The sequence below is a fragment of the Nocardioides sp. NPDC006303 genome (genome assembly GCF_040613175.1).
In the GTDB taxonomy this organism is placed as follows: domain Bacteria; phylum Actinomycetota; class Actinomycetes; order Propionibacteriales; family Nocardioidaceae; genus Nocardioides.
Window position 1 is genome coordinate 112,140 of the sequence record NZ_JBEXRR010000004.1, and the last position, 55,551, is coordinate 167,690.

A 55,551-nucleotide genomic window follows, 5' to 3' on the forward strand; every position below is an offset into this window, starting at 1 on the left:
GAGAGTGTTGTCGGTCTCGTGCAGGAACCGTCGGGCAGGCACGGTGAAGCTGGTCGGCGGACCGGTGATCCCGTACGGCATCTCGAACTGCGCCATCACCGAGTCGTTGGCGCGCGGGTGCATCGGCGCGCCCACCCGGGACCGGCCGGACTCGCCGTGAGTCACCAGCACCACGTCGGCGTAGCCCGCCTTGATCGCCGCCGTCGCGTGACGTACGTGGAAGAGGAACGAGGAGCCGCCGACGCCGGTGCCGTCGACATAGGTCGGGGTGATCCCCAGGCTGTGGGCGACCTGGATCGGGCCGGGGATCGAGACCGAGGCGATGCCGTCGACCTGGTCCTTGGTCAGGTTCGCGTCCGCGAGGGCCCGGCGGGCGCCCTCGACGTGCAGCTCGAGGGTCGAGGTGGTGGGCAGCTTGCCGATGTCGGTCTCGGCGGCACCCATGATGACGACGTCGCGGCTCATCGGGCGTTCTCCTTCACCGGGGCGAAGACGGGCACGGCGACGCCGGTGCGCTGCTCGAAGCGCACCTCCACCGGCATGTCGAGCTCGAGCGCGTCCGGGTCGGCCTCGACCAGGTTGGTCATCATCCGCGGGCCCTCGTCGAGCTCGACCACGGCGATCACGGTCGGCACCGGGAAGCCTGGCGCGGGACGGTGGGAGACGACGTACGTGTGCAGCCGCCCCTTGCCGGAGCAGGTGACCCACTCGAGGTCGGTGGAGCCGCACCGCGGGCACGAGGAGCGTGGGTAGAAGAAGACCTGGTCGCAGGGGCGGCACCTCGGCAGGTCGAGCCTGCCGGCCGCGGTGGCGTCCCAGTAGGGCTGGGTCTCCGGGGTCGCCCGTGGCGCGAACCGCGCCTCCGGAGAGACCTCGGGGTTGGTCGTACTCATACGGTGCTGCCTTTCTCCCGCTTCCCGAGGGCGCGAGTGTCGAGGTAGTGGAGGATGGCCTCGACCGAGGCCCGGGCGGCCGGACGACGCTGGTCGTCGACCTTGGCGTAGACGTGGTCGGTCACCTGATCGCGGGCGACGCCGTCGGCCAGCAGGCCGGCGACCTGGTCGATCCGGCGCTGCCTGTCGGCGATCCGCGCCCGCAGGTACGTCGTGGGCTCGCGTACCGCCGGCCCGTGTCCCGGCAGGAGGGTCCAGTCGTCGTCGACCAGGCCGGCTATCCGGGCCATCGAGCCGAGCATGTCCGCGATGGTGCCGTCGGGGTGCGAGATGTAGGGGTTGAACCGGGCCAGCACGGTGTCCCCGGTGAGCATCACGCGGCGGTCGCCGAGCGAGAAGCTCACCCCGTCGGAGGTGTGCCCGGGAGTGGTGAGAGTGCGGATCTCGGTGCGCCGGCCCAGGTCGATCCGGGTCCCGTCCGGGATGATCCCGTGCTGGATCCGTGGCCTGATCGGCGCCTGCCATCGCTCGGCCACCGCATGGGCGGCTTGGGAGTGGTCGCCGTGATGGTGGCTGAGGAGGATCGTCTCGACGCGGGCGCCGGCCCCGCGCACCACCTCGTCGATCCGGTCCAGGTGGTCGGGGTCGGTCGGACCGGGGTCGATGACCACCGCCCGACCTTCCCCGACGACGATCCAGGTGTTGGTGCCCTCGTACGTCCAGTGGTTGGCGTTCGGCGCGAGCAGCAGGTGGACGCCATCGGTGACCTCCACCGGCTCCTCGGGTCGCGGCGGTGCCCCGCCGACGTCCCAGATCGCGTCGATGCGGCAGGAGTCGTCCCGACGGTACTCGTTCTGGACGGGAGGGCCGCTGCTCACTCCTGCTCCATCCAGACGTTCTGGAGCTCGCGGGAGCTGTAGTCCGGGTGCGGGTGGTAGTCGTGGACCTTGCCCGAGTAGAGCGTCTGGGTGTCGTAGGCGTAGAGCGGCAGCGGGGTGGAGACGTTCTCCATGATGTAGCGCTCGATGTCCTGCAGCGCCTTCTCCCGCTGCGCCTCGTCGGTGATGACGCGCTGGGCGGCGACCATCTCGTCGAGCTCCGGGTCGTCGACCTTCGACCAGTTGCGCGTGCCGGTGCTGGTGTACTCCGAGGTGAGGTACTCGTCCGCCGTCAGCATCGGGGTCTGCAGGCCGTACATGATGTCGTACTTGGTCTCCGGCCAGGTCGAGCTGACGTAGGTGGCGTAGTCCTGCTGGTCGATGGTCAGCTTGATGCCGATCTTGGAGAGGTCCTCCTGGACCCACTGGGCCTCGCGCAGGATGGTCTCGCCGTAGCCGTCGGTGGCGACCAGCTCGGCCGAGAAGCCGTTGGGGTAGCCGGCGTCGGCCAGGAGCTTCTTGGCCTTCTCGGGGTCGTACTCCAGCAGCCCGTCGACCTCGTCCTGGGGCAGTGCCCCGAAGAGGGTCGGCGAGATGGGACCGGTGAGCGACCCGCCCGAGCGGAGGGCCTTGATCATCCCCTCCTTGTCGATCGCGTGCGCGACCGCGCGGCGGACCTCGACCTTGCTGAACGGCCCCTCCTGGGCGTTCATGAAGACCCGGGTCTGGGTGATCCCCTTCTCCGTACGCAGCTGCAGCCCGTCGATCTGGCTGAGGAGCTGGTCGACCTGGCGTTTCTCGGTGGAGAGCGAGGAGATCATGTCGAGCTTGCCGCTGCGCAGCGCGGCGATCTGCGCCTGGGCGTCGGGGAGCACGGTGGTCTGGATTCCGTCGAGGTGGGGGAGGCCCTCGATGAAGTAGTCGGGGTTCTTCTCCATCACCCGCTCCTGGTCGCGCTTCCAGCTCTTCAGCACGAACGGGCCGGTACCGATCGCCTCCTCGGCCAGGTTGAACTCGCCCTTGGTGCCCTCGCAGGGGAGGATCGCCATGAACGGGTTGGCCATCGTCTGGTCGAAGGCGGTGTTCGCCGACCCGAGCGTGAAGACCACGGTGTACGGGTCGGGGGTCTCCAACTTGGTGACGCCGGCGACCAGACCGAGCTGGTGGCCGGGCAGGGACTTGATCCGGTCGACCGTGCACTTGACGTCGGCCGAGGTGAACTCGCGCCCGTTGACCGGCGGCTTGTCGTGGAACTTGACGCCCTGACGGAGGTTGAAGGTCCAGGTCTTCAGGTCCTCCGATTTCGACCACTTCTCGGCCAGGTCGCCCTCGAGCTCGCTCGAGCCGTACTCGACGTCCTTGCCGGTCTTCGGTGCGACCAGCCGGCTGTAGACCGTTCCGACCGCGACATGGGTCATGTAGGACGCCTCCTTCTGGATGTCCAGCGAAGGCGCGTCGGCGGTGGCCGCGGTGTGCAGGATGCCGCCGTCCTGGGGCGGCCCGGCGTCCTCGACGATCTTGCCTTTCCCGGCGGCGGTTCCGCCCGTGCCGCAGGCGGCGGTCAGGGCGAGGCAGGCAGCGGCCGCGACCGCTCCGGCGGTCCGGACCTGTGATCTCGTGAGGCGAAGCATGGGGTGGGACATCACGGACTCCTTGGGTGGGATGGGGCTAGCGGCGCTGTTTGGGGTCGAGGAAGTCGCGCATGGCGTCGCCGAGCAGGTTGAACGCCAGGACGGACACGGAGAGGATCAGGCCGGGGACGACGGTCATCCACGGGGCGATCTCGAGCTGGCTGCGGCCCTCGCTCAGCATCCGGCCCCACGAGGGTGTCGGTGGCGGGGTGCCGATGCCCAGGAAGCTGAGCGCGGACTCGGCGATGAGGATGACCGCGAAGAGCAGCGAGCCCATCACGAAGAGCGGGGCCATCAGGTTGGGCAGCCCATAGCGGAGCAGGATCCGCGGGGTGCCGCAGCCGACCGAGCGGGCGGCCTCGACGTACGGCTCCTCGCGGATGCGGAGCATCTCGCCGCGGGCGACGCGGTTGATCGACGGGATCACCAGCAGGCTGAGGGCGATCACGGTGTTGCGTACGCTCGGCCCGAGCAGGGCGGCCACGAACAGCAGCAGCACGATCGAGGGGATCGCCATCAGTGCGTCCATGATGCGCTGGAGCACGGAGTCGATCCAGGTGCCACCGAAGTAGCCCGACACGACACCGACGACCAGGCCGATCGCGCCGCCGAGAGCGAGCGTGGCGACCGCGATCAGCAGGGAGGTCCGGGCCCCGTAGAGCGACCGGCTCAAGACGTCCCGGCCGAGCTCGTCGGTGCCGGCGAGATGGCCGCCGACCCCCGGAGCGGTCAGGATGTTGACCCGGTCCTGGGCGAGCGGGTCGTACGGGGCGATCCAGGGTGCCAGCACGGCGACCACGACGAAGAGCGTGATCAGGAAGAGCGCGATGGCGCCGAGGGGTTGCTCCCTGGTGAACCGGACCAGACCGCTGCGGGATCGTGGTCGGCGGGCTGCGCGCGCGGTTCCGGAGATGGCGATGCTCATGCGGAGGCTCCTTCGTAACGGATCCGCGGGTCGATGACCGCGTAGAGCAGGTCGACCACGACGTTGACGAGGATGAAGATGGCGCCGTAGAAGATGACGCAGCCGAGGATGACCGGGTAGTCGCGCTGCCCGACCGCCTCGAAGATCAGCGATCCCATCCCCGGGATGGCGAAGATCCGTTCGAGGATGACGGTGCCGCCCAGGATGTGACCGACCTGCAGACCGAGCACGGTGAAGACCGGGATCAGCGAGCTGCGGCCGGCGTGCTTGAGGACGACGACGCGCTCGGACGCGCCGCGGGAGCGGATGGTCCGGATGAAGTTCGAGCCGAGCACCTCCAGCAGCGAGGAGCGCAGCATCCGGGCGATGCTCGCCATGGTCGCGGCGCCCAGGGCGATCGCCGGGAGCGCCATGTGGATGAGGTTCTGGCCGAGATCCTCGGTGGGGGAGGCGTACACCAGTGGTGGGGACCAGCCGAACCACAGGGCCAGGAAGGTGATCAGGAGGAGCGCCAGCCAGAAGTTCGGCAGCGACATGCCGATGACCGCCAGGAAGCGCATGACGTTGTCGACGACGCTGTGATGGCGGATCGCCGAGAGCATGCCGAACGGCACCCCGAGAAGGATCCCGAAGAGGATGGCCAGCAGACCGAGCTCGAGGGTGGCGGGAAGGCGCTCGAGGATCTTGGTCGTGACGGGCCGCTCGTCGTCGAACGAGTCGCCCAGATCGCCTTGGACCAGCCCGCCCACGAAGTGGCCGAACTGGGTCAGGATCGGCTCGTCCAGGCCGAGCTCGGCGGTGCGCTGGTCGATCTGGGCCTGGGTGACACCGGGCGCGTCGGCCAGCTGGAGCCGGACGGCGTCGCCGGGGATCAGTCGGATGATGAGGAAGACCAGAGTGGCGACCAGGGCGAGCACGAGCAGGCCGTAGGTCAGGCGTCGTCCGGCGTAGAGAAGCATGCGATCACCTCGCGGAAGTGGGGTCGAAGAGGTGGCAGGCGACGCTGCGGGCGTCGCTCGAGCTGCCGATGGTCAGCAGCTCCGGCTCGTCTCGGTCGCAGCCGTCGACGCTCTGGCTGCAGCGTGGGTGGAACCGGCAGCCCGACGGTGGCCGACGCGGGCTGGGGATCTCGCCGGCGAGCGGCGTACGCAGCTGGTGATGGGCATCGGGGGAGGGGATCGACGCCATCAGTGCCTGTGAGTAGGGATGTCTCGGCCGCTCGCTGATGTCGTCGGCGTGGGCCACCTCGGCGAGCTTGCCGAGGTACATCACGCAGACGCGGTCGGAGATGTAGCGCACCACGTTGAGGTCGTGCGCGATGAAGAGATAGGAGAGCCCGAGCTCGCGCTGGACCTCCTTGAGCAGGTTGAGCACCTGCGCCTGGACGGAGACGTCGAGTGCGCTGACCGCCTCGTCGCAGACGATGAGGTCGGGGTCGGTGGCGAGGGCCCGGGCGATCCCGATGCGCTGCGCCTGGCCGCCCGAGAACTGGTGGGGGTAGCGCTCGAGCGCGAACGAGGGGAGACCGACCAGGTCGAGCAGCTCCTTGGCGCGTTTGATCCGGCCCGCCCTGTCGCCCATGCCGTGGACCACCATCGGCTCGGTCAGCACCTGCGCGATGGTCATCCGGGGATTGAACGAGCTGAACGGGTCCTGGAAGACGAGCTGCATCCGCTTGCGGAGCTGCGTGAGCCTGCTCTTCGAGAGCGTGGCGATGTCTTGACCGTCGAAGGTGACCGAGCCGCTGGTCGGCTCGATCAGCCGGAGGATCAACCGCCCGAGCGTCGACTTGCCGGAGCCCGACTCACCGACCAGGCCGAGGGTCTCGCCGCGCTTGATGGTCAGGGAGACGCCGTCGACGGCGCGTACGGGTGGGCGGTTCGGGGTGAACAGGCCCTTGCCGTCGCCGAAGTGCTTGACGAGATCGTGTGCTTCGACGAGGGGAGCGGCGCCGGGGACGATCATCGGGCCACCTCCGCCATCGGCGCGAGGGCACCGCGCTCCTCGTCCGGACGCCAGCAGCGGACCTGTCGGCCGGCGACATCGCGCAGCGGCTGGGGCGCGTCGCACTCGGGGCCGGCCTCGGAGCAGCGGGTGACGAAGCGGCAGCCGCTGGGCATCTCGTTGAGGGCAGGCACGGCGCCCGGGATCGCCGGCATCTCCTCATCGCGCGGGGTGTCGCGCCGCGGGATCGCATCGAGCAGCGCCTGGGTGTAGGGGTGCTGTGGTCGGTCGAGGATCTCGTCGGCGGTGCCGGTCTCGACGACCTGCCCGGCGTAGAAGACGACCACCCGGTCGGCCATCTCGGCGACCACACCCATGTCGTGGGTGATCAGCATCAGCCCGACCCCGGTCCGGTCCTGGAGGTCGCGGATCAGCGCCAGGACCTGGGCCTCGACGGTGACGTCGAGGGCGGTGGTCGGCTCGTCGGCGATGAGCAGGCGCGGGTCGCAGGCCAGCGCACCGGCGATCATGACCCGCTGCCGCTGACCGCCCGAGAGCTGGTGGGGGTACGCCTTGAACTTGGTCTCGGGCTCGGGGATGCCGACGAGGTCCAGCAGCTCGACCGCGCGCTCGCGGGCCCTCCGCTTCGAGACGTCGTGGTGGATCCGGTAGGCCTCGACGAGCTGGTGCCCGATCGTGAAGAGGGGATCGAGAGAGGTCATCGGGTCCTGGAAGATCACCGAGATGTCCTTGCCCCGCACGGCGCGCATGTCGCGGTTGTCGGCTCCGGTGATGTCCCTGCCGTCCCAGGTGATCCGGCCGCCGCTGACCCGCCCGTTGCCCAGCAGGCCGAGCACGGCGAGCGCCGTGACGCTCTTGCCGGAGCCGGACTCACCGACGACGGCGACGGTCTCGCCCGCATCGATCCAGAGGTCGACGGCGTTGAGCGCCTCGACCGTGCCGCCCCCGGTCCGAAACTCCACGTGGAGGTCCTCGATGCGCAGAAGCGGCTCATTCGCGGACCCAGTTGGTGCTCTCATATCGGACCCTCCCGTTCGTGTCCGCGACCGGCTGTCGGTCGCCGATGTTGGTGGCTCAATCTAGAATCCCGCTCTAGGATGAGATTCATCATTGGGTCGCCAAACGAGTGTGTCAAGGGTCACAATCCGGATATCGGACTTTCTTCTCGCGACACCTCGTCCGGCGCAGGGTCGTGCCGTGGCGTACGACGCAGGTGGCGCCGTCTCGGACGGCGCAGGAGGTGGAATGAGCGAGTCCGAACCCACCGAAGTGACGGGTGCTGCGCGTTCCACCTTGATCGTGGTCTGCCTGGTCAGCGCGGTGATGGCGCTCAATGCGAGCTCTCTCAACGTCGCGCTGCCGACGCTGAGCCGGGAGTTCGAGGTGAGCTCGGCGGAGGGAAGCTGGCTCCTGCTCTCCTACATGGTCGCCAACACCGCCTGCCTGCTCCTCTTCGGCCGCCTCAGTGACGTCTGGGGACAGCGGAGCCTCTACCTGGGCGGGCTGGTCCTCTTCTCGCTCGCGAGCCTGCTGGCCGGCTTCGCTCCGAACGTCGAGGTGCTCATCGGGCTCCGGGTGGTCGCCGCCATCGGCGGCGCGGTGCTCATCGGCAACGGCGCCACCCTCATCCATCAAGCCTTTCCGCGCTCCTCCCTGGGAGGCGCTATGGGCCTGTACGCCGCCTCGTTCCCCACCGCCAACCTGGTCGGGCCGACGGTCGGCGGGCTGATCGTCGACCACGTCGGCTGGCAGTGGGTGTTCTGGTTCAACGTGCCGGTCTGCCTGATCGCGCTGGTTGCGGGACATGTGCTGCTGCCGCGCCCTGTGGTGGTCAAGCGCGCCGGCGGTCTCGACCTCCCCGGCAACCTGGTGATCATGGTCGGCGTGGTCATGCTGACCCTCGGGATCACGTCGCTGACCGACCTCGGGTGGCTGCATCCCCTGGTCATCGGATGCGTCCTCGGATCGGTCGTCCTGGTCCCGGTCCTGCTTTTCGTCGAACGGCGGGCGTCGGCGCCGGTGCTCGACATCACCGTCATGCGCCGCGTCGGGAAGCTCTTCCTTGCCGGCTTCTTCACGGGTGCCGGAAGGTTTCCGCTGATCGTGCTGGCCAGCCTCTACTTCCAGAGCGTCGTCGGCGTCGCCCCGGGGACGGCGGGGATGATGCTGCTCCCGATGCCGGTCGGGATGATCAGCGCCTCACTGACCCTCGGTTGGCTCTCTCGCCGCTGGACGCCGCATCAGATCATGTTCCGCGGATCGGTGGTGGGCACGTGCGGCGTCGCCCTGGTGGCGCTCGCGATCCATCTCGAGCTGACCTGGATGGTGATGGGGACGCTCGCGATCGTCGGCCTGGCGACGGGCCTGTTCATCGGCACCAACGCCACGGTCCTCCTGGAGCGCGCACCCGAGGACGCGCTGGGCGTCGTCAACGCGACGCGGCTGATGCTGCAGAACACCGGCAACGTGCTCAGCCTCGCCGTCGCCCTCACGCTCCTCGCCGTGATCCTGCCGCCCGGGCTCGGTGAGGCGGTGCTCGCCGCCAAGGTCCCGGCCGACGGCGTCGATGCGGTCAACGCGGCCTTCACGCTGGTCTGCCTGTTCCTGCTCGCCCTCGGCGCGGTCGGAGCCTGGTACTCGTTCCCGCGTCGAGGCGATGCCGAGGATGCGATGCGCGGGTCAGGTGGTGACGTCGTGCGGCGCGGCGGGCCGCGCCACTCGCGAACGGGTGATGAGGAAGCCGAAGGCGGTGGCGAGGACGTACATCACGATGCTGTAGACCGCGGCCGGGATCGCGACGGTGGTGTTGTCGAGCACGCTGAGCGCGATGGTGAGGGCCACGGTGGTGTTGTGGATCCCGACCTCCATCGAGGTGGCGATCGCCTGCGCCTGGCCGAGCTTGAACACCCGAGCGCCGAGGTAGCCGAGGCAGAGGCTCGCGCAGCAGAACAGCGTCACGACCACGCCGATCTCGCGGAGGTAGTCGGCGATGTTCTCCCGCTCCCCGAGGATCGCGCCGACGGAGACCATGACAAGCACGACGATCGAGAAGATCCGCACCGGACGATCCGCGCGTGCGGCGAACGTCGCTGACCGGCTCCGCACCAGCATCCCGATGCCGACCGGAACCAGCACGATCGCGATGACCTGGAGGACCTTGCCGAACTGCAGCCCCAGGGTGTCGCCGGCGTCGAAGTAGCTGATCGCGGCGTTGGTGATCAACGGGATCGAGACCGCCGCGAGCACCGAGTTGACCGCCGTCAGCGTCACGTTGAGCGCGACGTCGCCGTGGAACAGGTGGCTGAACAGGTTCGCCGTCGTCCCGCCCGGCGACGCGGCCAGCAGCATGACCCCCACAGCGATCAGCGGATCCACGTCCGCGGCCACGACGAGTCCGAACGCGATCATCGGCAGAACCACGATCTGGAGCGTGAGCGCGACGAAGACGGCTCGCGGGGTGCGTACGACCCGACGGAAGTCTCCCGGGGTCAGGCTCAGGCCCAGGCCGAACATGATGATGGCCAAGGCGATGGGGAGGCCGACCGAGAGTAGGGCCGAGTCGTTCACTGTGTTCCTCCAGCATGCGGGGCCGCCACCACGGACGGCCCGAAGAGACGTGCGTCACAGTGGACCATGCGGAAGAGGCGAACCACAGTCTTATCCCGACATTTCGACCCGCGAAGTACGTATCCCCTGCCGCGAGCTGCCTTCTCGGCTCGCGACAGGGGACGTGGGGGAGCATCGCCGGGCTCATGCGAGCTTCTGGGCGACCTCGTTGAGGTTGGCGCGGAGCTTGGCGCGGTAGGCGTCGTGCTGCTCGGGCAGCCGTGCGTCGCAGAAGGCAGCCAGGTCAGTCCCGGTGACCTCGATGACCGAACGCCCCGCCGCGGCCTCGGTCTCGAACAGGTCGAGGATCTCGCGGAGGATGGCGACGATGTCCATGCCATCGCCGGCGGTGAAGCGCCACATGTAGCTCTTCATCTCGCCATAGACGGTGCGGTAGTCGGCGGGCAGTTCGGCGGCACGGGCTTCCATGCGCTTCCAGTCCTTCTTGTCACCGACGAGGCGGCTGAGCAGGTTGTTCATGGTGGTGCTCCTTTGGATCGGTTGGTGGCTCCTGTTTGGGGCCGTGAAAGAAGCGTGCAGCCCTGACGTAGCGTCAAGGTCAAGCACCGATCCGAAGTAAGTTCTCGAGCCCGGGCCTCAGGCTGCGAGGGTGTGTTCAAGGAGTACGTCGCGTAGCCCGAACTCGGCTCGAGACCAGGTTGGTGGCTCCGGTGACCAGGTGTCGGGTGGCGGGCTGACATACGTATGGCCCGTGGGTGTGATGGTGATGATGGTGCCGTCGGGTCCGGGTCTGGTCTGCCAGCCGAGCGCCTCTTTGGCTTGATTGCACCTCTCACACAGACCTTGCAGGTTCTCGGATCTCGTCGCGCCCCCGTCTGCGTGGCGTTGGACGTGGTCGATGTTGCGGATCGGGGCGTCACAGCCGTTGGTGCGGCAGATCCCGCCGTCACGGGTGGTGATGAACTCGGCCAGCCCGTCGGGTGCCTTCCTGGAGCGGGACTCCATCGCGACCAGCTGCCCGGCGGGATCGGTGAGCAGGCGCCGGACGAAGACCTCGGCATCGTCAAGTGCTTCTCGGGCCCAGGCGGCGGGGACGGGGCCGTAGCCTTCCACCATGGCGGGTTGATCGGCGTCGCTGGTGAGGGAGTCTGCGGTCATCACGATCTTGACCTCGATGCGAGGCTTGGCGCCGGTGGTGCTGCGGCCGGTGATCCGGTCGACGAGGGTGTCGGCCATGACCTGACCCCGGCTGCGTTCATCGCCGGCTGCGTGGGCAGCCTTGGCCGCCTGGTCCAGGGCGGCGAAGACCGCGACGCCGTCCTTGACCGGGAGCAGGGCACCCAACCACGTCATCGTGTCCGGGGCAGGGCGGAGGCTGACGCGGCGGTCTTTCACGGCGTTGGCGGCGCGGGCGACGACGGATGCTTGGTCGAGGGTGATGGCGAGTTTCTTGGCTGCGTTCTCGAGCTGTCGTAGCCCCATCGACACCGCACGAGCGGGCTCGCCGCCAGGGCCAGTGGCGCAGAGCTCGTGGTCGATGACCCGGCGGTCCTCCAACGACAAGCATGCGGTCTCGCGGGCGAGGATGGTGGCCTGCCATTGGGAGAACCGACCCGCCTTCATCAGCGCGAAGGTGTGGGGCATCTCGGTGGTCAGGATCTTCGCCAGTCCGAGCAGCTTGGCGCCCTTCTCGGGCGAGACCCGCCGCGCGAGAGCGATCTGGGAGGCGACCCCTTCGCCGAGCTTGCGGGCAGGTACCCCGGCCTCGGATTGGCGTGCCCGGACGGCTTCGTCGAGTCGTACTGCCGCTTCGGCTTGGACCGCCTCGGCGGTGCACTTGATCTCTTCGAGACGGCCGATCCAGTCGACCAGTTCAGCCTCGGACGCGCCCGGAGGCGGTCCAGCGAGGAGGTGGTCGATGGTCTCGTACATAGGCATTATTATATGCGCACGATCATCGCAGCGCGACCTATTTAAGCAGGTCAGACCCAAGTTACGCAGTCAGCGAACAAGCAACGTAACTCCGCGCCACTCCCTCGCCGCCGCCCCGATACAGGCGAAATCTTTCTCGATCGGGTGCCGAGTCAAGGACCGCGAAGCGGCCGGCGAAGCCGGCGGGCGAAGCCCGTCCTTGACGCGGCGCACGATCGAGAAACACTCAAAGCAAGGGTCGGCGGCGAACCTCGAAACGAAGAACAGTCGCCCAGCGAGCTCTCCCGGGGAAGAGAACCGTGTTGGTCTCGACACGCCTCCGCCTAGCGGCTCCGGCGGCTCGACCAGCGTGTAAGGCGGCTCGACCAGCGGGCAGAGGCCGTCCGCCCATCGAAACGCCTCAGCGCCCCGATCCAACTATGTGTAGTAAATAGCGTTACATTACTACCTCGACATTTTCGATCGCACAGAGGAGGTCCGCATGGAGCGGCTCATCATTTTCGCGCTCGTCGGTCTCGCGGCCCAGGCGGTCGACGGGTCGCTGGGCATGGCGTACGGCGTCACCTCGAGCACCCTGCTGGTCGCCACCGGCGTCGCGCCTGCGGTGGCCTCGGCGTCGGTGCACCTGGCTGAGGTCGGCACGACGTTCGTCTCGGGAGTTTCGCACTGGCGGCTCGGCAACGTCGACTGGAAGGTCGTGGCCAAGATCGCGATCCCGGGCGGCATCGGCGCCTTCGCCGGCGCGACCGTCCTCTCCAGCATCTCCACCGAGAGCGCCACGCCCTGGGTGGCAGGCCTCCTCCTGGTCCTGGGCATCTACATCATCGCCCGCTTCGTCTTCGGCAAGCCGCCGGTCTTCATCCCCGGCCGGCGCCCCGGGCTCGGTCTGCTCGCGCCGCTGGGTCTCTTCGGTGGCTTCATCGACGCCACCGGTGGCGGCGGCTGGGGTCCGGTGACCACGCCGACCCTGATCTCCAGCGGCACCCTGCACCCGCGCAAGGTGATCGGCTCGGTCTCCACCGCCGAGTTCGTGACGACCCTCTCAGCGAGCGTCGGGTTCCTCATCGGTCTAGCTGGAGAGGCGCTCGACTGGCGGGTCATCGCCGGTCTTCTCATCGGTGGCGTGATCGCAGCTCCGTTCGCTGCCTACCTCGTCAAGCACCTTTCGCTGCCGGTCCTCGGCGGCCTGGTCGGCAGCATCATCCTGGTCACCAACGGACGTACGCTGCTGCGCAACTTCGAGGCCGAGTCGGTGGCCGCGTACGGCCTGCTCTTCGCCGTTGCCGCTGTCATCGTCGCCATCGCGGTGCGCAAGGCCGGCGGCAAGATCGCCCCGGCGCAGGAGCCGGCGCCCGAGTCCGAGGCCGCCAACGCCTGAGGGCCGGCATGTCGGCGGCCTCACGGCCGGTGGAAAGTTCTTCCGATGTCCATGTCGAAGGAGAACGATGTGGTTCGACGCACAGGTGTCGGCCACCGAGAAGCGGTTGGCCCCGAACTGAGGAGCACATCATGCCGCGTTTCATGGGTTTCGTGAGGATGGAAGAGGGAATCGGCCCGGCGCCGGAGGCCCTGTACAAGGCGATGGACGACTACATCGGCGAGCAGGCGGCGGCTGGACACTTTCTCGACGGGGGAGGTCTCTTCGGCAGCGAGGACGCGGTGAACTTCCTGGTGGAGAAGGGCGAGGTCACCCGGGTCGACGGTCCGTACGCCGAGGCCAAGGAGGTCGTCGGCGGCTGGGCGCTGACGCGCTACGACACCCTCGAGGAGGCGATCGCCGGGCAGCGCGAGTTCGCGCAGCTGCACGCGACGTACTGGCCGGATTGCAAGATCGTCGCCACCCTGCGCCAGATCTCCGAGGCGGACTAGAGCCCGCCGCTGGCGTTAGGAAGCCTGCTGGCGGGGCCGCGGTACGGCGGCGACGAGCTGCTGGGTGTAGGGATCCTGTGGGGAGTGGAAGACGGCGGCTGGATCGCCGCTCTCGACGATCTTGCCGGCCCGCATGACGTAGACATGGTGGGCGACGAGCTGGACGACCGCGAGGTCGTGGCTGATGAAGAGGTAGGAGAGGCCCTGGTCCCGCTGCAGGCCGACCATCAGGTCGAGGATCTGCTCCTGGACGAGCACGTCGAGGGCGCTGACGGCCTCGTCCATGACGACGAGCTCGGGATCGAGCGCGAGGGCACGGGCGATCGCGACGCGTTGGCGTTGGCCGCCGGAGAGCTCGTGGGGTCGGCGGTCTGCGTACGCCGCGGGCAGGGCAACCCTGTCGAGCAGCGCCTCCACAGCCTTGCGGCGAGTGGTGGCGTCGCCGACGCCGTGGACGCGGAGGGGTTCGGAGATGACCTGAGCGATCGTGTAGCGCGGGTCGAGGGAGGCGTACGGGTTCTGGAAGACCGGCTGGATGGCGCGCCGATAGGCGAGGAGGTCCTTGCCGCGCACGCCGGCCAGGTCGGTGCCGCGGTAGCGGATGGTGCCGGCGTCGGCCCGTTCGAGGCGAAGCGCGAGCCGGGCGGCGGTGGACTTGCCGGATCCGGACTCGCCGACGATGGCGACCGTACGTCCCTTGGGGATGGTCAGGTCGATCCCGTCGACGGCGCGGAGCTGCTCGCGTTGCCCACGGATCCGGTAGCGGCGTACGGCACCGGACACCTCCAGAAGGGTCTCGGGATCCTCGGCGGTGGTCGACGGGGTGACCTTGACCTCGGACATCGCGGGCGCGGCGGCCAGCAACCGCTGGGTGTACTCGTGCTGGGGCGAAGCGATGATCGCGGCCGCGTCACCGCTCTCGACGATCCGGCCGCGATGCATGACGATGACGCGGTCGGCGCGCTCAGCCGCCAGGGCGAGATCGTGGGTGATGAGGAGCACGCCGGTGCCGAGCTCGTTGGTGAGCGTGGCCATCTGGTCGAGGACGCGGCGCTGCACGGTGACATCGAGCGCAGAGGTCGGCTCGTCGGCGAGCAGAACCTCGGGGCGGCAGGCGAGCGCCATCGCGATGAGCACACGTTGCCGCATTCCGCCGGAGAACTCGTGTGGATACTGCCGGTAGCGGGCGGCGGGGCGGTCGATACCGGCCTGGCCGAGCAGGTCGATGGCGCGTTCGCGGGCCTTGCGCCCGGACGCCAGACCGTGGACCTCCAGCGCCTCGGTGATCTGCGCGCCGACGGTCATCACGGGGTTGAGGTTGGTCATCGGGTCCTGCGGCACCAGGCCGATGCGTCGGCCACGGATCTCGGTCATCGTCGACTCTGGCGCTCGGGTGATGTCATGGTCGCCGAGGGCGATCGTGCCGGCGGTGATCCGGCCGTTGTCCGCGAGGAGCCGATTGACACAGGAGGCGAGCGTGGACTTGCCGGACCCGGACTCGCCGACGACGGCGACGGTCTCTCCGGCCGCGAGGTCGAGGGAGATGTCGTCCAGTGCCTGAACCGGTCCTTGGCTGGTGTCGAAGGTGACCGATAGGCCGCGTACGGACAGGACGGGGGTCATCGGTCCTCCTGGAGGCCGGCCGCGTCGAGCAGCACCGAGATGATCTCGGTGCCGGGCACGACGTCGGGGAGCCGGGTGGGGTTGTGGTCGAGCGGGCCGAGCGGGCCGTGCAGCCGGGTCGCGCCGCCGGCGACGACGACACCGGTGTCGGGCGCGATGGCGAGGTACGTGCCGGTGAAGCCGGGATGCTGCAGGTAGCTGACCCCGCCGGCGCGGCCGAGGAAGCCGCCCAGCGCCTGCTCGGGATGCTCCGGGTGTGGTGTCGCGAAGCGGTCGACCACCTCGCGTGGCACGAAGGTCCCCTCGCACAGAGCCGTCCCGTACGTCAGCAGGTCATCGATGGTGGCGAACAGTCCGGCGTGCCCGGCGACGCCGTCGAGGGCGTGGGCGGTGTTGCCGTCGTTGACCTCTCCCTGGAGATGATGGTCGCGCCATCCGGAGAAACGAGCCGGACGGATGCCGACGGGGTGCGGCTCGTCGGTGGCGAGCATCGCGTACTCGTAGGCGTCGCTGTCCGCGCTGGTGGCGGCGCGATTCGGGGCGACCGGGCCATAGCGTGCGGAGAGTCCCAGAGGGGTGGCCACCAGCTGGCCGTACGCCTCGTCCAACCGGAGCGTCGTGGCCTGCTCGATCACCGCGCCGAGCAGGATCATGCCGAGGTCGGAGTAGATCCAACCGACGCCGGGCTCGTAGGCCAGCGGGAGCTGCTCGACGAGCTGGATCGCCTCGCTTCGGCTGCCGTCGGCCACGGCGTAGAGGGGCCACCACGGTCGCAGGCCGGCGGTGTGGGTCAGCAGCTGTTCGATGGTGACGCCGTCCTTCCCCGCACCGCGGAAGGCGGGCAGGTGACGGCGTACCGGGTCGCCCAGCCGCAGATCATCGGAGGCGACCAGCCGCATCGTGATCGCTGTGGTCGCGGCTAGCTTGGTGACCGAGGCGAGGTCGAGCATGTGGTCGGGCCGCATCGGCACCCCGGGATCGTCGGTCGAGGGCAGACGTGCCCAGCCGGCGGCCACGACCTCGGATCCATTCGGCGTGCGGAGCCCGAGAATCCCGCCGGCCGGGTGGTTGCCGTCGCCGCCGATGGTCAGCAGGCGGTCGGCGTACGCCTGGAGGGGTTGGCGGCCGTTCATCGTTCGAACACCAGCGTCTCGGGCCAGGCACCGATCGGGGGAGGGAGTGCGCTCGCGGGGATGATCTGGCCGAGGACGCGGGGGCCGATCGCTCCGGTGCAGGTGGGCACGTTGCCGGGGAGCCCGTGGACGCTCGCCCATCCGATGAGGGCGAAGGCGATCGCCTCCTTGGTGTCGGACGGGACGCCGAGAGCGTCGCTGGTGATGACCCGCACGCCGGGGAGGAGATCGCCGAGCCGTCGCATCAGAACCGGGTTCCGTACGCCGCCACCCGAAGCGACCAGCACCTCGACGCCGGCCCGGGCGACCGCCTGGGACACGGAGACCGCGGTGAGCTCGGTCAGGGTCGCGACCAGGTCGGGAAGCGAGGGCATCAGGCCGGTCCGCGCGAGCCCGGCCCGGACGTAGTCGAGGTTGAACAACTCCTTGCCGGTGCTCTTCGGAGCCGGCTTCCCGAAGAATGGCGAGTCGAGCAGGTCGGCGAGCAGCACCGGGACCACGATGCCGGCGGCGGCCAGCTCGCCGTCGCGGTCGAAGCTGGCCGCTCCGGGCGCGTCGGTGACCACGGCGTCGATGAGGGCGTTGGCAGGCCCGATGTCCCACGCGACAGGATCCGCGGCTGATCGGCACACGGTGATGTTGGCGATACCGCCGAGGTTGAGCGCGGCTGCGACGGTCCCGTCCTCGGCCAGCGGCGCCAGCATCCGGACGTCCAGCAGGGGCACCAACGGTGCGCCCTGCCCGCCGGCGGCGATGTCGGCGGAGCGTACGTCCGAGACGACCGTGGCACCGGTCGCCTCGGCGATCCAGGCGGGCTGCCCGATCTGAAGCGTGCCGAGCGCACGGTCGCCCTCGACCCAGTGGAAGACGGTCTGACCGTGCGTGCAGACGACGTCGACCGTGCCGGCCTCCTCGACGGCCTGCCTCGCGGCAGCGGCGAAGGCCTGCCCGATCCGCGTGTCGAGCTCGCACACGACGTCGAAACCGACCGGCGCGGGGGGCAGGGCCTCGATGAGCCGCTCTCGTAGATCCGGCGGGTAGGGCACCGAGCTGTGGTGGACGATCCGTGCGCGCAGCACGTCTGCGTCGATGTCGAAGTCGACGACCGCGACGTCGATCCCGTCGTGGGAGGTCCCGGAGATCATGCCGAGCACGCGCATCAGCCACGCTCCTCGATGACGGTCCGCAGCCGGCCAGCGGCCAGCTCGAGCGCCTGTGACGCCTCAGCGGGGGAGAGGCCAGTGAGGATCGTCGCGATGGCCAGCTTGGCATGCCAGCCGGACTCGTCGAGTGCCCGGACCGCAGTCGCGTCGTCGGCTCCGGTGGCCTCGGTGACCATCCTGACCGCGCGGTGCCGAAGCTTGGCGTTGTTGGCTCTCATGTCGATCATCAGCGACCCGTACGTCTTCCCGAGCTGCACCATGGTGGCGGTGGAGATCATGTTGAGCACCATCTTGGTGGCGGTGCCGGCGCCGAGCCTGGTCGACCCGGAGACGACCTCGGGGCCGACCGGCACCTCGATGCCGTGGGTGGCGATGCGTGCCAGTGGTGTGCCGAGATTGCAGGCGAGCCCGACGGTGAGCGCACCGTTGTCGGCAGCGTGCGCGAGGGCGCCGAGGACATAGGGCGTACGTCCGCTCGAGGCGATGCCCACGACCGTGTCGAGCGGTCCGACGCCGAGAGCGGCCAAGTCGGCCGCACCGGCCTCGTCATCGTCCTCGATCCCTTCGGCCGCGCTGAGGAGCGCCGCCGGGCCGCCGGCGATGACGCCGACGACGACATCGTCGAGCCCGAAGGTGGGCGGCACCTCCGAGGCGTCGAGCACCCCGAGCCGGCCCGAGGTGCCCGCACCGACGTAGATCAGCCGCCCGCCGTCCCGCATCCGGGCGGTCGCCGCGGTGACTGCCGCCGCGATCGAGGGCAGCGCGGTGCGTACGGCGGCCGCGATCGTCGCGTCGCGCTCGTTCATCAACGCGACCAGGTCGGTGACCGGAAGTTGGTCGATCTCCGGTCCGCCTGGTGGGCTCGACGCCTCGGTGGTGAGCGCGTCGAGCATCGACTCGTCCTCTGGATTCACTTGCTGCCTCCTCGTGGGTCGAGCGCGGCCCGGAGTCCGTCGCCGAGCAGGTTCAGCCCGACCACGGCGAGGATCAGCGCGGCGCCGGGGGCGTACAGCATCCACGGAGCGACGCTGGTCAGCGTCTGCGCCTCGTAGATCATGCCGCCGAGCGACGCTGCCGGGGGAGGGGTGCCGAAGCCGAGGAAGCTGAGCGCCGCCTCGGTGAGGATCGCCCACGACAGCGACAGAGTGACCTGAACGACCAGGATGCCGAGGATGTTCGGGAGCACGTGCACGAAGAGGGTGGAGAGCCGAGTGCGGCCGACGGCCGTAGCGGCGAGCACGTACTCGGCGTGGCGCAGCGTCAGGACGGGGCCGCGGGCGACCCGCGCGAAGATCGGCAGGTAGACCACGGCGATCGCGATCGCCACCGTCAGCCAGCTGCGTCGCAGAGTGGCGGCGAGGGCGAGGGCGAGCAGCAGCGAGGGGAAGGCGAACAGCACGTTGGTGATCACGCCGACAGCCCGGTCGAGGATTCCTTGGTAGTAGCCGGCCAGGATCCCGAGCAGCACCCCGCCGAGCGCCGCCACGGTCACCGAGACGATCGCGACCCGCAGGGAGTTGGCCAGGCCGGAGCAGACCCGCGCGAAGATGTCGCGGCCGAACTGGTCGGTGCCGAACCAGTGGCTCCCGCTCGGAGCCTGAAGGGCATCGGGCACGTTCTGGGCGGCCGGATCCGGTCCGACCCCGACCGCGGCGAGGAGCGCGAGCGTCGTCACGATCGTCATCAGGACGAGGCCGACGATCCCGCCCGGCGTACGAAATGCCTGCCGCCACCGGCCGGAGGCCCGAGTCGTGGGGACCTCAGGCACCTCATGCATGTCTGCTGCCGCACTCATTGAACTCGCACTCTCGGGTCGACCAGCCGGTAGATGACGTCGGTGAGGAGGTTGACCAGGACGAACATCACCGCGATCACCAGCACCGTCGACTGGACCACGGCGTACTCCTTCTGCTCGAGGCCGAGCAGCACCTGGCGCCCGATGCCGGGGATCGCGAAGATCTGCTCGACCACCAGTGCCCCGCCGAGGAGGAAGCCGAACTGCAGACCGCTCATCGTCACCACCGGGATCAGGGCGTTGCGGAGGATGTGTCGCACCTGGAGCCGCCGGGCCGGTACGCCTTTGGCGCGGGCGGTCCGGATGAAGTCCTCCGAACGGACGGTGAGGATCGCGGCGCGTGTCGTCTGCAGGATCGGCGGGGCGATGCTGATCCCGAGGACGAGCGCAGGCAGCAGCATCTGCTGCAGGTTGAGAACCGGGTCCTCGCTGAGCGTGCGGTAGCCCTCGCCGTTGGGATACCAGCCGATCGTGTTCACCAGCCAGCTCGACACCGCGGCGGCGAGCAGGAACGACGGCACCGACAGTGCGACCAGGCTGGTCAACTGACTGATCTGGTCGCGCGCACGTCCGGGGCGGCTCGCTGCCAGCATTCCGCCGGGTACGCCGAGGACGAGGCCGATCCCGATGGCGAGCACGGCCAGCTCGATGGTGTTCGGCAGCGACTGGGCGGTCATCGACAGCACGCTCAGGTGTGAGGTCGCCGAGACGCCGAGGTTGCCGGTGAGGACACCGCCGAGCCAGCCCAGGTACTGGGACAGGAGCGGCTCGTTGAGACCATAGTAGGCCTCCAGCGCCTGCAGCTGCTCCGGGGAGAGGTCACCTGCAGCCGTGCCGTACGCCGCGGTGATCTGGTCCCCTGGGACCACCCGCAGCAGCACGAAGGTGAGTATCGAGACCCCGACGAGCGTCACCGCCGCCTCCCCTGCACGCCGTGCCACCGGGTGGCGCCCGAGAGCGCCGGCCCGGTGAGTCAGGCTCGATACGGCGCTCAGGAGACCGACGCCTTCCACAGCGTCGCGATCGAGGCGTCAGTGCGCGCCTCCAGGTCCTTGACGCGCTTGTTGGTCACGACGTACATCTCCGGGGTGAACAGCCACACCCAGGCCGCTTGGTCGACCAGCTGCTGGGAGATCTCCGCGTAGATCGGCTTGCGGGCAGCGGTGTCGGTCGTGGCGATGCCCTCGGCGAAGAGCTTGTCGAGCTCCGGCGAGCTGTAGCCGGCGACCTTGTTGAAGCTGCCCGCCTTGGTGAAGTAGCGGCCGTACATCGTGTTGGGGTCCGAGCTGCCGCCGTTCATCGCGATCGCGGCATCGAAGTCGGCCGCCAGCCAACGCTCGACGTAGGCGTTGGAGTCCAGCGCCTCGACCTCGACCTTGATCCCGACCTTGCCGAGCTGTGCCTGGAGGTTCTGCGCCTCGTCCACCGCGGTGGAGTAGAGACCTTGGGAGGTCATCAGGTTCAGTGTGAACCCGTCCGGCTTGCCCGCCTTGGCGAGGTAGTCCTTCGCCTTGTCGAGGTCCTGCTCGGGGCACGGCTGTGCCTCCGGGTCGGAGCGGTACTCAGGCGAGGTGATCGGTCCGCTCGGCTTCCCCGATCCCAGAGCTGCGGAGTCGATCACGTCCTGGCGGGAGATGGCGCACTGGATCGCGAGCCGGGCGTTGGGGTCCGACAGCGTCGGTGAGGTCGCCCGCAGCTGCAGCACGTGGTACGACAGCGAGTCCACCGTCATGCTCGTGGTCTCGGCCGAGGTCGCGGTCTTCGCGGTCACCGGGTTGTCGAAGATCGCCACGTCCACCGAGCCGGTCTTCAGCGAGGACACCATCGACTGCTCGTCGGGGATGACACGGAACTCGACCGTGGCCGCGCCGGGTTCGCCCGCGAAGTAGTCGGCGTTGCGCGTGAGCGTGATCGACTCGTTCGGGGTGCGGCTCTTGAACTGGTAGGGCCCCGAACCGACGGGCTTGGACTCCAGGGCCTTCGGGTCCACGTCGGACGGGACGATCGCGGTGTTCACCCCGGTGAGTCCGGAGACGAACGAGGCGTCGGGCTGCTTCAGGGTGACCACGACCGTCTGTGGGTCAGGTGCCTCGATAGCGGCCACCGAAGCGAAGTACGACGCCGAGCTCGCGCTCGAGGCGGGGTCGATGATCTTCTCGTAGGTGTACTTCACATCGGCGGAGTCGAGGGCGGACCCGTCCCCGAAGGTGACGCCGTCCTGGATGGTGAACGTGTAGGTCTTCCCGTCCTCCGAGATCTCCGGCAGCTCCGCGAGCCCGGCCTCCGGGACGCCGTCGGCGTCGGTGTTGAGCAGGGGGCTGTAGATCTGCGACAGGACCTGGATCGACTGGGTCGAGGTCGCGGTCCAGGGGACCATCTGTGCCGGGTCGGCAGAGATCCCGAAGACGAGGGTGCCGTTGGCGTCAGCGGTCTCTTCGCCGCCGCTGCCGCAGCCGGCGAGGCCGGCTGCGAGCAGGCTGGCCGCGAGGGCGGTGGCGACCGTTGCGTGGGTGCGTTGTCCGTGTCGTCGCTGCGTGCTCACGGATCCTCCTAGGGTGGGGCCACGAGGTCGGGCTCTTGCCTGCAGTGGCGTGGGCCCGCGGATCTCACGACCATATGACAAAATGTTTCCGCTGTGACCCGTGCAAGGTCAATTATTGACAACTTGTTGTGGTCGAGCCGAACGAGGAGACGATGAGCGAAGACATCCTGGTGCGCCTGCGGCAGGCCCTGCCCGGGCTACGGCCGAGCGAGCGCCGCCTTGCAGAGGCGGCCCTGGCGGATCCGGGCGCGATCGCCGCGCTGACCATCACCGAGCTCGCCAGTCGGCACGAGTCCTCGACCGCCACCGTCACCAGGCTGTGTCGCAGCCTGGGGTTCACCGGCTACTCGGCGTTCCGGCTGGCACTGGCTCGGGCCGGCGCGAACGAGGCCGGCCGCCGGATCGAGTTCGGCGTCTCCGAAGGAGACATCGACCCGGCCGACACGACGCGGGACGTCGTACGCAAGCTCGCCTATCAGGAGGCGCGAGCCATCGAGGAGACCGCTGACAGGCTCGACATCGACGAGCTCGACCGGGTCGTCGAGGCGATCGCGACCGCCTCGGTCGTCGACGCCTACGGATCGGCCTCCAGCGGCCTGGCCGCGCAGGACCTCCAGCAGAAGCTGCGTCGTATCGGCTACCAGGTCAACGCCTGGGCCGACGCCCACCTCGCCCTCACCAGCGCCGCGGTGCTCCCGGCCGATGCCGTGGCCATCGCGTTCTCCCACTCCGGGGAGACCGAGGAGGCGATCTCCGCACTGCGCACCGCCGCCGGGCGGGGTGCCTTCACCGTCGCCGTCACCAACTTCCCCGACTCCCCGTTGGCCGAGCTCGCCGACGCCACACTCGCCACCGTCTCCCGCGAGACCCGGTTCCGCTACGGCGCGATGTCCAGTCGGATGGCCCAGCTCGTGATCGTCGACGCGATCTTCCTCGGCGTCGCCCGCGAGAATCCGGAAGATGTCACGGCCGCGCTCGAGGCGACCCTGGACGCGGTTGCTGTCCGGCGCATCCACCCACCCAGAGGCTGAGCCTCCGTATCAGGCGCCGCCGAGGTTCAGGGAGGCGTACGTCTCCTTGACGAAGCGGAGATGGCTCCAGGTCTGGACCTCGCGGACGCCGTCGAGCTCGCGGATGTGGTCGAGGACCCCGACGAGGTCGCCAGAGGTGGCGGTATGGACCGTGAGCAGGGCGTCGTAGCGACCCAGGGTCCGGGCCACGAAGGTGACCGAGGGCAGCCGGGCGAGCTGCTCGGCGATCGGACGGTGCGCGGCGCCGTCGAGACGGAGGCCGATGCCGGTCGCCGTACGCCGCTCCTGACCGGAGTGACGGACGACGGCGCCGACCCGGACGACGTTGCCGTCGAGCAGCCTGACGACGCGGCGTCGGGTGCCGGCGGGGGATAGGCCGACGCTCGTGGCCAGATCGACGTAGGAGGCGCGGCCGTTGGTCTGCAGCGCGCGCAGCAGGGCGTAGTCGGTCTCGTCGAGCGACCCGGCGGCGGGTGCGGGGCCGACAGGGGCGGCGACGTCGCGGATGACCTCGGTGTAGAGCAGGGTCTCGGTGGTGACGATGCCGTCGATCGCGCGTACCTCGGCGAGGGCGTCGTCGATGCGGCCGATGTCCGTCGCCCGCAGCTCCAGGACCAGGGCGTGCTGACCGCTGGTCATCGAGACCAGGGTGGTGTCCTCGCGCGCCGCGGCCGCCTGTGCGACCTGGGTCGCGGAGCCATCCACGGTGACCGAGACGTGGGCGAGCACGTCATGCCCGAGAACCGCCGGGTGCACGACGCCGCGTACGTCGATGTGCCCCTCGGTCAGCAGCCGCTGGACGCGGGTGGCCGCGGCTGATCGGGAGAGGCCGACCTGGGCGGCGATCTCGCGATGGGTGAGGCGACCGTCCTCCTCGAGCAGGACGAGGATCGCCTCATCGGTGCTGTCGAGGACGCCGGGCGTGATTTCGTTCGACATTTTTTGAGAGCGTCTCCAAGGTCAGATCGATCCTCCAGGACGTGGATCTGATGCCATTATGACGGATGCGCCAGATCTCACCGGCATATCGACAGCTATTACAGCCAGGTTAAGAACGAAACGATTGCGGGGGCGTTCCCGGTGCTCTTACAGTGACGCAGATCTCGGCCCCCTCGACCGCATCCCAGGAGACCCGGTGCCCATGGACCCGATCACCAGCACGCCGCACCAGCCGCCGCCCAAGGTCACCGAGGTCGAGCAGCACGGCGTCGAGCCGATCCCCGACCCCGAGCGCAGCGCCCGCCCGCTCGATCTGTTCCGGCTCACCTTCGGCGGCGCCAACACGATCGCCACCGTGGTGCTCGGCAGCTTCCCGATCCTCTTCGGGCTCTCCTTCGCCCACGGCCTCCTGGCCACGCTCCTCGGGCTGCTGCTCGGTGCCGTCGTCCTCGCCCCGATGGCGCTGTTCGGCCCGCGCAACGGCACCAGCAACTCGGTCAGTTCCTCGGCCCACCTCGGCGTGCACGGCCGGATCGTCGGCTCGTTCCTCTCCCTGCTCACCGCGCTCGCGTTCTTCTCGATCTCGGTGTGGAGCTCGGGCGACGTGCTCGTAGGCGGCGCCAACCGCGCGGTCGGGCTGCCGGAGAACGACCTGACCCTCGCGCTGGCGTACGGCCTCTTCGCCGTGCTCGTCCTGGTCGTGTGCATCTACGGCTTTCGGTTCATGCTGCTGGTCAACAAGATCGCCGTGATCGCCGCAACCCTGCTCTTCCTGCTCGGCATCGTCGCGTTCGCCGGCGACTTCGACCCCGGCTACGCCGGCGCGTTCGGCTCCGGTTCGGAGGCGTTCGGCGAGCCCGGCTTCTGGGCGGCCTTCGTCGGCTCCGCGCTGATCGTGATGTCCAACCCGGTCAGCTTCGGCGCCTTCCTGGGCGACTGGGCCCGCTACATCCCGCGCGAGACCTCCGGACGCTCCTCGATGGCCGCCGCGTTCCTGGCGCAGATCGCCACCCTCGTACCGTTCTGCTTCGGGCTGGTCACCATGACGATCATCGCCACCCGCGAGCCGGAGATCTTCGCCTCCGGTGCGTACGCCTCCGGCCTGCTCGCGATCGCACCGGGCTGGTACTTCGTGCCGGTCGCCCTGATCGCCCTGATCGGTGGCATGTCGACCGGTACCACCGCGCTCTACGGCACCGGACTGGACTTCTCCAGCGTCTTCCCGCGCTTCAACCGCGTCCAGTCCACCGTCTTGATCGGGGTCTTCGCGATCGGCGTCATCTTCATCGGAAGGTTCGTCTTCGACGTGGTCTCCAGCATCTCTGCGTTCGCCGTCCTCATCGTCAGCTGCACCGTCCCCTGGATGGTGGTGATGATGATCGGCTGGTACGTCCGGCGCGGCTGGTACGACTCCGACTCGCTGCAGGTCTTCAACCGCCGCCAGCGCGGGGGCCGCTACTGGTTCGCCCACGGCTGGAACTGGCGCGGCCTGGCCGCCTGGCTGATCGCTGCCGCCGTCGCGCTCACCTTCGTGAACCTGCCCGGCCAGTTCGTCGGTCCGGCCGCACCGCTGATCCCCGGTGGCGTCGACATCTCCATCCCGCTCGGCATGGGGCTCGGCGCGCTGCTCTACGTCGGCCTGCTCTTCGCCTTCCCCGAGCCGCGGGACGCCTACGGTCCCGAGGGAGCGCGGCTGGTGCCGACCGGACCGCCCGCGAACACCCCGGTCATCTCGGTGGACGACGGGGCGGCACCGGCCGCCACCGTCGTCGGCTGACCGAACCACCCCGTCACACCGCACCACGCAAGGAGAACCACCCATGCCCATCGGGCCCCTCGACGCCTCCAAGAACCCCCGCTACGCCGGCTTCGCGACGTTCGCGCGACTGCCCCGCCTCGACCAGGTGGAGCACGCCGACATCGCGGTCGTCGGAGTGCCGTTCGACACCGGCGTCTCCTACCGTCCGGGTGCCCGCTTCGGCCCGTCGCACGTACGGGAGTCCTCGCGGCTGCTGCGTCCCTACAACCCGGCGCTGGACGTCTCGCCGTTCGCCTCGGCCCAGGTGGTCGACGCAGGCGACATCGCGGCCAACCCGTTCCACATCGAGGAGGCGCTCGACACCGTGCAGGCCTCCGCGCTCGAGCTCACCGCTGGTGGCACCCGGCTGGTGACGATCGGAGGCGACCACACCATCGCCCTGCCGCTGCTGCGGGCCGCCGCCGAGCGCCACGGACCCGTCGCGCTGGTGCACTTCGACGCCCACCTGGACACCTGGGACACCTACTTCGGTGCCGAGTACACCCACGGCACCCCGTTCCGACGGGCGGTGGAGGAGGGCATCCTCGACACCGAGGCGCTGTGCCACGTCGGCACCCGCGGCCCCCTCTACGGCAAGAAGGACCTCGAGGACGACCGCCGCTTCGGCTTCGGGATCGTCACCTCCTCCGACGTCTTCCGCCAGGGCGTCGACGAGGTCGTCGAGAAGATCAAGAAGCGCGTCGGCAACCGGCCCGTCTACGTCTCGGTCGACATCGATGTCCTCGACCCGGCGCACGCCCCCGGCACCGGCACCCCCGAGGCCGGCGGGCTCACCTCGCGTGAGCTGCTGGAGATCCTGCGCGGCTTCGTCGGCCTGAACCTGATCGGCGCCGACGTGGTCGAGGTGGCTCCGGCGTACGACCATGCCGAGCTGACCGGCGTCGCGGCCTCGCACGTGGCCTACGACCTGGTCTCGCTGCTCGCGATGCGCCACGTGGGTGGAGTGTGATGGGACGCAACGGCGGCGATGTCACCGTCGAGAGCCTGACCGCTCTCGGTGCGACGCACGTGTTCGGCATCCCGGGCCAGCACGCGCTGGGTCTCTTCGACGCCATCCGCCGCAGCGACCTGTCCTTCGTCTCCTCCCGGGTGGAGAACAACTCGGTCTTCGCCGCCGACGGATACGCCCGTACGACCGGCCAGGTCGGCGTGGTGTTCTGCTCCACCGGACCCGGGGCGCTCACCGCGCTGGGCGCGCTCCAGGAGGCGTACGCCGCGTGCGTCCCGATCCTGATGATCACCAGCCAGATCCCGCGCGACGGGCTCGGCGGTGCCCGCAAGGGCTACCTGCACCAGCTCGACGACCAGCAGGCCAGCGCCCGCAACGTCACCAAGACCACCGCAGTCGTCCGGGACGCGGCCGCCATCCCCGGCGTGCTCGCCGATGCATGGGCCACCGCTCAGGAGGCGCCGGCAGGGCCGGTGTGGGTCGAGATCCCGCAGGACGTCCTCCTCGAGAACGTCACGGTGCCGCCGGTGAGCGTTCTGACCGCAGCGGTGCCCGCGCCGCGCCGGCCTCGGCCGGAGGTCGCTGCCGAGGCCGCCCGGCTGCTGGCCGCGGCCCAGCGCCCGGTGATCCTCGCCGGGGGAGGCGTACGCCGCTCCGCCGGTGCTCCGCAGGCGCTGGTCGCCCTCGCTGAGTCCCTGGACGCGCCGGTGGTCTCGACCTCCGGGGGCAACGGCTCGATCCCGCTCGCGCACCCGCTGAGCGCAGGCGCGTGGATCGAGGACCGGTTCACCACCGACGTGCTCGACGACGCGGATGTCCTGTTCGCGATCGGCACCTCCTTCGGCGAGGTGACCAGCAACTACGGCACCTTCGCCCCCCGTGGCCGAGTGATCCAGGTGGACGCCGAAGCCCGCGTGCTCGGCTCCAACCACGACGTGCTCGGCGTCCACGCCGACGCGGCCGCGGCTCTCACCGACCTGGCGGCGGCGCTTCCCGTCGCCGGTGAGCCGGGCCCGAGGCGGTCCGGTGCGCGGGTCGCCCAGGAGCTGCGTACCCGGGTCCAGGCCCGTCTCGACGCCCAGGACCTCGCCGCCGAGCAGCGGCTGCTCGCCGACCTGCGGGCGGCAGTGCCCGACGACACCGACACCTTCTGGGACATGACCATCGCGGCGTACTGGGCCTGGTCGGCCTGGGACCCACGCTCCGGCGGCTTCCACACCGGGCAGGCGTCCGGCGGTCTCGGGCCGGCCTTTCCTTCGGCGATCGGCGCAGCCGTCGGGACCGGACGGCGTACGTTCGCGGTCACCGGCGACGGCGGCGCGATGTACTCCATCGCCGAGCTCGCCACCGCCCGCCAGCACGACGCCGAGGTCACCTGGCTGATCATCGACGACGGCGGCTACGGGATCCTGCGCGAGTACATGACCGGGGCCTTCGGCGCCGCCACCGCCACCGAGCTCGCCCGCCCCGACTTCGTCCTGCTGGCCGAGGCGTTCGGCATCCCCGTCCACGCCGCGACCCTCGAGACCGTCGGCGAGATCGTCGCCGGCACCTTCACCACCAGCGGCCCCGCTGTCGTGGTTCTTCCGACCGTCCTCCGCATGTTCGCCCCCAGCTGATCGGACCTCTCATGGATCTCGCCATCATCGTCATCTACCTCGCCGCCATGGTCGCCTTCGGGTGGTGGGGCAAGTCCCGGACCAAGGACAGCTCCGACTTCCTCGTCGCCGGCCGCCGGCTCGGACCGGTGCTCTACACCGGCACCCTGTCCGCGCTCGTCCTCGGTGGTGCCTCGACCGTCGGCGGGGTCGCGCTCGGCTACGAGTTCGGCCTCTCCGGGGCATGGCTGGTGGCGGCGATCGCCCTCGGTGTCCTGGCGCTCAGCCTCTTCTTCGCCGGGAAGATCCAGCGGCTACGGATCTTCACCGTGGCCCAGATGCTGGCACTGCGGTACGGCGTCGGCGCGACCGCAGCCTCGGGTGTGGTCATGGTGGCCTACACGCTGATGCTGGCGGTCACCTCCACGATGGCGTACGCGACCGTGTTCAACGTCCTCTTCGGCACCGATCGGGTCGTCTCCGTGCTGATCGGCGGCGTCATCGTGGTGATCTACTCCACCATCGGCGGGATGTGGTCGATCACCCTGACCGACATGGTGCAGTTCGTGCTGCAGACCGTCGGCATCTTCGTGCTTCTGTTGCCGTTCACCTGGAACCACGCCGGCGGCCTCGACGGGATCAAGGCCCGGGCGGCGGACTCCGCGTTCGAGCTCGGCGCGATCGGCACCGGGACGATCATCACCTACGTCGTCGTCTACACCTTCGGGATGCTGATCGGGCAGGACATCTGGCAGCGGGTCTTCACCGCCCGTTCGCCGCAGGTCGCGCGCTGGGGCGGAACCGCGGCCGGTGTCTACTGTCTGCTCTACGGTGTGGCCGGCGCACTGATCGGCACCGCGGCCTCCACGTTCGTCACGGTCGAGGACCGCAACGACGTCTACGCCACGATCGCCGAGTCGATCCTTCCGGTCGGCGTCACCGGCCTGGTGCTCGCCGCCGCCGTGGCAGCGATGATGTCGACCGCCTCGGGCGCGCTGATCGCGACCGCGACGGTGGCCCGCACCGACGTGCAGCCGCTCCTCGCCCGGCTGATCGGACGCACCCCCGCGCGCGTCCAGGACGAGACGGAGAACCCTGAGCACGACGTGCTGGCCAACCGGATCTACGTCGTCGCGATCGGTGCCGTCGTCGTCGTGATCGCCTCGCTGCTCGACGACGTCGTCTCGGCTCTGACGATCGCCTACGACATCCTCGTCGGCGGTCTTCTCGTCCCGATCCTGGGTGGCTTCCTCTGGCGCCGCGCGACCGGCGCGGCGGCGGTGGTGGCGATGGCCGCCGGCACCGCCGCGACCCTGGCGACGATGGCGATCGTCGGCGACGTCCTCGCCAACGAGCCGGTCTACGCGGGCCTCGCGGTGAGCGCAGTGGCGTACATCGTGGTCAGCCTGCTCACCCGCCCGACCGACCCCGCGGTGATGCGGGAGTGGAACGAGCGGCTCGCGGGTCGAGAGACCTCGGACGGATCCGCCGTGGCGGACGCTCCGGCCGCCCGGGAGCGCTCTGTCTGAAGGCGACGCCGAGCAACGTTCACGGCCCGATGAGGCCGAGCTGGATGGCGATGGGGGAGAGCGAGAAGCCGCCGGCGACGAGGACGGCGACTGCCATGGCGGCGGCCTTCGCTGCCTGTCGCCGCTTGGCGGTCAGCGTCCAGCCGAGGGTCTGCAGGGAACTCCAGGTGCCGTGCCACAGGTGCATCCCGAGCACGAGCATCGCGGCGAGGTAGAGGGCGGTGGACCACCAGACGCTGAACGTGTCGACCACCAGGTTGAACGGGTCGTTCGTCGGGCCGCCGCGTACGTTGACCTTGCCGATCGTGAAGTTGACCAGGTGCCATCCGAGGAAGAGGAAGATCACCAGGCCACCGGTGAGCATCGTGCGGGAGGCGAGCGACGAGGCGCGCCGCGGCGGCCGGACGGCGTAGCGGCCCCCTGCGCGGCGGGCGCGTCGGGCGAGGACGATCGCGCTGGAGACATGCGCGACCAGAGCGCCGATCAGCCCGACGCGCATGATCCAGAGCAGTCCGGAGCGGGGGAAGATCGGCTCGCCCAGCGTGCGCAGGTGCTCGGCGTACTCGTTGTACGCATCGTGGCCGCTGAACGCCTTCAGGTTGCCGTAGACGTGACCGAGGACGAACGCGATGAACAGCAGGCCGCTGATGGCCATGACGAGCTTCAGCGTGATGGTCGACGACCATGCCCGGCGTCGCGATATCGAAGTGTGCACATCCAGTCGACCGGGCAGGGTCGCCATCTGTGACACCTGATCGCCGACCCATCTGAAAATGAGCATTGTCAAATTCGCTGGGTCGTCTTAGGGTCGGCGTTGTCCGGTTCGCTTGGAGAGAATTCGCCTGGAGAGAAGTGGTCTGTCATGGTCAAGCGCTCTGCTGTCATCCGTGCCGTCGTGGTGCTGCTCGCGGCCTCGGCCCTGCTGATCGCCCCACCGGCGCAGGCGGCGGGAGGCGTCAACGACGCCGCGTGCCGGCCATCGGCCGACCACCCCAACCCGGTCGTCTTCCTGCACGGCCTGGGAGCCAACAAGGACGAGGACCTCAACTTCCTCCAAGCCGACGTGGCAGCGCAGGGCTACTGCACCTACAGCCTCACCTACGGCACCGGTGCCTACGGCCCGTTCGTCGGCGGGGTGGGGGACATCGCCAGATCGGCGGCTCAGATCAAGGCCTTCATCCAGGAGGTGCTGGCACAGACCGGCGCCGCGAAGGCCGACCTGGTCGGCCACTCCGAGGGAGGGTTCCAGACGCTCTACGTCACCAAGACCCAGGGCATCTCCGACCGGATCGACAAGGTCGTCGCCATCGCGCCGCCGACCCACGGCACCACCTTCGCCGGTCTCTACCGGCTCGGCATGGCCCTGGGCGCCGACGAGCTCGCCGGACAGGTCCTGACCACCTTCGGCTGCATCGCCTGCACCCAGCTGGTCACCGACGGCAGCGCCGTACGCACCCTGACGAGCGGTCCGATCGCGCAGCCCGGCGTGACGTACACGATCATCCAGTCGAGGTACGACGAGCTCGTCACGCCCACCGAGACCGCGTTCGTGCGCGAGCCGGGTGTCACCAACACCTACGTCCAGGACATCTGCCCGCACGACCCGGTCGGCCACATCGGCGAGGCCTACGACACCAACGTGTGGCACATGGTCAAGAACGCGCTCGACCCGGCCGACGCCGCCCCCTTCGTCTGCTCGGTCGGGTCACCCGGCTGATGGCGCAGGAGGGCCGTTCGTACGGCGGGCTGACCCCCGAGGAGCGTGACGCCGAGCGGCGCCGGCGGCTGCTGGAGACCGCCAAGGAGATCATCGGCACGAAGGGCTACGCGGCGACCACGATCCCGGGCGTGTGTGCCGCCTCGAAGGTGTCGACGCGGCACTTCTACGAGATCTATCCCGGCAAGGAGGATCTCTTCGTCGACCTCTACGACCGGATCACCGCCGACTCCTACGCACGAGTGGCGACGTCCTTGGAGGCGACCGCCGGGAAGCCCATCTTCGATCGGGTGCCGGCGGCGGTGCTGGCCTATCTCGACCCGATGCTCAAGGACCCCCGCGTCGCCCGGATCGCGTTCGTCGAGATCATGGGCGCGAGCCCACGTATCGAGAAGCTCCGGCTCGACTACCGCGAGACCCTGGTCGAGATCGTGGGCACCGAGTGCGCAGCCTCCGTGGGCCGGGGCGAGATCCGCGATCGTGACTGGCGCTTCGCCGCGCTGGCACTCGTGGGTGCGGTGACCGCCATCGTCTACGACTGGGCGCTGCATCAGCCGCGCTCGAGCCGCGAGGCGCTGGAGACTCAGCTGGCCGATCTCGCGCTCGTCCTGCTCACCGCTGACCCTCCGGCCTAGGTCGCCCGCGTATCTCCTCGCCACCTGGGTACCGGCCAGTTGTACAGCGATGAGGAGGAACACATGTTCAAGAAACCAGGATTGCTGGCTGCCTTCGGTATCGGCTACGTCCTCGGCGCTCGCGCTGGACGTGAGCGGTACGACGCGATGGTGGCCAAGGCACAGAGCCTGTGGCACGACCCACGTGTCCAGGAGAAGGCGCACCGCGCTCGGATCGTGGCCGAGGAGAAGGTGGACATGGCCCGGGAGACCGTCCGGGACAAGATGCCTGGCGACTCCACGCCGCCGTCGGCATCCACCCCGACTCCCCAGACGACGCCGAGCGCCCCGCGTCCCCACACCACCACGGACCCGGTGACCGACATGCCGCGGGGGTGGGAGTCGTGACGCTTCATCATCAGACCGACGCATCGATGGGTGAGCTGGTCTCGCGACTCTCCACGGAGATGTCCAGCCTCATGCGAGGCGAGCTCGAGCTCGCCCGCCTCGAGCTGACCGAGAAGGCCAAGCACACCGGCAAGGGGGCCGGGGCGTTCGGCGCCGCCGGCCTGGTGGCCCTCTACGGCATCGCGGCCCTGATCGCCGCGGCGATCATCGCCCTGGCGCTGGTCATGGACGCCTGGCTGGCCGCGGTGCTGGTCGGAGTCGTACTCCTGGTCATCGCCGGCGGCATCGCCCTGTTCGGGAAGAAGCAGGTCTCCGAGGGGACCCCGATGAAGCCCGAACGCGCCACCGAGAACCTCAAGCGGGACGTGGAAACCGTCAAGCACCGTCACGCCGAGGACCACACCCCGAGGAGTACGCCATGACGAACGACCACGTCAGCCGACCCGTCGAGACCGGCGGCGACAGCATCGCCGCGGTCGAGGCCGATCTGGACACCACCCGACACGAGATGGCCGACACCCTCGATGAGCTCGCCGCGCGGCTGGACGTGAAGACGCGCGGGAAGGAGAAGGCTCACGAGGTCAAGCAGCGTACGCAGGTGGCCGTCAGGTCCCGAGACGTACAGATTCGGAGCGGCATCGTCGCCGCGATCGTGCTCACCCTGATCCTGATGCTGGCCCGGAGGAAGCGCCGGGTCAGCGACGACGAGTAGGCCGGGTCAGCCGGTCGAGAAAGGCCACGAGCAGCGCCTCGCGCATCGCGGCGGAGGCCAGGTCGAGCATCGCGTTGACCTCGGCCATCCGCTGCGGTAGCGCGAGGCGGTGTCCTGAGCTTGTCGGAGGGTCGCCCTCTGCGCCGGCGGCGCCGACGAGCCCGGCGGCGAGCAGCAGGCCGTCGAAGTCCTCCTCCGACAACGAGAACGGGTCGAGGTCGCCGATGAACGTGGCGACGGCCGGGTCGACGGTGACCGGGCCCGCCGCCACGGCGGCCGCGACCGCCTCGCCGAGAGCGGCGAGAAGCTCCGGTACGTGGGGGAGCGTCGCCGCGCTCACCGACAGGTGGATCGTGGCGGGGGAGCCGGCGAAGGACATCTGCGGCTGGACGTACCAGCCACGCGCCGCCATCTCGTCGCAGACCGTGAACGGGTCGCAGCTGCCGTCGGTGGTGAGCGCGAGAAGCGTCGAGTCGGGACTGCTGACCACGGCGAGCTCCGGCATCTCGCCGACCCCGTCGCGGATCCGGTCCACCGCCTCGAAGACGTCGCGGGCGAGCCGCTCGTACCCCTCATCGCCCAACGAGCGCAGCACCGCCCACGCGCCGGCCAGCGGTCCGCCCGACTTCGTCGACTGCATCGTGGAGTTGAGCATGGTGTAGCCCGGCCAGGCGGCCGAGGCGAAGAACTGGGGCCGCCTGAGCTCCGAGGTGCGGTGCAGCAGCACCGAGGTGCCCTTGGGGGCGTAGGCGTACTTGTGCAGGTCGACCGAGATCGAGGTGACGCCCTCGACCGCGAACGTCCAGGCCGGTACGTCCCGCCCCAGCCGGGTCGCGTAGGGCAGCACCCAGCCGCCGATGCACGCGTCGACGTGGCAGCGGATCCCGCGCTCGGCCGCGGCGGCCGCGATCGCGGTGACCGGGTCGACGACCCCGTGCGCGTAGGACGGCGCCGAGGCGACGACCAGCACGGTGCGCTCGTCCATCGCCGCGGCCATCGCGGCCGGATCAGCCCGGAAGTCGGTCCCGACCGGCACCAGCACCGGCTCGACCCCGAAGTAGTGCGCCGCCTTGTGGAAGGCGGCGTGGGCGGTCGAGGGGAGGACCATCCGCGGCCGTTCGATCCCGGGATGGGCGTCGCGCGCTGCCTGCACCGCGAGCAGCACCGACTCGGTGCCGCCGGAGGTGACTGTGCCGACCACGGTCTCGGGAGCGTCGAGGAGGTCGGCGGCCATGCCGACCACCTCGGTCTCCATCCGGAGCAGGCTCGGGAACGCGGTCGGGTCCAGGCCGTTCGAGCCGGCGTAGGCGGCCACCGCCTCGCGGCCGATCCGGTCTATGTCGGGCAGGCCGGAGTCGTAGACGTAGGCGAGCGTGCGGCCGCCGTTCACCGGCAGGTCGGCGGCCTGCATCGAGCGGAGCTGGGTCAAGGCATCGGTCATACGGTCACGGTCCCATCAACGTCGTCGGCGGTGAGCGAGTAGCGCCGCAGCCAGAGCAGGCTGAGGAGAGCCAGGCAGGCCGGCAGCACCGAGAAACCGAGCGTGATCGCGGTCAGTGCCGAGTCCGGCTGGGCGACGTCGCTCCCGGTCGAGGAGCGATAGCCGCCGAGCGCGAGCACCGCGGCGTAGACGCCGGGCCCGAGCGCGAGCCCGAGGGTCTCGCCGGCGGTCCACACGCCGGTGTAGACGCCGATCCGGCTCGACCCGCTGCGCCGGGCGTCGACAGCGGCCGCGTCGGGGAGCATCGCCATAGGGAACACCTGGCACCCGGCGTACCCGGTCCCGACCAGCACCACAGCGGCGTAGACCAGGGCCACCGGTGCGGTCTGTGCGGTCGCGGCGAGCAGCGCGCCGGCGGCGAGGACGACCGAGGCGGCGACGTACCCGTTCTTCTTGCCGATCCTGGCGCCGAGCGCCGCCCACGCGGGGGTGAGCAGCAGCGCGGGGCCGACGAAGCAGACGAACAGGATCGTCGCCGCGCCGTCGCGACCGATCACGTCGCCGGCGAGGTAGTCGACGCCGGCCAGCATCGCGCCGAACGCGACGGCCTGGATCACGAACGTGATGAGCAGCCGGCGGAAGTCGGGCGCGGCCGCGACGATCTTCAGCTGGTCGCGCAGGCTGCCCGGCCCCGGCTGGACGGTGTGGACCGGCGCCCGGCGGGTGCCGACGTACGCACTGAACACCCCGGCCAGGATGAGCACCGCCATCACCACGCCCATCACTCGGTAGCCGTCGCGGCCACCGACGGCGTCGCGGATCATCGGCGCGGTCGCGCCGGCGAGCAGGATGGTGAGCGCCAGGATCGCGACCCGCCAGGTCATCAGCCGGGTGCGTTCGTCATAGGACTCGGTCAGCTCGGCGGGCATGGCGACATAGGGCACCTGGAAGAACGCGTACGCCGTCGCGCAGGCCAGGAACAGGATCAGCACCCACAACGCCTCGAGCCCGGTCGCCATCGACGGCGCCGCGAACAGCAGCGCGAACGTCACCGCCAACCCGATCCCGGCCCGGCGCAGCCACGGCCGCCGTGGGCCCCGTGGATCCACCGTCCGGTCGCTGATCCGACCCGCGATCGGGTTCAGCACGACATCCCACGCCTTCGGCGCGAACACGATGAACCCCGCCGCCAGCGCCGCGATGCCGAGGCTGTCGGTCAGGTAGGGGAGCAGCATCAGGCCCGGGATGGTGCCGAACGTGCCGGTCGCCACGGAGCCGGAGCCGTAGCCGATCCGTACGCCGAGCGGGAGGGTCGGGCTGGCGGGCATGCCCGACATAGTGCCGTGGGTGGGCCCTCGGCGTCCGGGATTTCGCCTCATCCTCACCATGGCTTCGGGTCGTCGGCCGGGGTCTCGTCGAAGGTCCGCCTCCACGCGCGGGCGCACGAAACGGCTCATACCCCGCGTTGGGTACGTGGCGCCGATCCCGGCCGTGGCGCCGGCTCGAGTAAAGGAAACTGCTCGCCGTGCCCGGCTCGCAGCGAGCCCGAACCGCCATCCTGAAAGTCGAAGTTCCTCTATGAGAAGAATCCTCGGTGGACTCCTCACCACCATCGCCCTGCTCCTCGCCTCCTTCACGATCCCCGGCCTCGTGCCGGCCGCGTCGGCCGCATCGATCGGAACGGTCACGGTGTCGGCCCCGTCGTTCAAGTTCCCCTCGTACGGGACCGGTTGCTACTACGGCAACGACTACAAGGTCACCGTTCCCGTCAGCGGCCTCGGTGGCGAAGGTGGTGACATCGACGTCGAGCTGCGCGTAACCGCCCCCGACAGGTCCATCTTCGACATGAACTTCGACTACAGGTCCGTGACGGCCGACGGCACGTACACGTTCACCCTCGACGGGTCCATGTTCTGCCACTACCTCGACAAGCGAGGCACCTACTCCGCCAAGGCCATCGTGACGGTCGTCGACTGGGAGACGTTCGCCGAGACGACGCGGACCGCCACGAAGACATTCACCGTCTCGAACACCCGCCGTGCCTCGCAGATCGCCTACACCGGCAAGACGAAGTCCGGCGACCACTCGTGGAAGGTCACCGGCACGCTCACCAGGAACGGTGTCCGGCAGGTCGGGAAGACCGTGAAGCTTCAGGTGAAGAAGGACGGCGTCTGGCGCACGGTGAAGTCGGCGAAGACGTCAGGGCAGGCCGGGAAGCGCGGCACCGTCGCGATCGTGTGGAACCCGCCCAGCTCGCGCAACTACCGGCTGTACTACGCCGGTGACGCGTACACGTACGCCGACGCGTCCGGGGCGTTCTGGCTCCGAAACCGCTAGCTCGATGAGGCGACGTGGGAGTCCTGAGGTCATCAGGTGACCTCGGGACTCCCACGTCCGTCGCCGGCCGGCTCTGCCTCGGGTCGTGGAGTTGCCGAGTAGGTTGGCGCCATGCCGCTCGAGACCGGTGCCGTCGCGCCCGACTTCACGCTCCCTGCCCAGGACGGTACGTCCGTCACCCTCTCGTCGCTGATCGAGAAGGGCCCCGTGGTGCTCTTCTTCTACCCGGCCGCCGAGACGGCGGTGTGCACCAAGGAGGCCTGCCACTTCCGTGATCTCGCCGGGGAGTTCGAGGCGCTCGGCGCCCACCGGCTGGGGATCAGCAAGGACAGCGTGGAGAAGCAGGCCGGCTTCGCCGCCAACCACGACCTCGACTATCCGGTCCTCTCCGATCCCGCCGGGTCGGTCGCCGAGCTGTACGGGGTGAAGCCCAGCCTCCTCGGCAAGCTCGGACCGCTGCAGCGTACGACGTTCGCCATCGGCACCGACGGACGGATCAAGGCCGTCGTCGAGGCGATGCTCAAGGCCGAGATCCACGCCGACGAGGCCCTCGCCGCGCTCAGGAGCGACGTGGAATGACGACCACCATCGCCGTCACCGGGGCCACCGGCTTCGTCGGCGGTGCCGTCGCCCGTGCGCTCGGCGGCTCAGACGCCACACTCCGACTTCTCGTACGTGACACCGCCAGAGCCCCCGAGATCCCGGGCGCCGACGCGTTCGCGGTCAGCTACGGCGACAGAGAGGCCGCGGTGCGGGCCCTCGACGGCGTACGGACCGTGCTCATGGTCTCGGCCGCCGAGTCGGCCGACCGCCTGGAACAGCACCTCACCTTCGTCGACGCCGCCGCCTCGGCCGGGGTCGAGCACATCGTCTACACGTCCTTCTTCGGTGCCGCACCGGATGCCGTCTTCACGCTCGCGCGCGACCACTTCGCGACCGAGGAGCGGATCAAGGCGAGCGGGATGGGCTACACCCTGCTGCGCGACAACTTCTACATCGACTTCCTCCCGTCGTTGGTCGGCGAGGACGGCGTCATCCGGGGTCCGGCCGGCAACGGGCGCTTCGCGGCGGTCGCACGGGCCGACGTGGCGCGCTCCGCGGTGGCGACGCTCACGGCGCCGCAGGATCACCGAGGGCTCACCTATGACCTCACCGGCCCCGAGGCGCTCACGATGAGCGAGGTCGCCGACATCCTCACCGAGCATCGTGGGAGTCAGGTGCGCTACCACGACGAGACGATCGAGGAGGCCTACGCGTCGCGGCGCCGCTGGGAGGCGCCCGACTGGCAGTACGACGCCTGGGTCTCCACCTACACCGCCATCGCCGCCGGGCAGCTCGATGGGGTCAGCAGCGCCGTAGCCACTCTCACCGGGCGTGAGCCCCTGAGCCTTCGCGACCACCTCGCCGCCGGCTAACCGGCGGCGTCATCCCGGCGGGCCAGGCTGACCGAGTCCATCGCGGGTCCGTCGACGCGGTAGACCAGACCGAAGCCCTCGCCGTCGAGGTGAGCCAGCGTCCTGTCCATGTCGGCCCGCTGGCTACGGATGGCGTCCTCGGGGATGACCCGACCCCGGCGTGAGGCGTTCCGCGCGAGACACTCCTCGAGCGAGACGTCGAGGGCGATGGCGACGGTCTCGACCCCGACCTTCTCGGCCAGGTCGAGGTTGCGGCGACGGGCGCTCTGGTGGACGTTGGTCGCGTCGATGACCGCGATCCTGCCGGCCTCGAGGCGCGCCTGAGCGATGTAGCGGACGAGCTCGAAGGCCTGCGGGGTGACCGACTGATCCTCTTCGGAGTCGGCGATGAGGGCACGACAGTGGTCGCTGGAGATGACCTCGTACGGCCCGAAGACTCGCTTGGCGAAGGTCGACTTCCCCGACCCCGACGGACCGACCAGGAGGACCAGGCAGGGAGCGCCGATCGTGAGGGTGCCACCGGCAGGTACATCGATCACGCGCCAACCGTACTGGGAGCCTCGTCGAAACCACTCACGCGTCCCTCACGGTTCCCCTACGGTTGCGGGGTTCGAATCACGAGGAGGACGCGTTGGATTACACGCCGGTTCAGATCGGTACGTCGACCATCCTGATCGAGTCGTCGGACGACGGACCTGGCGGAGGGATCGACGGGTTCGGCGACGAGTTCGGCACCACCGAGACCAGCAGCCGGCTCGAGGACGCCTACGGATCGCTCAAGCGGATGCTCCAGGACGTCTCGGCGGATCTCGGCAGCGCGCTCGCGACATCCCCGGACGGGCCGAGCTCGGTATCGCTGGAGCTCGCGTTCTCGTTCACCAGCGGCGCCGACGTATGGGTCATGAAGGCGCAAGGTCAAGGTTCGGTGAAAGCCACGTTGACCTGGGACTTCGACCGATCCTGATGGGTGTCGGCGAGCTGCTCGCGCAGGCGACCTGCGCCGTCCGGGCGAGCAGGGACGGACGTACGATCGGCACTGCCTGGCTGGGCACCGACGAGGGCCACCTCCTGACCGCGGGCCACGTGGTCGCACCCCTCGCCTCGCAGGGCGAGGTGTGGGTGAGGTTTCCCGATGCCGAGACCGACGAGCGCGCGACGTTCGTGATCCAGCCGGTCCACGACAAGCCCGCCGCGCTGGACTTCGCGGTGCTGAGACTCGACCGACCGAACGGCCGGCGGCCATTGCCGTTCACCCTCGTGACGCAGGCCGACGGGCTGGTGCGCGCGCGTGGCTACGGCGACAACCTCCGTAGCGCGCAGAGCGGCGGCACCGGCGTTCTGACGCCCGCCGGCAACTACCTGCGCACCAGCAGCTCGTGGGCCTACTACTTCCAGTACGAGACGACGACGCTGGCGGTGACCGGGTTCAGCGGCGCCGCGGTCTACAGCGATCTCGCCGGCGCGGTGATCGGCATCCAGGTCGAGGCCGAGGGCGGCCGCCAGGCGTTCGCGATGCCGCTGGCCCGGATCGTCGACTACTGGGAGGACCTCGTCGGCGCCGCGGTGAGACCGACGCGCGGCCGCTGTGTCCTGCTGCAGCCGAGCACCACCACCGAGGCCCAACGCGACATCGTCCGCGAGCGGATCCTGCGTCCGGTGCTGGAACAGCTGAACCTCGCTCTGTACGTCTCGGAGCCGTCCGGGATGCGGGGCGAGGATCTCAAGCAGCTCGAGCTCGCCGACGTCGTGATCGCCGACATCACCAACGCCGACCCCGAGGTCGTCTACGAGCTCACCGTCGCCCAGGGCCTCGGCACCCCGGACGTCGTCATCAGGGACCGGAGCACGGACTCACCGGCCGGCCGGATCTTCGACGTCCTGGACCTGGATCTCGACGATGTCGATGCGTCCAGACGTACGGTCGAGCAGCGGCTGCTCTCGGTGAGGTCGATCTTCGAGGCGCTGGGGGAGAACCCGACGACCAACCCGATGACGACCTTCTTCAAGGCGCCGCTGACCCAGATCTCGGTCGCCAACGCCCTGGCCGCGGGCTACGCGAGGAACTTCGTGCTCCCCGTCGCCAACGCGCTGCTCGAGATCAGCACGGGACGCGGTCCAGGCGGCGTGACCGTCGACGGTGTCGAGCTGTCCGCCGAGCGGCTCCGGGACGTCACCGTCACGGTCGTGGTGCCGAGGCGGCTGGAGTGGTGCAGCGACGACTTCATCGATCTCGAGCTCGCTCAGACCGGCCTGGTCGTCCCCGCGACCGTGACCCATCCGGACTTCTCGCGACCACGGCCGCTGAAGTGCCTTCCGCTCGTCGACGGCGAACCGGTGCGACTCCTCGACGTCTTCCCGACCACCCTGTCCACCGTCGCCGAGTCCATCGACGAGCGCTTCGACGTCGACCCCCACCGGCGTACGAGCGACCACTGGATGGCGCTGGAGCAGAAGGAGATCGACCGCTTCCAGAGCAAGCTCATCAAGCGCATCCGCTCCGCAGGTGACCGCCGCGTCGGCCCCCGATTCCTCCGCGACGTCATCCGCGTCTCCACCGCAGCGGCGGCCTTCCCCGACCTCACCTGACGTCGGGAATGCTCGACGTCGCGTCGGGTACCGATTCGGCATGGTTGCATTCGGATACACCCTGATGACCGAACAGGCGGGCCCGAGTGACCTCGTGCGCCACGCCGTCGCTGCCGAGGAGGCGGGCTTCGACTTCCTTGCGATGAGCGACCACTACTCGCCGTGGCTGGTCGAGCAGGGGCACGCGCCGTACGCATGGAGCGTGCTGGGCGCAGTCGCGCAGGCCACGCAGCGGATCCCGTTGATGACGTACGTGACCTGCCCGACGATGCGGTATCACCCCGCAGTCGTCGCTCAGAAGGCCGCCACCGTGCAGGCGCTCTCCGAAGGCCGGTTCACGCTCGGCCTCGGCAGCGGAGAGAACCTCAACGAGCACGTCGTGGGCGCCGGCTGGCCGGCCGTGCACACCAGGCACGAGATGCTTGCCGAGGCGATGGAGATCATCTCCGCACTCTTCGACGGCGAGCTCGTCGACTACCGCGGCGAGCACTTCGAGGTCGATGCCGCTCGGCTCTGGGACCTGCCCAGCGCCCGGGTGCCCGTCGGGCTGGCGGTCGGCGGCCCCGAGGTGTCCGAGCGTTGCGCTGCCCTGGCCGATCACCTGATCGCCGTGGAGCCCGATGCTGCTCTGGTGAAGGCGTGGAACGATGTCGCAGGGGCGCCGAGTATCGGATCCGGGGGCGCCCGGGCCATCGGCCAGACCCCGATCAGCTGGGACCCTGCCGACGCGGACGCAGCCATCCAACGGGCTCACCGCCAGTTTCGTTGGTTCGGCGGTGGCTGGCCGGTCAACAGCGAGCTTCCGACCACGGCGAGCTTCACCGCGGCCTCGCAGTTCGTACGCCACGAGGACGTCGCCTCGTCGATCCCGTGCGGTCCCGACATCGATGCGATCACCGACGGGATCCGGCCCTTCTGGGAGGCCGGATTCACCGACGTCGCTCTCGTTCAGGTCGACGGGTCGACGAACGACCAGTTCCTGGCCGAGGCGGCCGGTCCTCTGCTCGACGCGCTGCGCTCGGCGTCGGGCTGAGGCCCGGCCTCGCCGGCTCCGGGGTCGATGACCCTCACCCCTGGGAGAGGCTCGCCAGCACCTTGTGCGCGGCTTGCTCGCCCGACGCAGCGGCGTCGGCCAGCGACGGCATGTCGAGGGCGTAGTCGCCTGCCAGGTGGACCGGCCCGAGATTCTGCTTCAGGGTCTCGAGCGATGCCCGGCCGCCGGGTCCCCAGAACGGCACGACCCGCGGGTGCCGACGGAGGATGCCCGCGTCGATCTTGCCCTCGAGCTCCGGGTAGACCTCGAGAAGGTCCGAGGTGAACCGCGCGACGATCTCCTCGTCGGTGAGCTCGAAGAGCTCGTCGGCCTCGGCGCCTCCTGCGAAGCAGGCCAGCGCGCCGCCGGGCTTGCGGACGTTCCCGCGACGTACCGCGGCCGCGTGGTTGAAGATCGCCTGGAACGAGCGCCCGGGGGTCGACACCGCGAGGAAGTCGTCCCAGCGCTGTGGCTTGCCGTCCTCGTGGGTGAAGAAGCCCACCACCACGTAGCGGCCGTAGTGGATCGACTCGAACGCCGTCCGGTGGGCCGCCGGCAGCCCGGGCATGATCTTGACCGCGACGTCCGCGGGCACCGCCACGATCGCTTGGCGCGCCCTCAGGCGGGCTGGCCCGTCAGCGTCCTGGTAGTCGACGACCACACCGTCGGCGGTCCACTCCACGGAGCTCACCGGTGAGCTGAGCCGGATCTTGTCGCCGAGATCCTCGGCGAGGATGTCGGTCAGCGTCTGGTTGCCGCCCTCCGGCAGCGTCAGGTTCGGCACCTTCTCGGGGTCGGTGAGCAGGATGCCCATCGAGAAGACGAACTGCCGTGCGGCGGTCTCCTCGGGCTCACAGCCCATCCACTGCCCGGACCACGACCGCACCATCTCGCGCGTGAGGTCGGACGAGACGCCGTGCAGGACGAAGTCCGCCCGACGGCGGTCGAGCTTCGCGCGGACACGGTTGGCCCACCGGTTCTTCTCGCTCATCTCGAGGAACGGCACGTTCGCCAGGATGCGAGTGCCGACCACCGCCAGGCCGAAGCGATCGCGCCAGGTCATCTTCGACCGGAACATCAGAGCGAAAGGATTCGAGGTGTCGACCTGCTTGCCGCCCAGGTGCAGGGCGACCGACTTGCCCTCCAGGGTTCCGAGCGGGACCCGGTGACGGTGGAGCGCTTCGATCAGCGGCCCGGTGCCCTCGGTGAACTGGGTGCCGACGTTGATCCAGTAGTCGCCCTTTCGGACGGTGTCGACGCGTCCACCGGCGCGGTCGGTCGCCTCGAGCACGACGACGTCGCGGTCGGCGAGGGTCGTTGCGGCCATCAGGCCGGCTATGCCGGCGCCGATGACGACGACTTCGTGGGTCTCTTCGCGGACCTCGGGTGATGTGGCCATGGTTCTCAGCTCGCCTTCGTGACGCTGGTGGTGTGGTCGGTACGGCGCAGCGCGTCGGAGATGGAGGAGACGAGCCGCTCGGTCGCGCGCATACAGCTCGGGCTGACCGCGGTGTAGGACAGGTAGCCGTGGACCAGGCCGTCCTCGCGGTCGACCTGCGCCGGGACGCCGGCGTCTCGAAGTGCTGTCGCGTACGCGAGCCCGTCGTCATGGAGCGGGTCGAACCCGGCCAGGTTGACGATCGCGGGCGGCAGGCCTGCCAGCGACGCGGCGCGATAGGGGGAGATGAGCGGGTCGGCGGGGTCGGCCCCTGCGGGGAGGTAGTTCTCCACGAACCAGGCGATCTGCTTGGCCGACAGTGCGGGCGACCCGGCGAACTCGTCCTGCGAGGGGCGGTGCTCCACGAGGTCCGTCACCGGCTGGATGAGCACCTGGAGCATCGGCTGAACCTCGTCGTCGCGCACCTGCTGGCAGAGCACGGCGGCGATGTTGCCGCCGGCACTCTCGCCGGCGACGACGATGCGGCGCGGGTCGACGCCCCAGGCTGCGGCGTGATCGACGACGTACTGCCAGGCCGCGAGAGCGTCGTCCTGTGCGGCCGGGAACCGGTGCTCCGGGGCGAGGCGATATTCGACGGAGACGACGTCGGCGCCGGTGCCCTGGGCGAGCATCCGCGCGGGAGCGGTGTAGCTCGCGCGACTGCCGATGACGAACCCGCCGCCGTGGAAGAAGAGGATCAGGCCGCGGTCGGGGGTGCCGGTGCTGTAACGCGTGGCGAGAAGACCGTCCCCGATCTCGATCTCCTCTTCCACGCCGCACTCGGGGAGTCGTGCGGCGAAGAGGGTCAGGTCGCGCTCGGTCGTCGCGCGCGCCTCTGCGGGCGGCAGGTCGCTGTAGTCGGGGCCGGACTCGCCGAGCTTCATGAGCAGCGCGACGTCGGGCGCCATCGTGTCGCCGGCCGTACTGGTCGCGGGCCGCGCCAGCATCCGTTGAAGGCCCGCGGGCAGACGGCTCAGGGAGACAAGGAGGGCTCTCTGGAGGCGCTGGCTCGAGGTGAAGCGCTGCTCGCTCATGACGCTGCCTCGACCAGGTGCGGCGCCTCGACGGATCGCTTCGAGAAGTGGATGTCCTCGTGGATCAGCTGTCCCTTGAAGAGCCGGTTGTCGCGGACGAACGTGGTGTGCATCTGCCACGGGAGGCTGGTGCCCTGGCGGGGGAGCTCGTCCTTGGCCCGCTGCACGTATCCCGCCGTGATGTCGAGCAGGTCCGTGGTGGGCATGCCCTCCGGTGCGACCGGCACGGCGATGTCGTACCCCTTCGTGTCCATCGTGCGGATCACCTCGGCGGCGAGGCGGGACACGTTGCGGATACGCAGGGTCCAGGTCGCCTTGGTGTAGCCGAGCATCATCGCCCAGTTGGGTACGCCGGAGATCAGTGAGCCGCGGTACAGCACAGTGTCGGACATCTTGACCGGGGCGCCGTCGACGGTGGGCTGGATTCCACCCAGCATCTGCATGACGAGACCGGTCGCGGTGACGATGATGTCGGCTTCGAGGGTCTTCCCGGAGTTCAGCAGGATGCCGTTCTCGGTGAACCGGTCGATCTGGTCGGTCACCACGTCCGCGTTCCCCTCGCGGATCGCCGTGAAGAACTCTCCGTCCGGGGTGGCGCACAGGCGCTGGTCCCAAGGGTTGTACGGCGGTGCGAAGTGGGTGTCCACGTCGAACCCGGCCGGCAGCTCCTTGGCCGTCCACTTGCGCAGCAGGTTGCGCCCGAAGTTCGGGAACCTGCAGAGCAGCGAGACGATGAGGTGGTCGGACCAGAAGTTCTTGAACCGCGTGGCGGCGTACCCGCGCTTGACGCCGAAGAGCTTCATGAGCCGCTGGGCGAGCTCGTCCACCCGTGGGATCGAGGCGACGTAGCTCGGCGTGCGCTGGAGCATGGTGACGTGGGCTGCCGCGCCCTCGCCCATCAGCATCGCCGGAAGCATCGTCACCGCGGTCGCACCGCTGCCGATGATCACCACTCGTTTGCCGCTGTAGTCGTAGTCCTCCGGCCAGTGCTGCGGGTGGAGGATGTCACCCCGGAAGTCCTCGCGGCCCTCGAAGCGAGGCTCATAGCCGCCCTCGTAGTCGTAGTAGCCGGTGCCGCTGAAGACGAACCCGGCTCGGATGGTCTTGTCGGTCTCGTTGCCTGCCTCGTCGGTCGCGGTGACCCGCAGCGTCCACCGGGCGTCCTCGCTGGACCAGTCGGCGGCGGTGACCCGATGCCTCAGCCGCAGGATCTTGTCGAGCCCGAACTCGGTGACGGCCTCGACCATGTAGTCGCGGATGAAGGCGCCGTCGGCGATCGCCTCCTTGTGCAGCCACGGCTTGAACTCGTAGCCATAGGTGTGCACGGAGTCGTCGGACCGGATGCCCGGGTACTTGAACAGGTCCCAGGTGCCGCCGACCGCGTCGCGGCCCTCGAGCAGGAGGACCTTCTTGTCGGGGAAGTCGTCCGTCAGGTACTTCGCGGCACCGATGCCGGAGAGTCCGGCGCCGATGACGACGATGTCGGCGGACTCGGTCGTGGTGTCGTGGTGGTCCATGTCAGGTCCTTCTGTGTGCTGGGGCTGGTGACGGGTGCTGCGGGCTCGGGCGGTCATTCGACCTCCCGGGCGGGGCGACGGGAGCGGCCACGGAGATCGACTCCGAGGAAGACGATGAACACCGCGGCCACGGCGACGACGGCGACGTACGACATCGCGTCGAGTGGTGGGGCGGGTGGGTTGACGAGGCCGTTGAGGTACATCCACGCCATCGCGGCGGCGCCGAGGCCGGCGCCGACGACGGCGATCGGGCTGAGTCGTCCCTCGCAGCTGAGCAGTCGCAGGGCGCCGGCACAGACGAGCAGGTAGGGGACGACCCAGAAGTAGACGATGAGCGTCGCGACCGAGTTGTAGACGCCGACGATGTCGTCGGGGTTGAGGGCCACCATGACCAGGATGGCTCCCAGGCCGAGGACGCAGATCGTCACGACGGCGGCCGCGGGGCTGTGGTGGCGAGGGTGGATCCGGCCGGCACGGGCGGGCAGCAGGCCGTCGGCAGCGAGGGTCGCGACGAAGCGCGAGCCGTAGTTGACGAACCCGATGAGGGCAGCGAAGGTCGCGACCGCGAGCACCAGGTCGGTCGCGCTCGCCACCCTGCTCCCGAGCCCGCCTTCGATGGCGAGCGCGGCGGCGGGGGAGGTGCCGGCGGCAAGTGCGTCGCTCGCGGCGACGAGAGCGGGCACCTGAACCAGGGTGGCTATCACGTACAGCGCGCCCAGACCGACCGGCACGCACATGACGGCGAGCGGTACGGCGCGCCGCGCGTCCCGCGTCTCGGCGGCGAGCGCCGTGCTGCTCTCGAAGCCGACGAGGAAGACGGCGCCTGCGGCGACCCCTTGGAAGATGCCGCTCGGTGTGGCTCCCTCGAGGGACAGCTGGGCACCGAGATCGAGGCCCGCGCTGGCGGCGGCCGCCACGGTGATGACCAGCATCAGCGGCACGGAGACGACGGCCAGTGTGACCGCCGTACGCACCGAGGTGTCCAGTCCCCGGTAGGCGATCGTTCCGGCGATCAGCACGGCAGCGCTGTAGATCAGCATCTGCACGCCGACGTCGAAGCTCGCCTCGAATCCGAGGGAGAGCAGGAAGCTCCCGGAGAAGAGGCCGACCAGGAAGGCGATCGCGCCGATCTGCGCGACGTAGCCGAGGAAGAGCGCGGCGCCCGCCAGGATCCGAGCCCACGGGCCGAAGACATGCGGCAGGTAGGAGTAGATCGATCCGGTGACGACGTAGCGTCGGGCGAAGGCGATGACCGAGAGCCCGACGAGGCTCGTGGCGACGGCCGCGATCAGGGCGCCCAGCCAGCTGCCGTTGCCGGCGGTGACGAGCACGAGGGCCGGGACCGAGGCCAGCCCGACGGGCGGGACGTACGACGCAAGCGCCAGCGCGACGAGCTGGTTGCGGCTGAGATGGCCCCGGTCGAGGCCGTCGGCGGGAGGAGCGTCCTCCGGTGCGACCGGCCCGCCGGGGGACGCGCTGCTGGTCGTCATGTCCTGATCCCTTCTGTCGAAGCCAAGTTAGTCATTTGATTATGTCGTATGACTAAGTGTGTGTCAGGGATCACGGTGCGTCAAGGGTTCGGGCGGCGTTGCTCGCCGATCGGTCGATCTCGCCCTGGTGGTTGACAAGGGAGTTCTTCGGGTCCACCATCTTAGCCAACCGATTGAGTCATGTGACTAAGAATGACATCGGCCGAGCAGTCAGGAAGGCCTGGAGATGACCGAGAGCACGACGATCGAGGCGCCGAGCGAGCGCTTCGACGCGATACGCATCGCGATCGAGGACGACGCGACGCCGCTGGTCCGCCTGATCGGGCGCACCCTGAGCCGAGCCTCAGGACCGGGGCGTCCTGCCGAGGATCTGACCGCCGGCTTTGCCGGCACTGTCGCGATCCGATCCCACGACACCCCGCAGACGGCGACCATCGTGCTCGGCGACGGTGCCGTGGAGGTGACCAGCGGAGTCTTCGTCGAGCCTGACGCGACACTCGTGGTCGACCTCCACGCCCGGTTCGCGCCGACCCAGGATCCGGTCGGTGACGCCGACCTGGCAGCGCGTGTCCTGCGCGCACTGCGCCCACCGTTGCCGCACTGGCGCGAGGCGGCCGAGCGGTTCTGGGAGATGACCCGCGACATCGCCGGAATCCCAGACGTCCTTCTCGTGGAGGCTGTTGGGCCGGACGGCACCGAGCGGGGCCGGTTCGGCGAGGGGGCGACGACGTACCTGATCGCCGGTCCTGCCGACCTCGTCGCGGGTGTCTTCAGCGGCGCCGACGACTTCCTCGCCTCCCTGGACGCAGGCGTGCAGGTCCAGGGCACCTTGTCCCAGCTGTCCGTCATGACGGCCGCATCCTGGAAGGTCCGCTTCGATGTCTGAGCTCGCACAAGCCCGAGGGGCCGTACGCCTCGAGGCCACCAACCACGAGGGCAGCCTCCTCGGCAAGAACGTCTCGCCGCAGAAGTTCGCGGCTGGAAAGGACGCCGGCTTCGCCTTCGCCGACATCCTGTTCGCCATCGACCTCAACAACGAGATCGTCCTCGGCGACGCCTTCCCGGAGTGGCGGGGCAACCTCTACGACATCCAGATGATCCCGGACATGTCGACGCTGGTGGAGTGGAGGCCCGGCCTGGACTCGGTGATCGGTGACTACTGGCTCAAGGACGGCACTCCGGTCCCGATCTGTCCGCGCAACCTCGTGCGGAAGCTGGTGGCCGGCCTCGCCGACAACGGGTACGTCGCCACCGTGGCCGTCGAGATCGAGGCCACCTTGTTCGAGGAGTCCGTCCAGGAGGCCAGGGCACGCGGTTATCGCGACCTCACGCCACTGGGCGGCAGCACCGGGGCGACGTACCACCTCGCCCGGTCCAAGGACTGGGTCGACTACATGGACGCAGTCGTCGAACGGCTCGACAGCGTCGGCATCGCCTGGGAGGCCTGGACCGACGAGGCCGCGCCCGGCCAGACCGAGCTCAACCTCGCGCCGACCGACCCGGTCCGGCTGGGCGACAGCTGGGCACGTACCCGCCAGGTGATGCGCGAGGTCGCCTTCGAGCGTGGCCACACGGTCTCCTTCATGGCCAAGCCGACCGCCGGATTCGGCCAGGGGGCGCACATCAACCTCTCGCTCCAGAGCGACGGCGTGAACCGGTTCTTCGCCGAGGACGGTCCCTCCGAGCTCATGCGGCACGCGGTCGGTGGGCTGCTCGCCACGATGGAGGGCAACACCTCGATCGCGCTGCCGCAGGTCACCTCGTACCGGCGACTCGTCGACCTGACCGGGCCGCCGACGACGGTGAGCTGGGGGGTGAACAACAAGACCGCCGCGGTGCGGGCCATCACCGGCCACCCCAAGTACTCGCGCCTCGAGTACCGGCTCCCGGGCGCCGACGTGAACCCCTACCTGGCGCTGGCGGGCGTGCTGGCCGGAGTGTTGGCCGGGATCGAGCGACGGATCGAGCCGCCCGAGCAGGTCACGGACATGGCCTGGTGCCTCCCCGAGAGCGCTGGGGTGAGGCGGATCCCCGACACGATGTCGAAGGCCGGCGCGGCGCTGGCCGTCGATCCGCTGCTTCGCGAGTACCTCGGCGACGAGTTCGTGGACTTCTGGGTCGCCTCCCGCCGCTGGGAGTGGATGGAGTTCCACACCAAGGGCGGCGACCCGTTCGCCGAGCTCTCCGCGTGGGAGTCCCAGCGCTACTTCGAGTTCCCGTGAGCGCGCGCGACGAGGCCGGGGTGCTGCGGCCACTGATCGGCATCACCGGGCGCCGGTTCCAGCTGTCGGTGCTCAACGGAGCCGACCCGCGCTACGGCGACCGCTGCATCGACACCTCCATGTCGGACTTCGCGACCCGGATCGCCGAGGCCGGCGGGTTGCCCGTGCACCTCTCCTACGACACCGATGCGGAGGCGGTCTGCGACTGGCTCTCCGGCGTCGTCATCACCGGAGGCCAGGACGTACATCCCGTGTGCTGGGGCGGAGACACCTCCGTGGTGCGCGATATCGACCCCCGCACGAACCCGATGGTTCACGACGCCGAACGGGACACGTACGAGATCGCGGTCGTCCGCGCGGCGATCGACCGGGGGATCCCGGTGCTCGGCGTGTGCCGTGGCCTGCAGGTGCTCAATGTCGCCCTCGGCGGCACCCTCGTGCCGCATCTTCCGGACGGTCCGGTGAGCCACCTCTCGGCCGAGATCGCGCCCACGGACGGCACCGTCGACCACGTCGTGAGCTTCACGCAGGGCTCGATCGCCGCCGGCCTGTTCGGCAAGGACACGATCACCAACTCCTGGCACCACCAAGCCGTCGACCGGTGCGGCGCCGGGCTGGTCGTGACCGGTCGGGCCGATGACGGCGTGGTCGAGGCGATCGAGGTGCCGGGACGGTCGGTCCTCGGCGTCCAGTGGCACCCGGAGTGGATGAAGAGCAACGACCCGGCGCTGACGTGGGTCGTCGAGCAGGCGATGGAGCGGCTCGCGAACCACGAACCCGCCGGGCGAGAGCAGAGGAGCCCCCAGTGAACGCACACGTCACGACCGGACCTGTGGTCGCGGCCGAACGGATGAGTGACGACCCCGCCGTCCCGACGCTGAGCCAGCTGCTGGCGCAGCGCGCCCAGGACTCCGGAGATCGGGAGTTCCTGCGCTTCGGTGAGGGGTCGTGGAGCTTCGCGGAGATCGACGCCTGGACCTCCCGGCTGGCCCACCGGCTGATCGAGGTCGACGACGTACGCCCGGGCGACCGAGTCGCGATCATGCTCCCGAACATCGTGCACTGGCCGGTGGCATGGCTGGCCGTGCTGAAGGCCGGCGCGGTCGCCGTGCCGGTCAACTGCGCGTACCAGCGATCCGACCTCGCCTTCGTCCTGAAGGACTCGGGTGCTCGTGTCATCTTCACCGACGACGTACGTTCCGGCCTGGTCGCCGAGGTGCTTTCCGAGGAGGCCGACCTGGCCGGCGTCCGTGTCGTGGAGGTCCCTGACCATGGGTCCGAACGTTTCCCGGTCGCTGCACCGAAGGTGCCGGTCGCGGCGGAGACGCTCGCGAACCTGCAGTACACCTCGGGCACGACCGGGTTCCCGAAGGCATGCATGCTCAGCCACGGCTACTGGGTGCGGCTGGGTTGGATCTGCGCCGGAGCCACCGGGCTCGGGGCCGATGACGTGGTTCTCACCTCGCAGCCGTTCTCCTACATGGACCCGCAGTGGAACACCGCGCTCGCCCTGACGCTCGGTGCCCCGCTGGTCGTGCTGCCGCGCTTCTCGGCCTCGACGTTCATGGCCGACGTACGCCGCCACCGGGCGACCTTCTTCTACGTCCTCGGCTCGATGCCCACCCTGCTGTTCAAGCAGCCGCCCGCGGCCGAGGACCGGGAGAACGACCTTCGGATGGTGCTCTGCTCGGGCATCCCGATCGCCCTCCACGCCCAGCTCGAGGAGCGGTGGGGTGCGCCCTGGCGCGAGGTCTACGGCATGACCGAGTCGGGGATCGACCTGGTCAGCTCGTTCGACGACGCCGCTGCCGTGGGCAGTGGGAGCCTGGGGCGGCCGGTGCCGACCAAGCAGGTGCGCATCGAGGATCCGGTCGAGCCGGGGGAGGAGGTCCCGCCCGGTGAGCCGGGCGAGCTCGTCATCTCGGGCCGGCCGATGATGGACGGCTACTGGAACCGTCCCGAGGCCACCGCCAACGTGCTGCGTGACGGCTGGCTACACACCGGCGACCTCGTCGTCCGCCGTCCGGACGGCGGCATCCAGCTGGTCGGACGGCTCAAGGACATGGTGCGGCGCGGTGGCGAGAACGTCGCCTCCGCAGAGGTCGAGGCCGCCCTCGAGAGGGACGAGTCGATCGTCGCGGCGGCCGTCGTCGCCGTACCCGACGAGGTCCTGGGCGAGGAGGTCAAGGCCTTCGTCCAGCTCAGGGAAGGGGTGCCGGGCGACCGGGCCACCGCCCAGGAGCTTCTCGAGCGCGCGGGTGCCCAGCTCGCGCGGTTCAAGGTGCCCCGTTACGTCGAGTTCGTCACCGATCTTCCGCGTACCCCCTCCGAGCGGGTCTCGAAGCCCGCGCTCAAAGCCAGGGCCGCCGCCGAGCCCGGCACCACCTACGACTTCGCCCGACCGAGGAGCTGACCATGACCATCCCTGCTACCGGCCCTGCAACCGGTGAGGATCATCTCGACGTCGCCGTCGTACGCGACGTCGCGGTGATCACTCTCGACCGTCCCGAGAAGCTCAACGCCCTCACCGTCGGCATGCGGCGTCGCCTGGCGGTGCTGGTGCGTGAGCACGGAACCGGCGAGACGGTCCGTGGCATCGTCCTCACCGGGCGTGGCCGTGCCTTCTCCGCCGGTGAGGACCTGCAGCACGCGCCGACCACGGAGGCCGAGGTCCACGATGCCTTCGAGAGCTTCCACGACGTCACCCGCGCGATCCTGCAGACCCGGGTCCCCGTGGTCGCGGCGGTCAACGGCCTCGCCGTCGGTGGTGCCTCCGAGATCACCCTGTGCTGCGATGCCCGGATCGGCACTCCGGTGACCGAGTACTTCCAGCCCGAGAACGCCCGTGGCCTCACCATCTCCAACGCGACCAGCCTGTTGCTCCGGCGCCTGGTCGGCAACCACGCGATGCGCATGGTCCTCGGGTCCCCGCGGGTCCCGTCGGCGGAGGCGCTGCGGATCGGTCTGCTGGACGAGGTGGTCGAGGCCGACCAGCTCGTCGAGCTCGCCGTCGACACCGTGCACGCCTGGACCCCCGAGGGGAACACCACGGCGCTCCACCTCGCGCTGCTGCGGCCCCTGGCCGCTGAGGTCGAGGCCGCCTTCGAGCGCGAGGACCACGCCGCCCACGAGGCCTGGGCGAGCGGACTGCTCACTGCCGGCGTCGCCGGCTTCTGGAACACGAGGGAGACCACCGCATGATCACCACCCGAGCTGCCGTGCTGAACGAGATCGGAGCACCGCTGGTGCTCACCGACATCCGCGTCGACGACCCCGAGCCGCACGAGGTCCGGGTCGCGGTCAGCCACGCGGGGCTGTGCCACAGCGACCTCCACTACATGACGGGAACCGTGCCGACGGACGTCCCGGTCGTCGTCGGACACGAGGTGGCCGGTGTGGTCGAGTCGGTCGGCTCGGCCGTGACCTCGCTGCGTCCCGGCGACCGGGTCACCGGCGCCCTGACCCCCTCCTGCGGCGGGTGCGTGAACTGCGACGCCGGACGTTCCACCCAGTGTCTGCGCCTGGACGACGTACGCCGTCGGCAACGCTCCGCGTTCGAGACGCTCGACGGGCGGCCGATCGAGCGGCTCGCCGCCATCGGAGCGTTCTCGCAGCACATCCTGCTGCGGGAGAGCGCGCTCGTACGACTGCCGGACGACGTCCCTCTGCACGTCGGGTGCCTGCTGTCCTGCTGCATCGTCACCGGCGTCGGCGCCGTCTTCCGTGGTGCTCAGGTGCGCCCTGGCAGTACGGTCGCGGTCGTCGGCTGCGGTGGCGTCGGGTCGGCGATCATCCAGGGTGCGCGGCTGGCCGGCGCCTCGGCGATCGTCGCCATCGACCTGGACGAGGACCGGCTCAAGGCCGCCCGGACGTACGGCGCCACCCACGTCATCAACGGCGGCGACGGCGACACGGTCGCGGAGCTCCGCCGCCAGCTCGGCGACGGCGTCGACTACTCGTTCGAGGCGGTCGGCTCCGCCCGGACCGCGGAGACCGCACTGGCGCTCCTGCGGCCGACCGGCACCGCGTGCCTGGTCGGCATCGCGCCGGCCGGCACCGAGATCAGCGTGCCCGCCCTGTCGTTCTTCTTCGAGGAGAAGCGGCTCATCGGCTCCTACATGGGATCGGGCCAGGCGCGCGAGGACATCGCCCAGTTCGCCCGGCTCTACCAGCAGGGACGCCTGCTCCTCGACGAGATGGTGACCCGGGTCGTCCCCTTCGCCGAGATCAACGAGGGCTTCGAGGCGATGAAGTCCGGTGACGTCACCCGCATCGTCATCGACCTCCAGTCCTGACCCACGAATCCGTAGAGGAAGCCTGATGTCCAGCAACGAGATCACGATCGCCCAGCCGGTCAACTACATCGCGGACGAGTGGAGCGAGTGCACCACGGTCGACGACGCGTGGAACGTCGACCCCAACACGCTCGAGCCCGTCCATCGGACCGTCACCACCCCGCTCGACGACGTCGAGCGCGCCCTGCGGCACGCGGAACGGACGTACGACGTCGGCCGCTGGGACGAGGAGGCCCGGCATGAGCGGGCCGAGATGCTCGAGCGCGTCGCTGAGCTCCTGGAGAGCAGGACCGAGGACATCGCGCGCACGGATGCGCTCACCAGCGGTACGCCGATCAGCGCCACCCGCACGGTGGCGTCCTTCCTGCCCTACCGCATCCGGGCCACGGCCGCTGACCTGCGGGAGATCCCGCGGGTCACCGCCCTGGAGGCCGGTGGCCGCGACGTACGCCTCTACAGGGTTCCGTGGGGGCCGGCGGCGATCCTCACCCCGTGGAACGGGCCGAGCTTCATCCCGGCCGCCAAGGTCGTCAGTGCAGTCGCGGCCGGATGTCCGGTGATCCTCAAGCCCTCGGAGCACGCGCCGGGCAGCGCCCAGATCGTCGTCGAGTGCTTCGTGGAGGCAGGCATCCCGTCGGGTGCGTTGCAGCTGGTCCACGGCACCGGTGAGGTCGGCGCGCGACTGACCGCCGACTCTCGGATCAAGGTCGTCTCGTTCACCGGCGGACCGGGAGCTGGGCGTGCCATCGCCCGCGCGGGGGCGGAGGACTTCAAGGTGCTGCAGCTGGAGCTCGGCGGCAACAACCCGGTGCTCGTGCTCGACGACGCCGATCTCGACGTCACCGCCGACGGCATCCTCGACGGCATGACCAAGCTCAACGGTCAGTGGTGCGAGGGACCGGGCAAGATCCTCGCCCACCGCAGCCTGGTCGACCCCCTGCTGGACGCGCTGACCGAGCGAATCTCCAAGCTCACCGTCGGCCACTCGCTGGACGAGGACACCCAGGTCGGACCGATCTCCAACGGGCCGCACTTCCGGACCCTGCAGAGCCGGGTCGACGGGTTGCGCGAGCTCGGCGCGACGATCCATCAGCCCGCCGCGCTCCCCGAGCTCGGCGGCTACTTCCTCTCGCCGACCGTGGCCTCCGGTGCCGACCCGCGCCGGGCGACCGCCGAGCTGTTCGGTCCGCTCGTCTCGCTGCACCCCGTGGACTCCGACGAGGAGGCGCTGCGGATCGCGAACGCCCATCCCTCGGGCCTGGACGCGTACGTGTTCGGCACCGACACCGACCGCGCCATCGAGGTCGGCTCGCGCATCGTGGCCGGTGAGGTGCGAGTCAACGGCGCCAAGATCGCCGACCTCGGCGACGACTCGGCCCAGAGCTTCTGGGGCCCAGCCGGCATCGGCGGCCACGGGCCGGCAGAGTCCGTACGCGTCTTCTGCGGCGACCGGGTCGTCGGCGTGGACTCTCCAGACCTCCCGCTGTGATCGCCGGCGCGGCGGCGCAGCT

At 69.7% G+C, this 55,551-nt stretch carries 53 protein-coding genes and 1 pseudogene (2 of these 54 running past the window's edge); 26 read left to right on the top strand and 28 right to left on the bottom strand.

All coding sequences use genetic code 11. The features are described 5' to 3' along the window. The 8 genes in view from ABZY89_RS05130 to ABZY89_RS05165 are tightly spaced (at most 25 nt apart) and all read right to left on the bottom strand, a layout consistent with a single transcriptional unit that may run on beyond the window. On the bottom strand, positions 1–465 hold the beginning of the coding sequence (locus ABZY89_RS05130; protein ID WP_355225171.1) for a thiolase. 678 nt of this gene lie to the left of the window's left edge; only the first 465 of its 1,143 coding nucleotides appear in the window; the start codon lies at positions 463–465; its stop codon lies beyond the left edge, outside the window. Beyond that, positions 462–893, bottom strand: coding sequence for a Zn-ribbon domain-containing OB-fold protein (locus ABZY89_RS05135; RefSeq protein WP_355225173.1), 432 nt, complete (start codon positions 891–893; stop codon positions 462–464). Before ABZY89_RS05135 ends, ABZY89_RS05130 begins: the two co-directional genes overlap by 4 nt. Then, positions 890–1,771 carry an MBL fold metallo-hydrolase gene (locus ABZY89_RS05140; protein ID WP_355225175.1) on the bottom strand — a complete coding sequence of 294 codons (882 nt, stop codon included), beginning with the start codon at positions 1,769–1,771 and terminating at the stop codon, positions 890–892. The genes ABZY89_RS05135 and ABZY89_RS05140 overlap by 4 nt, the downstream gene beginning before the upstream one ends. Next, positions 1,768–3,414, bottom strand: coding sequence for an ABC transporter substrate-binding protein (locus tag ABZY89_RS05145; RefSeq protein ID WP_355225177.1), 1,647 nt, complete (start codon positions 3,412–3,414; stop codon positions 1,768–1,770). Before ABZY89_RS05145 ends, ABZY89_RS05140 begins: the two co-directional genes overlap by 4 nt. Positions 3,415–3,439: 25 nt before the next feature. Next, entirely contained in the window at positions 3,440–4,327 is an 888-nt protein-coding gene (locus tag ABZY89_RS05150; protein ID WP_355225179.1) for an ABC transporter permease, read from the bottom strand. Beyond that, on the bottom strand, positions 4,324–5,286 hold the full coding sequence (locus tag ABZY89_RS05155; RefSeq protein WP_355225181.1) for an ABC transporter permease: 963 nt from the start codon (positions 5,284–5,286) through the stop codon (positions 4,324–4,326). Before ABZY89_RS05155 ends, ABZY89_RS05150 begins: the two co-directional genes overlap by 4 nt. Before the next feature lie 4 nt (positions 5,287–5,290). Further along, positions 5,291–6,292, bottom strand: a complete 1,002-nt coding sequence (locus ABZY89_RS05160) for an ABC transporter ATP-binding protein (RefSeq protein WP_355225183.1) — start codon at positions 6,290–6,292, stop codon at positions 5,291–5,293. Next, positions 6,289–7,254, bottom strand: coding sequence for an ABC transporter ATP-binding protein (locus tag ABZY89_RS05165; protein WP_355225185.1), 966 nt, complete (start codon positions 7,252–7,254; stop codon positions 6,289–6,291). Before ABZY89_RS05165 ends, ABZY89_RS05160 begins: the two co-directional genes overlap by 4 nt. Before the next feature lie 283 nt (positions 7,255–7,537). On the opposite strand from ABZY89_RS05165, the pseudogene ABZY89_RS05170 reads away from it, so the two are divergent. Next, a pseudogene (locus ABZY89_RS05170) lies at positions 7,538–8,752 on the top strand (MFS transporter); the annotation flags it as partial. Positions 8,753–8,971: 219 nt separating this feature from the next. On the opposite strand, the gene ABZY89_RS05175 reads toward ABZY89_RS05170, so the two are convergent. The 3 genes from ABZY89_RS05175 to ABZY89_RS05185 form a co-directional block, all read right to left on the bottom strand. Then, a complete protein-coding gene (locus tag ABZY89_RS05175) occupies positions 8,972–9,859 on the bottom strand; it encodes a bile acid:sodium symporter family protein (protein WP_355225186.1) in 888 nt (295 codons plus the stop codon). A gap of 183 nt (positions 9,860–10,042) precedes the next feature. Beyond that, positions 10,043–10,378 (bottom strand): DUF1048 domain-containing protein, encoded by a 336-nt coding sequence (locus ABZY89_RS05180; RefSeq protein WP_355225188.1) that lies wholly within the window; start codon positions 10,376–10,378, stop codon positions 10,043–10,045. Between the two features lie 117 nt (positions 10,379–10,495). Then, positions 10,496–11,791: a DUF222 domain-containing protein gene (locus ABZY89_RS05185; RefSeq protein ID WP_355225190.1), complete on the bottom strand. Its 1,296-nt coding sequence runs from the start codon at positions 11,789–11,791 to the stop codon at positions 10,496–10,498. A gap of 481 nt (positions 11,792–12,272) precedes the next feature. Between ABZY89_RS05185 and ABZY89_RS05190 the strand changes: the two genes are divergently transcribed. After that, positions 12,273–13,169: a sulfite exporter TauE/SafE family protein gene (locus ABZY89_RS05190; RefSeq protein WP_355225192.1), complete on the top strand. Its 897-nt coding sequence runs from the start codon at positions 12,273–12,275 to the stop codon at positions 13,167–13,169. Positions 13,170–13,300: 131 nt separating this feature from the next. Next, positions 13,301–13,660, top strand: a complete 360-nt coding sequence (locus ABZY89_RS05195) for a YciI family protein (RefSeq protein ID WP_355225194.1) — start codon at positions 13,301–13,303, stop codon at positions 13,658–13,660. A gap of 15 nt (positions 13,661–13,675) precedes the next feature. On the opposite strand, the gene ABZY89_RS05200 is transcribed toward ABZY89_RS05195, so the two are convergent. The 7 genes from ABZY89_RS05200 to ABZY89_RS05230 are packed head-to-tail and all read right to left on the bottom strand — an operon-like array spanning position 13,676 to position 21,916. After that, entirely contained in the window at positions 13,676–15,283 is a 1,608-nt protein-coding gene (locus ABZY89_RS05200; RefSeq protein WP_355225195.1) for an ABC transporter ATP-binding protein, read from the bottom strand. After that, positions 15,280–16,416 carry a serine hydrolase domain-containing protein gene (locus ABZY89_RS05205; RefSeq protein WP_355225197.1) on the bottom strand — a complete coding sequence of 379 codons (1,137 nt, stop codon included), beginning with the start codon at positions 16,414–16,416 and terminating at the stop codon, positions 15,280–15,282. The genes ABZY89_RS05200 and ABZY89_RS05205 overlap by 4 nt, the downstream gene beginning before the upstream one ends. Beyond that, positions 16,413–17,576 (bottom strand): anhydro-N-acetylmuramic acid kinase, encoded by a 1,164-nt coding sequence (locus ABZY89_RS05210; protein WP_355225199.1) that lies wholly within the window; start codon positions 17,574–17,576, stop codon positions 16,413–16,415. Before ABZY89_RS05210 ends, ABZY89_RS05205 begins: the two co-directional genes overlap by 4 nt. Further along, positions 17,576–18,493, bottom strand: a complete 918-nt coding sequence (murQ, locus tag ABZY89_RS05215) for an N-acetylmuramic acid 6-phosphate etherase (RefSeq protein ID WP_355225201.1) — start codon at positions 18,491–18,493, stop codon at positions 17,576–17,578. The genes ABZY89_RS05210 and murQ overlap by 1 nt, the downstream gene beginning before the upstream one ends. After that, positions 18,490–19,374 (bottom strand): ABC transporter permease, encoded by an 885-nt coding sequence (locus ABZY89_RS05220; protein ID WP_355225202.1) that lies wholly within the window; start codon positions 19,372–19,374, stop codon positions 18,490–18,492. Before ABZY89_RS05220 ends, murQ begins: the two co-directional genes overlap by 4 nt. After that, the gene (locus ABZY89_RS05225) at positions 19,371–20,387 is read right to left on the bottom strand and encodes an ABC transporter permease (RefSeq protein WP_355225204.1); all 1,017 of its coding nucleotides are present in this window, start codon (positions 20,385–20,387) and stop codon (positions 19,371–19,373) included. Before ABZY89_RS05225 ends, ABZY89_RS05220 begins: the two co-directional genes overlap by 4 nt. Then, the gene (locus ABZY89_RS05230) at positions 20,366–21,916 is read right to left on the bottom strand and encodes an ABC transporter substrate-binding protein (RefSeq protein ID WP_355225206.1); all 1,551 of its coding nucleotides are present in this window, start codon (positions 21,914–21,916) and stop codon (positions 20,366–20,368) included. Before ABZY89_RS05230 ends, ABZY89_RS05225 begins: the two co-directional genes overlap by 22 nt. A gap of 152 nt (positions 21,917–22,068) precedes the next feature. On the opposite strand from ABZY89_RS05230, the gene ABZY89_RS05235 reads away from it, so the two are divergent. Continuing rightward, complete coding sequence (locus tag ABZY89_RS05235) at positions 22,069–22,947, top strand: MurR/RpiR family transcriptional regulator (RefSeq protein WP_355225207.1); 879 nt, start codon at positions 22,069–22,071, stop codon at positions 22,945–22,947. Positions 22,948–22,956: 9 nt separating this feature from the next. On the opposite strand, the gene ABZY89_RS05240 is transcribed toward ABZY89_RS05235, so the two are convergent. Beyond that, a complete protein-coding gene (locus ABZY89_RS05240; RefSeq protein ID WP_355225209.1) occupies positions 22,957–23,886 on the bottom strand; it encodes an Lrp/AsnC family transcriptional regulator in 930 nt (309 codons plus the stop codon). Between the two features lie 202 nt (positions 23,887–24,088). Between ABZY89_RS05240 and ABZY89_RS05245 the strand changes: the two genes are divergently transcribed. The 4 genes from ABZY89_RS05245 to ABZY89_RS05260 are packed head-to-tail and all read left to right on the top strand — an operon-like array spanning position 24,089 to position 29,781. After that, positions 24,089–25,663 carry a cytosine permease gene (locus tag ABZY89_RS05245; protein WP_355225211.1) on the top strand — a complete coding sequence of 525 codons (1,575 nt, stop codon included), beginning with the start codon at positions 24,089–24,091 and terminating at the stop codon, positions 25,661–25,663. Positions 25,664–25,706: 43 nt separating this feature from the next. After that, the gene (gene speB / locus ABZY89_RS05250; RefSeq protein ID WP_355225213.1) at positions 25,707–26,654 is read left to right on the top strand and encodes an agmatinase; all 948 of its coding nucleotides are present in this window, start codon (positions 25,707–25,709) and stop codon (positions 26,652–26,654) included. Beyond that, positions 26,654–28,273, top strand: a complete 1,620-nt coding sequence (locus ABZY89_RS05255; RefSeq protein ID WP_355225215.1) for a thiamine pyrophosphate-binding protein — start codon at positions 26,654–26,656, stop codon at positions 28,271–28,273. Before speB ends, ABZY89_RS05255 begins: the two co-directional genes overlap by 1 nt. Before the next feature lie 11 nt (positions 28,274–28,284). Beyond that, the gene (locus ABZY89_RS05260; protein WP_355225216.1) at positions 28,285–29,781 is read left to right on the top strand and encodes a sodium:solute symporter; all 1,497 of its coding nucleotides are present in this window, start codon (positions 28,285–28,287) and stop codon (positions 29,779–29,781) included. A 19-nt stretch (positions 29,782–29,800) separates the two neighbouring features. Here ABZY89_RS05260 and ABZY89_RS05265 read toward each other — a convergent pair whose 3' ends face one another. Then, entirely contained in the window at positions 29,801–30,523 is a 723-nt protein-coding gene (locus ABZY89_RS05265) for a succinate dehydrogenase cytochrome b subunit (RefSeq protein ID WP_355225218.1), read from the bottom strand. A gap of 120 nt (positions 30,524–30,643) precedes the next feature. Here ABZY89_RS05265 and ABZY89_RS05270 point away from each other — a divergent pair, with 120 nt between their 5' ends. The 5 genes from ABZY89_RS05270 to ABZY89_RS05290 all read left to right on the top strand — a co-directional run bounded on the left by ABZY89_RS05270 (position 30,644) and on the right by ABZY89_RS05290 (position 33,232). Continuing rightward, positions 30,644–31,498: an alpha/beta fold hydrolase gene (locus ABZY89_RS05270; protein ID WP_355225220.1), complete on the top strand. Its 855-nt coding sequence runs from the start codon at positions 30,644–30,646 to the stop codon at positions 31,496–31,498. Further along, positions 31,498–32,133, top strand: a complete 636-nt coding sequence (locus ABZY89_RS05275; RefSeq protein WP_355225222.1) for a TetR/AcrR family transcriptional regulator — start codon at positions 31,498–31,500, stop codon at positions 32,131–32,133. The genes ABZY89_RS05270 and ABZY89_RS05275 overlap by 1 nt, the downstream gene beginning before the upstream one ends. Before the next feature lie 63 nt (positions 32,134–32,196). Then, entirely contained in the window at positions 32,197–32,520 is a 324-nt protein-coding gene (locus ABZY89_RS05280) for a hypothetical protein (RefSeq protein WP_355225223.1), read from the top strand. Beyond that, positions 32,517–32,942, top strand: coding sequence for a phage holin family protein (locus tag ABZY89_RS05285; protein WP_355225225.1), 426 nt, complete (start codon positions 32,517–32,519; stop codon positions 32,940–32,942). Before ABZY89_RS05280 ends, ABZY89_RS05285 begins: the two co-directional genes overlap by 4 nt. Beyond that, a complete protein-coding gene (locus tag ABZY89_RS05290; RefSeq protein WP_355225227.1) occupies positions 32,939–33,232 on the top strand; it encodes a DUF3618 domain-containing protein in 294 nt (97 codons plus the stop codon). The genes ABZY89_RS05285 and ABZY89_RS05290 overlap by 4 nt, the downstream gene beginning before the upstream one ends. Here the strand turns inward: ABZY89_RS05290 and ABZY89_RS05295 are convergent. Together ABZY89_RS05295 and ABZY89_RS05300 are read right to left on the bottom strand one after the other, a co-directional pair. Continuing rightward, positions 33,216–34,673: an aminotransferase class V-fold PLP-dependent enzyme gene (locus tag ABZY89_RS05295; protein WP_355225229.1), complete on the bottom strand. Its 1,458-nt coding sequence runs from the start codon at positions 34,671–34,673 to the stop codon at positions 33,216–33,218. The genes ABZY89_RS05290 and ABZY89_RS05295 overlap by 17 nt on opposite strands. Continuing rightward, positions 34,670–36,001 (bottom strand): MFS transporter, encoded by a 1,332-nt coding sequence (locus ABZY89_RS05300; RefSeq protein ID WP_355225231.1) that lies wholly within the window; start codon positions 35,999–36,001, stop codon positions 34,670–34,672. Before ABZY89_RS05300 ends, ABZY89_RS05295 begins: the two co-directional genes overlap by 4 nt. A gap of 250 nt (positions 36,002–36,251) precedes the next feature. On the opposite strand from ABZY89_RS05300, the gene ABZY89_RS05305 reads away from it, so the two are divergent. The 3 genes from ABZY89_RS05305 (at position 36,252) to ABZY89_RS05315 (ending at position 38,425) form a co-directional block, all read left to right on the top strand. Beyond that, entirely contained in the window at positions 36,252–37,010 is a 759-nt protein-coding gene (locus ABZY89_RS05305; RefSeq protein WP_355225233.1) for a hypothetical protein, read from the top strand. Positions 37,011–37,121: 111 nt separating this feature from the next. After that, positions 37,122–37,589 (top strand): peroxiredoxin, encoded by a 468-nt coding sequence (locus tag ABZY89_RS05310; RefSeq protein ID WP_355225234.1) that lies wholly within the window; start codon positions 37,122–37,124, stop codon positions 37,587–37,589. Then, positions 37,586–38,425, top strand: a complete 840-nt coding sequence (locus ABZY89_RS05315) for an SDR family oxidoreductase (protein WP_355225236.1) — start codon at positions 37,586–37,588, stop codon at positions 38,423–38,425. The genes ABZY89_RS05310 and ABZY89_RS05315 overlap by 4 nt, the downstream gene beginning before the upstream one ends. Here ABZY89_RS05315 and ABZY89_RS05320 read toward each other — a convergent pair. After that, complete coding sequence (locus ABZY89_RS05320; protein WP_355225238.1) at positions 38,422–38,964, bottom strand: AAA family ATPase; 543 nt, start codon at positions 38,962–38,964, stop codon at positions 38,422–38,424. The genes ABZY89_RS05315 and ABZY89_RS05320 overlap by 4 nt on opposite strands. Before the next feature lie 92 nt (positions 38,965–39,056). Between ABZY89_RS05320 and ABZY89_RS05325 the strand changes: the two genes are divergently transcribed. The 3 genes from ABZY89_RS05325 to ABZY89_RS05335 are packed head-to-tail and all read left to right on the top strand — an operon-like array spanning position 39,057 to position 42,044. Beyond that, the gene (locus ABZY89_RS05325) at positions 39,057–39,389 is read left to right on the top strand and encodes a CU044_2847 family protein (protein WP_355225240.1); all 333 of its coding nucleotides are present in this window, start codon (positions 39,057–39,059) and stop codon (positions 39,387–39,389) included. Next, positions 39,389–41,011: an STING domain-containing protein gene (locus ABZY89_RS05330; RefSeq protein WP_355225242.1), complete on the top strand. Its 1,623-nt coding sequence runs from the start codon at positions 39,389–39,391 to the stop codon at positions 41,009–41,011. Before ABZY89_RS05325 ends, ABZY89_RS05330 begins: the two co-directional genes overlap by 1 nt. A 40-nt stretch (positions 41,012–41,051) precedes the next feature. Next, the gene (locus ABZY89_RS05335) at positions 41,052–42,044 is read left to right on the top strand and encodes a TIGR03557 family F420-dependent LLM class oxidoreductase (RefSeq protein WP_355225244.1); all 993 of its coding nucleotides are present in this window, start codon (positions 41,052–41,054) and stop codon (positions 42,042–42,044) included. Positions 42,045–42,078: 34 nt separating this feature from the next. Here the strand turns inward: ABZY89_RS05335 and ABZY89_RS05340 are convergent, their stop codons facing one another. Genes ABZY89_RS05340 through ABZY89_RS05355 form a run of 4 tightly spaced genes read right to left on the bottom strand, consistent with a single transcriptional unit; the run spans position 42,079 to position 47,523 of the window. Further along, positions 42,079–43,443, bottom strand: a complete 1,365-nt coding sequence (locus ABZY89_RS05340) for an NAD(P)/FAD-dependent oxidoreductase (protein ID WP_355225246.1) — start codon at positions 43,441–43,443, stop codon at positions 42,079–42,081. A gap of 5 nt (positions 43,444–43,448) precedes the next feature. Then, positions 43,449–44,516: an alpha/beta hydrolase gene (locus ABZY89_RS05345; RefSeq protein ID WP_355225248.1), complete on the bottom strand. Its 1,068-nt coding sequence runs from the start codon at positions 44,514–44,516 to the stop codon at positions 43,449–43,451. Beyond that, entirely contained in the window at positions 44,513–46,033 is a 1,521-nt protein-coding gene (locus ABZY89_RS05350; protein WP_355225250.1) for an NAD(P)/FAD-dependent oxidoreductase, read from the bottom strand. Before ABZY89_RS05350 ends, ABZY89_RS05345 begins: the two co-directional genes overlap by 4 nt. Positions 46,034–46,086: 53 nt before the next feature. Beyond that, entirely contained in the window at positions 46,087–47,523 is a 1,437-nt protein-coding gene (locus tag ABZY89_RS05355; RefSeq protein ID WP_355225251.1) for an APC family permease, read from the bottom strand. A 226-nt stretch (positions 47,524–47,749) separates the two neighbouring features. Between ABZY89_RS05355 and ABZY89_RS05360 the strand changes: the two genes are divergently transcribed. The 7 genes from ABZY89_RS05360 to ABZY89_RS05390 are packed head-to-tail and all read left to right on the top strand — an operon-like array spanning position 47,750 to position 55,529. After that, a complete protein-coding gene (locus ABZY89_RS05360; protein WP_355225252.1) occupies positions 47,750–48,409 on the top strand; it encodes a hypothetical protein in 660 nt (219 codons plus the stop codon). Continuing rightward, the gene (locus tag ABZY89_RS05365; RefSeq protein ID WP_355225254.1) at positions 48,402–49,745 is read left to right on the top strand and encodes a hypothetical protein; all 1,344 of its coding nucleotides are present in this window, start codon (positions 48,402–48,404) and stop codon (positions 49,743–49,745) included. The genes ABZY89_RS05360 and ABZY89_RS05365 overlap by 8 nt, the downstream gene beginning before the upstream one ends. Further along, positions 49,742–50,554 (top strand): gamma-glutamyl-gamma-aminobutyrate hydrolase family protein, encoded by an 813-nt coding sequence (locus ABZY89_RS05370; protein ID WP_355225255.1) that lies wholly within the window; start codon positions 49,742–49,744, stop codon positions 50,552–50,554. The genes ABZY89_RS05365 and ABZY89_RS05370 overlap by 4 nt, the downstream gene beginning before the upstream one ends. Beyond that, the gene (locus ABZY89_RS05375; protein ID WP_355225257.1) at positions 50,551–52,158 is read left to right on the top strand and encodes an AMP-binding protein; all 1,608 of its coding nucleotides are present in this window, start codon (positions 50,551–50,553) and stop codon (positions 52,156–52,158) included. The genes ABZY89_RS05370 and ABZY89_RS05375 overlap by 4 nt, the downstream gene beginning before the upstream one ends. A 2-nt stretch (positions 52,159–52,160) precedes the next feature. Beyond that, complete coding sequence (locus ABZY89_RS05380) at positions 52,161–52,946, top strand: enoyl-CoA hydratase/isomerase family protein (RefSeq protein ID WP_355225258.1); 786 nt, start codon at positions 52,161–52,163, stop codon at positions 52,944–52,946. Further along, complete coding sequence (locus tag ABZY89_RS05385; protein WP_355225260.1) at positions 52,943–54,040, top strand: zinc-binding dehydrogenase; 1,098 nt, start codon at positions 52,943–52,945, stop codon at positions 54,038–54,040. The genes ABZY89_RS05380 and ABZY89_RS05385 overlap by 4 nt, the downstream gene beginning before the upstream one ends. Before the next feature lie 25 nt (positions 54,041–54,065). Then, on the top strand, positions 54,066–55,529 hold the full coding sequence (locus ABZY89_RS05390; protein WP_355225262.1) for an aldehyde dehydrogenase: 1,464 nt from the start codon (positions 54,066–54,068) through the stop codon (positions 55,527–55,529). Positions 55,530–55,550: 21 nt separating this feature from the next. Here ABZY89_RS05390 and ABZY89_RS05395 read toward each other — a convergent pair whose 3' ends face one another. Next, position 55,551 carries a 1-nt sliver of a TetR/AcrR family transcriptional regulator gene (locus ABZY89_RS05395; RefSeq protein WP_355225263.1) on the bottom strand. The gene runs 608 nt beyond the window's last position, so a 1-nt sliver of its 609-nt coding sequence is all that appears in the window; the start codon falls outside the window, past its right edge — the gene reads right to left on this strand; only part of the stop codon is in view: it crosses the right edge, with 1 base visible at position 55,551.

What these genes read in the sequence shown, in the direction of transcription:
- ABZY89_RS05160 (WP_355225183.1), bottom strand. Translation starts at nt 6,292, where the DNA reads ATGATCGTCCCCGGCGCCGCTCCCCTCGTCGAAGCACACGATCTCGTC.
- ABZY89_RS05360 (WP_355225252.1), top strand. Translation starts at nt 47,750, where the DNA reads ATGACCGAGAGCACGACGATCGAGGCGCCGAGCGAGCGCTTCGACGCG.
- ABZY89_RS05245 (WP_355225211.1), top strand. Translation starts at nt 24,089, where the DNA reads ATGGACCCGATCACCAGCACGCCGCACCAGCCGCCGCCCAAGGTCACC.
- ABZY89_RS05355 (WP_355225251.1), bottom strand. Translation starts at nt 47,523, where the DNA reads ATGACGACCAGCAGCGCGTCCCCCGGCGGGCCGGTCGCACCGGAGGAC.
- ABZY89_RS05195 (WP_355225194.1), top strand. Translation starts at nt 13,301, where the DNA reads ATGCCGCGTTTCATGGGTTTCGTGAGGATGGAAGAGGGAATCGGCCCG.
- ABZY89_RS05235 (WP_355225207.1), top strand. Translation starts at nt 22,069, where the DNA reads ATGAGCGAAGACATCCTGGTGCGCCTGCGGCAGGCCCTGCCCGGGCTA.
- ABZY89_RS05290 (WP_355225227.1), top strand. Translation starts at nt 32,939, where the DNA reads ATGACGAACGACCACGTCAGCCGACCCGTCGAGACCGGCGGCGACAGC.
- ABZY89_RS05380 (WP_355225258.1), top strand. Translation starts at nt 52,161, where the DNA reads ATGACCATCCCTGCTACCGGCCCTGCAACCGGTGAGGATCATCTCGAC.
- ABZY89_RS05335 (WP_355225244.1), top strand. Translation starts at nt 41,052, where the DNA reads ATGGTTGCATTCGGATACACCCTGATGACCGAACAGGCGGGCCCGAGT.
- ABZY89_RS05190 (WP_355225192.1), top strand. Translation starts at nt 12,273, where the DNA reads ATGGAGCGGCTCATCATTTTCGCGCTCGTCGGTCTCGCGGCCCAGGCG.
- ABZY89_RS05270 (WP_355225220.1), top strand. Translation starts at nt 30,644, where the DNA reads ATGGTCAAGCGCTCTGCTGTCATCCGTGCCGTCGTGGTGCTGCTCGCG.
- ABZY89_RS05155 (WP_355225181.1), bottom strand. Translation starts at nt 5,286, where the DNA reads ATGCTTCTCTACGCCGGACGACGCCTGACCTACGGCCTGCTCGTGCTC.
- ABZY89_RS05300 (WP_355225231.1), bottom strand. Translation starts at nt 36,001, where the DNA reads ATGCCCGCCAGCCCGACCCTCCCGCTCGGCGTACGGATCGGCTACGGC.
- ABZY89_RS05340 (WP_355225246.1), bottom strand. Translation starts at nt 43,443, where the DNA reads ATGGCCACATCACCCGAGGTCCGCGAAGAGACCCACGAAGTCGTCGTC.
- ABZY89_RS05280 (WP_355225223.1), top strand. Translation starts at nt 32,197, where the DNA reads ATGTTCAAGAAACCAGGATTGCTGGCTGCCTTCGGTATCGGCTACGTC.
- ABZY89_RS05260 (WP_355225216.1), top strand. Translation starts at nt 28,285, where the DNA reads ATGGATCTCGCCATCATCGTCATCTACCTCGCCGCCATGGTCGCCTTC.
- ABZY89_RS05305 (WP_355225233.1), top strand. Translation starts at nt 36,252, where the DNA reads ATGAGAAGAATCCTCGGTGGACTCCTCACCACCATCGCCCTGCTCCTC.
- ABZY89_RS05145 (WP_355225177.1), bottom strand. Translation starts at nt 3,414, where the DNA reads ATGTCCCACCCCATGCTTCGCCTCACGAGATCACAGGTCCGGACCGCC.
- ABZY89_RS05350 (WP_355225250.1), bottom strand. Translation starts at nt 46,033, where the DNA reads ATGGACCACCACGACACCACGACCGAGTCCGCCGACATCGTCGTCATC.
- ABZY89_RS05150 (WP_355225179.1), bottom strand. Translation starts at nt 4,327, where the DNA reads ATGAGCATCGCCATCTCCGGAACCGCGCGCGCAGCCCGCCGACCACGA.
- ABZY89_RS05205 (WP_355225197.1), bottom strand. Translation starts at nt 16,416, where the DNA reads ATGAACGGCCGCCAACCCCTCCAGGCGTACGCCGACCGCCTGCTGACC.
- ABZY89_RS05200 (WP_355225195.1), bottom strand. Translation starts at nt 15,283, where the DNA reads ATGACCCCCGTCCTGTCCGTACGCGGCCTATCGGTCACCTTCGACACC.
- ABZY89_RS05365 (WP_355225254.1), top strand. Translation starts at nt 48,402, where the DNA reads ATGTCTGAGCTCGCACAAGCCCGAGGGGCCGTACGCCTCGAGGCCACC.
- ABZY89_RS05275 (WP_355225222.1), top strand. Translation starts at nt 31,498, where the DNA reads ATGGCGCAGGAGGGCCGTTCGTACGGCGGGCTGACCCCCGAGGAGCGT.
- ABZY89_RS05255 (WP_355225215.1), top strand. Translation starts at nt 26,654, where the DNA reads ATGGGACGCAACGGCGGCGATGTCACCGTCGAGAGCCTGACCGCTCTC.
- ABZY89_RS05390 (WP_355225262.1), top strand. Translation starts at nt 54,066, where the DNA reads ATGTCCAGCAACGAGATCACGATCGCCCAGCCGGTCAACTACATCGCG.
- ABZY89_RS05180 (WP_355225188.1), bottom strand. Translation starts at nt 10,378, where the DNA reads ATGAACAACCTGCTCAGCCGCCTCGTCGGTGACAAGAAGGACTGGAAG.
- ABZY89_RS05135 (WP_355225173.1), bottom strand. Translation starts at nt 893, where the DNA reads ATGAGTACGACCAACCCCGAGGTCTCTCCGGAGGCGCGGTTCGCGCCA.
- ABZY89_RS05330 (WP_355225242.1), top strand. Translation starts at nt 39,389, where the DNA reads ATGGGTGTCGGCGAGCTGCTCGCGCAGGCGACCTGCGCCGTCCGGGCG.
- speB (WP_355225213.1), top strand. Translation starts at nt 25,707, where the DNA reads ATGCCCATCGGGCCCCTCGACGCCTCCAAGAACCCCCGCTACGCCGGC.
- ABZY89_RS05295 (WP_355225229.1), bottom strand. Translation starts at nt 34,673, where the DNA reads ATGACCGATGCCTTGACCCAGCTCCGCTCGATGCAGGCCGCCGACCTG.
- ABZY89_RS05210 (WP_355225199.1), bottom strand. Translation starts at nt 17,576, where the DNA reads ATGCGCGTGCTCGGCATGATCTCCGGGACCTCCCACGACGGGATCGAC.
- ABZY89_RS05315 (WP_355225236.1), top strand. Translation starts at nt 37,586, where the DNA reads ATGACGACCACCATCGCCGTCACCGGGGCCACCGGCTTCGTCGGCGGT.
- ABZY89_RS05185 (WP_355225190.1), bottom strand. Translation starts at nt 11,791, where the DNA reads ATGTACGAGACCATCGACCACCTCCTCGCTGGACCGCCTCCGGGCGCG.
- ABZY89_RS05310 (WP_355225234.1), top strand. Translation starts at nt 37,122, where the DNA reads ATGCCGCTCGAGACCGGTGCCGTCGCGCCCGACTTCACGCTCCCTGCC.
- ABZY89_RS05240 (WP_355225209.1), bottom strand. Translation starts at nt 23,886, where the DNA reads ATGTCGAACGAAATCACGCCCGGCGTCCTCGACAGCACCGATGAGGCG.
- ABZY89_RS05220 (WP_355225202.1), bottom strand. Translation starts at nt 19,374, where the DNA reads ATGAGTGCGGCAGCAGACATGCATGAGGTGCCTGAGGTCCCCACGACT.
- ABZY89_RS05265 (WP_355225218.1), bottom strand. Translation starts at nt 30,523, where the DNA reads ATGGCGACCCTGCCCGGTCGACTGGATGTGCACACTTCGATATCGCGA.
- ABZY89_RS05385 (WP_355225260.1), top strand. Translation starts at nt 52,943, where the DNA reads ATGATCACCACCCGAGCTGCCGTGCTGAACGAGATCGGAGCACCGCTG.
- ABZY89_RS05345 (WP_355225248.1), bottom strand. Translation starts at nt 44,516, where the DNA reads ATGAGCGAGCAGCGCTTCACCTCGAGCCAGCGCCTCCAGAGAGCCCTC.